The sequence below is a fragment of the Agromyces protaetiae genome (assembly GCF_030866785.1).
GTDB classification, from domain to species: Bacteria; Actinomycetota; Actinomycetes; order Actinomycetales; family Microbacteriaceae; genus Agromyces; species Agromyces silvae.
Map to the genome: position 1 here is coordinate 2,220,182 of NZ_CP133018.1, position 57,671 is coordinate 2,277,852.

Genomic DNA, 57,671 nt, shown 5'->3' on the forward strand with positions numbered 1-57,671 from the left:
CACCCGGTTCGATCGGCTGGTGAGGCCCGCCATCCATGGCGGCCGGCAGGTGCATCCCGTGCCAGTGCACGGTCGTGGTCTCCGGAAGCTCGTTCTCCACCTCGACCGCCACCTGCTCGCCCCGGTGCGCCCGGAGCGTCGGGCCCAGATAGTCGCCATCGAACCCCCATGTCGGGGTGGTCATGCCGTCGACGAACCGCATCTCCCCCTCGCCGGCCGTCAGCGAGAACACGCGGACGCCGTCGACCACTTCGGACTCGGCCAGCGGCGGGATGGGCAGCGCCGTGTCGAACGCCGGCGGATCCTTCGGCGTGAACGGAGACCCGCCTTGGCCGAAGTTCGCATCGAAGACGCACGCCGTGAAGGTGGTCGCGACCGTGATCAGCACGGCTCCGAGCAGAATCGCCGGACCGGCCATCCGGCCGCGGCGCCACCGCTGGGCACGGTGCTGTTCGGGTTCACGGGTGGTTGCAGTGGCGCACTCGGTGGCGGCTGGGCCGGTGGTCATGCGAGCACGGTACGAAGGGCTGGGACCGGCCCGCGTCCGCCCGGGATCGATTCCCACGTCGCCCGGGGGCGACACCCGCCTGTCGCCTCACCACCCTGGCGGGGTCAGGTGACCCCATGCGGCCGGCGAAGTGCCCGGTCGTCGGCGGCCGCGTCCGCGGCGGTCCAGGGCGCCGGGGTCCGATGCTCGAGATGCCAGCGCACGGAGTCGGCCACGCGAGCTTCGACCGGCTCCGGCGCCCAGCTCAGTCTTGCCTCCGCGAGTCGCGTATCGACCAGGACGTGCTGCGGATGCGCCTTCGTGAGCATGAGGTCGGGAGGAAGCGCGTCCTCCGCGACGCGCACGAGGTCGATCTGGGCTTCTGCGGCAGAGGCGATCTGTTGCATCCACTGGCGGATCGACACCGTGGTGGGCTCGGCGAGGTTGATGGTCGTGCCCCGCGCCGCAGGCTGGCCGAGGGCTGCGACGACCGCCGCGGCGACATCCTCCACGTGCGCGCGGCTCCAAAGCAGATTTCCCGCCCCGACCGGTATCGCCCGGCGTCCGGCCAAGATCCGCCGTAGCACGAACCCCTCGCGGCACTGCGGGTCCCCGGGTCCGTAGACCATCGGCAGACGCAAGACGGTCGCCCCGCGTATCGACCACCCCTCCTCGACGTCGATCTTCTCGTACCGGGCCGGGACACCCGGCGGTGGGTCGTCCCGGTAGAGGTGGCGGCGCTCGCGCAGCGGCGCATCCTCGCGCAACGGGACCGCGGCACAGGCTTCGCCCGAGACGAATCCATCGAACGCCGCGTAGACGTCCTGACTGGAGAGCACGATCGCGGGGATCCCATCCGGCACGACGCTCGCCGCGATCGCCGCATCCTCCCGAGTCAACGCGTAGGTGTCGACCACCGCATCGGGCCGGAACCGCCTGATCTCAGGCCGGTGCGCCGGCAGGTCCGCTCGGTCACCATGGATGTGGATCGCGCGCGCGAGCTCGGGCGGTTCGGTGCGCCCCCGGTGGTACAGCGCGACGACGTCGCCGCGCCCGAGCAGCGCGCGGGCGATCGCGCGGCCGATGAACGAGGTGCCGCCGAGGATGAGGATTCGCATGGGTCGTCGTCGCCTCCAGGCCGGGTCATCGTCGATGCGACGTCGGTGACGTCGGTGACGTGGTCGACACCATACGAGACGACGGCAACCGCCGGACCCGGCCCGGTGCGGTGAGGTTGTCGCTCCAGGGCGACTGACGGATTCACGGCTCCGGTTCTACGATCGCACTGTGATGGAGCAGATCCCCGAGCAGCACCGCACCGGCGCCCCGCCGCCGCCGTGGGCGATCGACCTCCTGCTCGGCATCGGCGTGACCCTGACCGTCTCCCTGTTCATCGCCGCGGACATCCAGGGCAGCGAACCCGACGCGTGGGCCTATCTCTGGGCGGTCGGGCTCGGCGGACTCATGCTCGTCCGCCGGCGCTACCCGGTTCTCGTGGTCGTGCTGTCGGCGGGCGCCGTCATCTCGTACTACGCGGCCGGATATCCGGCGATCGGCGTCGCGGTGCCGCTCGCTGCGGCGGCCTTCTCCGCCGCCGAGTTCGGGCGGATGGGCGCCGCGATCGTCACCTGTTCCGCCGTGCTCCTGATCTCGGTGGTCTACCGGGTCGCGTCCGGGCAGGATCCCGCGCTCGTCCTCTGGTTCGACGCGCCCGGTCACGCGCTCCTGCTCGCCGCCGCCATCGCGCTCGGCGACGGCGTACGCTCCCGTCGACGACTGCGCCAGCAAGCATCCGAGATCGCCGCACTCACCGCGGAGCGGTCCGCGCGCAACGCGGAACGACGCGCGCTCGCGGAGCGGCTCGCGATCGCCCGCGAGCTCCACGACTCCATCGGCCATGCCCTCACCGTGGTCACCCTGCACGCGCAGATCGCCGAGGAGGCGCTCGCCGTCGACCCACCGCCGAGGCGGGACCAGGCCCGGGCCCGCGACGCGATCCGGGTGATCGTCGACACGACGTCCTCCTGCTTCGAGGACCTTCGGCGCACGGTGGGGCGATTGCGGAGCGCGCACGGCAGCACCCGGCCGGCCCTGCGGATCGCCGACCTCGACACCGCGTTGACGTCGGCGCGTCAGGCGGGGCTCGACGTGAGGACGCGCGTCGTGGTCAGGTCCCCGATCCCGGTCGCGGTCGAGACGGCCATCTACCGGATCGTCCAAGAGTCCGTCACGAACGTGATCCGGCACGCCGACGCGACGCGAGTCGAGGTCGATGTGACGGAGATGGAAGGAATGATCGCGGTGAGCATCGTCGACGACGGCGCCCCTGGTCCGTCGGTGCCCCCGCCGGTCGTGGCCGAAGGGAGCGGCGTGGCCGGCATGCGTGAGCGGGCCGCCCTCCTCGGCGGATCGTTCTCGGCGGAACGGCTGACCACGGGGTTCGCGGTGCGGGCCTCGTTCCCGTTGGCGGTGATCGCATGACCACGGTGGTGCTCGTCGACGACCAGGATCTGGTGCGCGCGGGGCTGCGCACCCTGCTGACGCACGACGGCGCGGTTCAGGTCGTCGCCGAGGCCACCGACGGGCGCCGCGGACTCGAGACGGCGCGCAAGTACCGTCCTGACGTCGTCCTGATGGATCTCCGGATGCCCGTGATGGACGGCATCCAGGCGACGCGTGCGATCCGAAACACCCCCGAGCTCAGCGGGACGCACGTCGTGGTCCTCACGACGTTCGATGACGACGCCGACATCGTCGAGGCGATTCGCGCCGGCGCGATCGGCTACCTGCTGAAGGACACCCCTCGCGATGATCTCCGCGACGCCGTCGCGCGCGCGGGCCGGGGCGAACGACTGCTCTCACCCGCGATCACGGAACGGGTGATGGATCTCGTCGCGGGCGGACGCACCGCGCCCACGCCCGACCCCCGACTCGAGTCGCTCAGCGAGCGCGAGCTGGAGGTGCTCGCACGCATCGGACACGGCGACACCAACGGCGAGATCGCGGCCGCGCTGCACCTGAGCCCGGCCACGGCACGCACCTACGTCAGCCGCATCCTCGCGAAGCTCGGCGCCCGAGACCGCCCTGAGCTCGTCGTGATCGCGCACCGCTCAGGGCTGGTCCTCCCCTGAGCGGCTCGTCTCAGGTCGGCGGACGCCGCATGAACCACGTGCGCACACCGAGCGCCGCCGACTCCCCGACGACGACGTAGCCGTATCGCCGGTAGAAGCCGACTGCCTCGGGCCGATCGGTCTCCAGGTAGCCCACCGCGCCGACCGAGTCCAACCGCCCGATGTGACGCAGCATGAGCAGCCCGCCCATGCCCCTCCCACGCAGATGCCGGTCGACCGCGATTGGACCCAGATGGACGTGCGGCTCGGTGAGGTCGTGGGTCGCCCAGCTCTGCTGCCAGGCCAGCAGGCGCGACGCGGTGCCGAGTCCGAAGGTCGTGGCCGTGCCCACGAGGTGCAGGCGCGTCGCGAGGCCCGGTCGGCATCGCCCAGGGGGAAGAGACGCCGCCACGGCGGTCAACGCCCCGGCCTGGGTCATCACCTCGACCCGCAGCGACTTCGAACGTGCGAGGTGCGTACGCATGAGCCGCGTATGGCAGCGCGCGCGATGGCCCTCGTCGCGGCCATAGACGGCGACGTGCATGGGATTGTCGGCCATGCCGCGCCCGAGCAGCGCTGCGGCCTCGTCGAGGTCGGCTCGGTCGAGTGCGGCGACGTGGAGATACGATTCGCGAGCGTTCACGGGGCTCCTCGATGATGACGGATGGCAAGCGGTTCCACCCTCTGGTTCCACCCTCCACGACCGCCCGTCTGCGAATCGTTCGTGGAACTCGACGGCCGGCAGCGATCTCGGACGCCCACCGTGTCGCCCCGGGGCGACTCGGCGATCAGTCAGAGAGCGACCCCAGTGCCGCCTCGGGACCGACGAACGCCTGGCCTACGCCGCCTACCGTTGCCCGCATGATTCCCGACCAGACCCCGTCGCCCGTCCAGACCGCCCGCCGGAAGCCGCTGGGCTTCTCCATCCTGACCCTCGTCGGCCTCGCGGCACTCGGCCTCCCTCGAGTGGTGCTGCACGACCTCCATCTCGTCGATCAGGGAAACGGCCTGAACTGGATCCTCGCGCTCGGACCGGTCGTGGTCTGGATCGCGGTCGCCGTGCTCAAGCGCGTTCCGAATCCGTTCCTGACCGTCCTGGTCATCGGCGCGATCTTCGGACTCATGCTCGTGCTCACGCACCAGCTGCTCTGGGACGTCGCGTTCCAGGACGATCTTCCCTCGATCGGCGGCAGCGCCGCGGCGACCGTCATCCCGCGGATCGCCGCGGTGCCCAGCGGCCTGTTCACCGGCACGATCATCGGCGCGATCGGCGGACTGATCGCCTGGGGAATCCAGTCGCTCACGAAGCGCTCGCGCGCCTGATCACGCAGACGATCGCCGAGACATGGTGGGCCCTGCCGGGCTCGAACCGACGACATCCACGGTGTAAACGTGGCGCTCTACCAACTGAGCTAAAGGCCCCTGCGCCGCGGGCGGTCACGGATCCGTGTGCATCCGCACCGCGCGGCGCATCCTCATCGTAGCGAAGGCATCCATAGACTCACGCCATGGAGGTCGTCGAGCGGCACCCGAGCCGCACCGCAGTCCCGGAGCACCGCTGGCCGGCGGTCGTCGCGCTGCTCGTCGCGCTCGCGCTGTACGCGTTCCTGCCGAACGAGCTGATCGGCGGCCAGCGATTCACGATCGTGGCGATCGGCATCGCCGTGCTCGTGCCGCTGCTCATCATCAACCCGCACCGGTTCGTGCGGGAGACGAAGTGGAGCCGCATCCTCTCGGTCGCGCTGACCCTGCTGCTCGTGGCCACCAATCAGCTCGCGCTCGTGATCCTCGTGACCAAGCTCGTCGGCGGACATCACGACGCACCGGACCTGCTGCTCGCCGCGTTGCAGGTGTGGGTCGCGAACGTGATCGGGTTCGCGCTGCTCTACTGGGACCTCGATCGCGGCGGACCCGTCGTCCGCACGAGCTGGGCACGGACGCAGCTGCCGGCGGCCGACTTCAGGTTCTCGCAGGACGAGGACGACGACACGATCGACGAGGTCGCGAAAGGCTCGTCGGCCCAGGCCGACTGGACGCCTCGCTTCGTCGACTACTTCTACACGTCACTGTCGAACTCGATGGCGTTCAGTGCGAGCGACGCGATGCCGCTGCGCCAGCGCACGAAGCTGCTCATGGGGCTGCAGGCGTTCGGCGGGTTCGTCATCCTCGCGCTCGTCATCGCCCGGTCCGTCGGCATCCTCGCCTGACTGCCGCCGAGGCATCCGTGCCCTTCGCGGCCGCCGTCAGCGGCCGAGCGACGCGAGCGCAACGCGATACTGGTCCAACGTGCGCGGCTCGCCCGCGCCGGTGGCGAACGACGAGCGGATGACTCCCCCGCCGTCGATCACGAAGGTCGCGCGCGCGGCGAAGCCGCGCTCGGGCAGGAAGGCGTCGTACGCTCGTGCCGTCTCGCCGTGCGGCCAGAAATCGGCGAGCAGCGTGACGTCGTAGCCCTCGCGTTCCGACCAGGCGCGCAGGGTGTGCTTCGAGTCGACGGAGATGCCGACGACCCGGACCCCCGCACGCGCGAACTCCGCCGCATGATCGCGCAGCTCACCGAACTCCCCCTGGCAGGTCGACGAGAACGCGAGCGGGAAGAACACCAGCACGACCGGGCCCGCGGCCACGAGGCCGGAGAGCCGCGTCATCCGGCCGAACTGGTCGGCCAGGGCGAATTCGGGCGCTCGGGCGCCCGGCTGCAGACTCACGCGTCGATCCTCGCACGTGCCCACGGTGCGCACGGCCGAGCCAGGGCGCAACCGGCCGCGCGCACCCCGTGTCGGACGGGCGGGTTTAGGATCAGTAGGATGGCGTCGTGCCGCCCGACCGGCGGCGTCCACCACACACGAGCCGGTCGGTCTCGTCGTGCGCACGCTGAATTCGCAGGCATCTGACCTGCCGAAGAGAGCAGGCAAGACCTGCTGAAGAGAGAGGTCGAGTGTGACTGTCAACGACCAGGACCCTTACTCGGTCGAAGCGATGGACTCCGATCCAGATGAGACGAGCGAGTGGGCCGAGTCGCTCGACGCCCTCATCGCCGCGAAGGGCCACCAGCGCGGGCGCGAGATCATGCTCAGCCTGCTCAAGCGCTCGAAGGAGCTGCACCTCGGCGTGCCCATGGTGCCGACCACGGACTACCTGAACACCATCGCCCCCGAGAACGAGCCCGCGTTCCCCGGCAACGAAGAGATCGAGCGCCGCTACCGCGCATGGATCCGGTGGAACGCCGCCATGCTCGTGCACCGCGCCCAGCGCCCCGGTATCGCCGTCGGCGGGCACATCTCGACCTACGCGTCGAGCGCGGCGCTCTACGAGGTCGGCTTCAACCACTTCTTCCGCGGCCAGGACCACCCTGGCGGCGGCGACCAGATCTTCATCCAGGGCCACGCCTCCCCCGGCACCTACGCGCGTGCCTTCCTCGAGGGCCGGCTCTCCGCCGACCAGCTCGACGGCTTCCGCCAGGAGAAGTCGCACGCGCCGAACGGCCTCTCGTCGTACCCGCACCCGCGGCTGATGCCCGAGTTCTGGCAGTTCCCGACCGTGTCCATGGGCCTCGGCCCGATCAATGCGATCTACCAGGCGCAGCTCAACAAGTACCTGACGAACCGCGGCATCAAGGATGCCTCCGACCAGCACGTCTGGGCGTTCCTCGGCGACGGCGAGATGGACGAGGTCGAGAGCCGCGGCCAGCTGCAGGTCGCCGCGAACGAGGGTCTCGACAACCTGACCTTCGTGATCAACTGCAACCTGCAGCGACTCGACGGCCCGGTGCGCGGCAACGGCAAGATCATCCAGGAGCTGGAGAGCTTCTTCCGCGGCGCCGGCTGGAACGTCATCAAGGTCGTCTGGGGCCGTGAGTGGGACGCCCTGCTCGCCAATGACCACGAGGGCGCGCTGCGCAACCTCATGAACGTCACACCCGACGGCGACTACCAGACCTACAAGGCCGAGTCGGGCGCCTATGTGCGCGAGAACTTCTTCGGCCGCGACCCGCGTGCGCTCGAACTGGTCAAGGACCTCTCCGACGACCAGATCTGGAACCTCAAGCGCGGCGGCCACGACTACCGCAAGGTGTTCGCCGCCTTCCAGGCCGCGATGAACCACAAGGGGCAGCCGACGGTCATCCTGGCGAAGACGATCAAGGGCTACGGCCTCGGGCCGTCCTTCGAGGGTCGCAACGCGACCCACCAGATGAAGAAGATGACGCTCGACAACCTGAAGACGTTCCGCGACGCGATGCGCATCCCGATCACGGACGCGCAGCTCGAAGAGAACCCGTACCTGCCGCCGTACTACCACCCCGGCGAGCAGGACGAGGCGATCGAGTACCTGCACGAGCGCCGCCGCGCGCTCGGCGGCTACCTGCCCGAGCGCCGCACGAAGCACACCGCGCTGTCACTGCCCGACGACTCCGCCTACGCGATCGCCAAGAAGGGCTCGGGTACGCAGGAGATCGCCACCACGATGGCGTTCGTGCGGCTCCTCAAAGACCTCATGCGGTCGAAGGACTTCGGCAACCGGATCGTGCCGATCATCCCCGACGAGGCGCGCACGTTCGGCATGGATGCGTTCTTCCCGAACGCGAAGATCTACAACCCGAGCGGACAGCACTACACGTCGGTCGACCGCGAGCTGCTGCTGGCCTACAAGGAGAGCCCGCAGGGGCAGATCATCCACGTCGGCATCAACGAGGCCGGCGCGCTCGCGGCCTTCACGAACGTCGGCACGTCGTACTCGACGCAGGGCGAGCCGCTCATCCCGATCTACGTGTTCTACTCGATGTTCGGGTTCCAGCGCACGGGCGACGCGATCTGGGCGGCCGGCGACCAGATGGCGCGTGGCTTCATGATCGGCGCGACCGCCGGCCGCACCACGCTCACCGGCGAAGGCCTGCAGCACGCCGACGGGCATTCGCTGCTGCTCGCGGCGACGAATCCCGCCGTCCTCTCGTACGACCCCGCCTACGGCTACGAGATCGGCCACATCGTGCGCGCGGGGCTCGAGCGCATGTACGGCGGCGAGCACACCGATCCGAACGTCATGTACTACCTCACGGTCTACAACGAGCCGCTCGTGCAGCCGGCGGAGCCCGAGGGCGTCGACGTCGAGGGCATCGTCCGGGGCATCCACCGCATCGGCGAGGGACAGGCGGAGGGCCCGAAGGCTCAGCTGCTCGCCTCCGGCGTGGCCGTGCCGTGGATCCACGAGGCGCAGCAACTGCTCGCCGAGGACTGGGGCGTGTCGGCCGACATCTGGTCGGTCACGAGCTGGTCCGAGCTCGCCCGCGACGGCGAGGCCGCCGAGGAGCACAACTTCCTCAACCCCGACGACGAGCGCCGCTACGGATACCTCACGCAGAAGCTCTCCGGCGCGAACGGCCCGTTCGTCGCCGTGAGCGACTTCATGCGCGCCGTGCCCGAGCAGATCCGCGCGTATGTGCCCGGCACGTACGCGACGCTCGGCGCCGACGGGTTCGGCTTCTCCGACACCCGCCCGGCCGCACGCCGCTTCTTCAAGATCGACGGCCCCTCGGTCGTGGTCCGCACGCTCGAACTGCTCGCCGAGCGCGGCGAGGTCGACCGAGCCCTTCCGGCGCAGGCCATCGCGAAGTACCGGCTCCACGACGTGAACGCCGGCACGACGGGATCGGCCGGCGGCGAGAGCTGACGGACGACGCACTGTGGCGACGAAGCCCCGGACGAAGGCGGAGACGCTCGCATGGTTGCGCACCATCGCGGGCGAGCTGTCCACGCAGACGCTGAAGCGTCTCGAGGACACCCTCCCGTGGTACGGCGACATGCCGCCGTCCCGCCGTTCGGCCGTGGGCCTCGTCGCGCAGGCGGGCATCACGTCGTTCATCTCGTGGTTCGACGACCCGAAGTCGACGCCGTGGATCGCGGCCGACGTCTTCGGCGCCGCGCCGCGTGAGCTGCTCCGCTCGGTGAGCCTGCAGCAGACGCTGCAGCTCATCCGGGTGACGGTCGAGGTCGTCGAGGAGCGTGTCAAAGACGGCGGCGAGCCGCTGCGCGAGGCGATCCTGCTCTACTCGCGCGAGATCGCGTTCGCCGCGGCCGACGTCTACGCGCGTGCCGCCGAGGCGCGTGGCCTCTGGGACGCCCGGCTCGAGGCCCTGGTCGTCGATTCGATCCTCTCCGGCGAGTACGACGAGGAGCTCCCGAGTCGCATCGCGGCCCTCGGCTGGCACGGCCACGGCGAGGTCGCGGTGCTCGTGGGCACCGCACCCAAGCTCTTCGACGTCGACCAGGTGCGGCGGGCGGCGCGGCACATGCACGCCGACGTGCTCGTCGGGGTGCAGGGCAACCGGCTCGTCGTCGTGATCGGGCGCTCCGAACCCCGCGCCCGGGAAGGCGAAGAGACGATCGGCACCTCCGCGGCGATGTCGTTCATGGAGATCGCCACGCAGCTCGAACCATACTTCGGGCCCGGTCACCTCGTGCTCGGACACGAGGTGCCGAACCTCGTGGACGCCTCGAAGAGCGCCCGCGCCGCCCTCGCCGGCTTCGCGGTCGCCCGATCGTGGCGAAACGCCCCGCGGCCGGTGCACGCCGACGATCTGCTGCCCGAGCGTGCGCTCGCGGGCGATCCGCTCGCGAAGGCGACGCTCGTGCATCGCATCTACCGGCCGCTGCAGGCGCATTCGACCGAGTTGCTGACGACGCTCTGGAGCTATCTCGACAACGGTCGCTCGCTCGAGGCGACCGCGCGCGAGCTCTTCGTCCACCCGAACACCGTTCGGTATCGCCTCAAGCGCGTGTCCGAGGTCATCGGCTGGGACGCGACGGGCGCTCGTGAGGCGCTCATCCTGCAGAGCGCGTTGATCGTCGGCTCGATGAGCGATCACGACGGTTCGCCGCGCCGCCGCGGGTCGAACTGACGCCCACCCGCGGGCGTGCAGATCGCCCAGCGATGTACGACGCTCACAAGCATTCTTCGAAGAGCTTGTCGCGTGTGCACACACGAGTCTCGGTCCCGATTGGCAGACTGGACCGGTGATCGTCGTCGTCTGCCCTGGTCAGGGCTCACAGACCCCCGGATTCCTCGCCCCATGGCTCGCGGAGCCCGCCTTCGCCGACCGCCTCGCGGCGCTCTCCGACGCGGCCGGGCTGGACCTCGCCCGTCATGGCACCGAGAGCGACGCGGAGACCATCCGCGACACGGCCGTCGCACAGCCCCTCATCGTGGCTGCCGGGATCCTCACCTTCGCGGCGCTGACGGCCGACGGCCGCGCGGCGCGTCTCGGCGGCATCGCCGGCCACTCGGTGGGTGAGATCACCGCTGCCGCGGGCAGCGGGATCCTGAGCGACGGCGACGCGATGCGGTTCGTCGCGGCGCGCGGGCGGGCGATGGCGGATGCCGCGGCGCAGGCGCCCACCGGCATGAGCGCGGTGATCGGCGCCGACGAGGCCGTCCTGCTCGCGCGGCTCGCCGAGCTCGGGCTCGAGCCGGCGAACGTCAACGGCGGCGGGCAGATCGTCGTCGCCGGCGCGCTCGAGGCTCTCGATGCGCTGAAGGCCGACCCGCCGGCCGGGGCTCGTGTCATCCCGCTGCAGGTGGCCGGCGCGTTCCACACGCGATACATGGCGCCCGCCGTCGACTCGCTGCGCCGCGTCGCCGACGGCCTCGCGCCCGCCGATCCCGTGCTGCCGCTCTGGACCAACCGCGACGGCTCGCGCGTCGACGACGGTGCCCGGTTCGTCGACCTGCTCGTCGGGCAGGTATCCTCGCCTGTGCGTTGGGACCTGTGCATGCAGGCGTTCGCCGACGCGGGCGTCAGCGGCATCATCGAGCTCGCGCCCGCGGGTGCGCTCACCGGGCTCGCGAAGCGAGCACTCAAGGGCGTGCCCAGCGTCGCCGTGAAGACCCCCGACGACCTGGCCGCCGCGTTCGAGCTCATCGACGCGGCCGCGGCCTGACCGGTCACACCCGAGAGAGTCCAGCACGCATGTCGACACCCACCCTTCAGCAGGCACACGGGCCCGCCTTCACGCGCATCTACGCGGTCGGCGCGGCGCGCGGCGAGCACGTGGTCCCGAATGAGGACCTGATCGAGCCGATCAACTCGTCCGACGAGTGGATCCAGCAGCGCACCGGCATCATCACGCGCACCCGATCAGGACCCGACGTCTCGGCCCTCGACCTCGCGACGAGCGCGGCGACCGAGGCCATCGAGCGGTCGGGCGTCGCGCCCGAGCTGATCGACGTCGTGATTATCGCGACGATCTCCAACGTGCAGCAGACGCCCTCGATGGCGGCGGTCGTCGCGGATCGTGTGGGGGCCAACCCTGCCGCCGCGTACGACATGAACGCGGCCTGCGCCGGCTACGCCTATGCGGTCGCCCAGGCCGACGCGCTCATCCGCGCGGGCGCGGCGCGTCATGCCCTCGTGATCGGTGCGGAGAAGCTCTCCGACGTCGTCGACCCGACCGACCGGAGCATCTCGTTCCTCCTCGGCGACGGTGCGGGTGCGGTCGTGATCGGCCCGAGTGACACGCCCGGGATCTCCGCCACGGTGTGGGGGTCCGACGGCTCGAAGGCCGGCGCGGTGGGCATGGACCACACGCTCATCGAGTTCCGCGAAGGCGCCGCCGCGTGGCCCACGCTCCGGCAGGAGGGCCAGACGGTGTTCCGCTGGGCCGTCTGGGACATGGCGAAGGTGGCCAAAGAGGCGCTGGACCGCGCGGGCGTGACCGCCGCCGACATCGCCGCGTTCATCCCGCACCAGGCCAACATGCGCATCATCGACGAGTTCGCGAAGCAGCTCAAGCTGCCCGAGGACGTCGTGATCGCGCGCGACATCGCCACGACCGGCAACACGTCCGCCGCCTCGATCCCGCTCGCGACGCACCGTCTCCTCGATGAGCACCCCGAGCTGTCGGGCGGCCTCGCCCTGCAGATCGGGTTCGGCGCCGGGCTCGTCTTCGGCGCACAGGTCGTCGTCCTCCCCTGATCCCCCTCGCCCATCCATCTAGACTGTGTCTCGGTCATCCGAGACACCCGCAAGGAGAAGAACACATGGCATTGTCCACCGAAGAAGTCCTCGCCGGCCTGGCCGAGCTCATCAACGACGAGACCGGCATCGCGACCGACACGGTCGAGCTGGACAAGTCGTTCACCGATGACCTCGACATCGACTCCATCTCGATGATGACGATCGTCGTCAACGCGGAGGAGAAGTTCGACGTGAAGATCCCCGACGAAGAGGTCAAGAACCTCAAGACCGTCGGCGACGCGGTGAGCTTCATCGTCAAGGCCCAGGCCTAGTAGTACCGGTGCGGGTGGGTCGCGCCATCGCGCGATCCACCCCGCACCGACGTGTCTCGTTCCTCCAACGGAGTCTCTCTTCATGACCAAGAAGATCGTCATCACGGGTATCGGCGCGTCCTCGCCGCTCGGCGGCACCGCCCGTGACAGCTGGAATGCCCTGCTCGCCGGCACGTCCGGCGCACGCTCGCTCGAACACGAGTGGGTCGCCGAGTACGACCTGCCCGTGACGTTCGCCGCCGAGGCGATCGTCCGACCCGAAGAGGTCCTCGAGCGCCCCGTCGCCAAGCGGCTCGACCCGTCGGCGCAGTTCGCGCTCATCTCGGCGAAGGAGGCCTGGGCTGACGCGGGCGCGCCCGAGGTCGAGCCCGAGCGGCTCGGTGTCGACTTCGCGACGGGCATCGGCGGCGTCTGGACCCTGCTCGACGCCTGGGACACGCTGCGCGACCGCGGCCCCCGGCGCGTCATGCCGATGACCGTGCCGATGCTCATGCCGAACGCCGCCGCCGCCGCGGTCTCCATGCACTTCGGGGCGCGCGCGTTCGCGCGAACCGTCGCGTCGGCCTGCGCGTCGAGCACCGAGTCCATCGCGAACGCGTACGAGCACCTGCAGTTGGGGCTCGCCGACGTGATCATCGCGGGCGGCACCGAGTCGGCCATCCACCCGATCACGATCGCGTCGTTCGCGTCGATGCAGGCGCTCTCGCGCCGCAACGACGACCCGGCGACCGCGTCCCGGCCCTACAGCGTCGACCGCGACGGGTTCGTCATGGGCGAGGGGGCGGCAAGCCTCGTGCTCGAGACCGAAGAGCATGCGCTCGCGCGCGGCGCCCGCATCTATGGCGAGCTCGCGGGTTCGGGCGTCACCGCGGACTCGTACCACATCACCGCGAACGACCCCGAGGGCCGCGGCGCGAGCCGCGCCGTGCTCGCCGCGCTCGAGCAGGCCGGTGCGACCCCCGACGACGTCACGCACATCAACGCGCACGCGACGAGCACGCCGGTCGGCGACATCGCCGAGTACGCCGCGCTGCACTCGGTGTTCGGCGACCGGGTGCACGACATCCCCGTCTCTGCGACCAAGGCGTCGACGGGCCACCTGCTCGGCGGCACCGGCGCGCTCGAGGCCGTCTTCTCGCTGCTCGCCGTCGTCGAGCGTCAGGCGCCGCCGACGATCAACCTGACGACGCAGGACCCCGAGATCCCCCTCAAGGTGTCCGGCGAGCCGCAGCCGCTCGGCGACGGCCCGCAGCTGGCGATCTCGAACTCGTTCGGGTTCGGCGGGCACAACGCGGTCGTCGCGATCCGCACGGTCTGAGCGGTCCTCACGGCGAACACGAAACGGCCCCGGCATCGCCGGGGCCGTGTCGTCACGGTGTGCGGGTTTCGCGTATCGCGCGGACCGGGAGTTCGCCTCGACCGGCCTTCGCACCGCGCCAGCCCGACCCCGTGGAATCTCTGGTCACCCCACGTGGTGCAACCAGACGACGGGCGCGAAGTCGCTCGCGTGCCGGAACGGTTCGAGCTCGTCGTCCCAGGCCTGCCCGAGCGCGAGCCGCAGCTCGCGGTGCAGTTCGAGCGCGTCGTGGCCGCCGACCTCCATCGCGTAGCGGATGCGGTCCTCGGGCACGACGACGTTGCCCGCCGAGTCGGTCTGCGCGAAGAACACGCCGAGATCGGGCGTGTGCATCCATCTGGCGCCGTCCGAGCCCAGACCGGGATCCTCGCTCACCTCATACCTGAGCTGCGACCAGCCGCGCAGCGCCGACGCGATGCGGGCGCCGTCGCCGACCTGGCCCTCCCACGTGAACTCGGCCCGCAGCGACCCGCGCAGCACGGGCTGCTCGTTCCAGTCGAAGTTCACCGCCTCGCCCAGCGCACGACCAGCGGCCCACTCGACGTGCGGGCAGATGGCGCGCGGAGATGAGTGCACGTAGAGCACGCCTCGCGCCGCTCGCGTCACTTCGTCCGCCATCTCGTTCTCCGTTCCAGTGAGGTGCGTCTTCCCCTACGACCTCGGAACGCGTCGACAGCGCGTGGATGTTCGATTGTCTCCGACGGCGAGCCGTCACCCGCGATTATGCCCCGGATCGGCCGATCGGACAAGCGCGGGCGCGCGTGGCGACGCGCTCCAGAGCGGGTCGAACACTATGCTCGGTGAGGAATTCCGGCCCGACCGAGACGACGAGGGAGCGCACATGGCCGTCCGCGACGCACTGCTCAGCATCCTGCTGGTCGGCCCCGCCTACGGTTTCCAGCTCCACGGCGAGCTCGCGGCGCGTACCGGCGGCCGCCGGGCGATCAACGTGGGCCAGACGTACGGCACGCTCGACCGGCTCGCCGAGCGCGGCCTCATCGAACCGGCCGGCGAGACCGACGACGGGCTGCCACTGCACCGGCTCACCGAAGCCGGCCGCGTCGCGGCGCTCGCCTGGCTGCACGGCACGGATGCCTCGGTCAGCGACCCGTGGGACGAGACCGTCGAACGCGTGCTGATCGCGAGCTCCCTCCCGGGCGTCTCGCTCACGTCCATCCTCGGAACAGAGCGTGAGCGCTGGGCCGCACGGCGGCACGCCGCGCAGGCCACCGCCGAGGCATCCGCCCGTCTGGAACCCGCCGCGCCCCCCGCAGCCTCGGTCCTGACTCGGCACGCCGGCGCGATCGATGCCGCTCGCGCGGCCGCGCTCATCGACTGGCTCGACGAGATCGCGGCGGCGCGACCCGCACCGTTCGGGTTCTCACCGGAGCGGCCCAGACGCGGGCGACGGCCGGCGGCTCAGCCAGCCACTCAACCGGCCTCGGCGTAACTCCCAACTGCACGCAACTCGAGCGGGAAGTCGACGGGGAAGTCGCCGAACAGCAGCCGGCCCGCCTCGGCAGCGGTCTCGTGCACCGCGCGGGCGACCTCGTCGGCGTGCTCGGCCGGTGCGTGCACGATCACCTCGTCGTGCAGGAAGTAGACGAGATGCGGGACGCGCGCAAAGACCGGGCCGGATGCATCGGCCGGTGCCGCCGCGGGCCGGTCGGCGCCGATCGTCGCGAGCCGGCGGCGCAGGCCGGCCATCCAGATCACGGCCCACTCGGCGGCCGTGCCCTGCACGACGAAGTTCCGCGTGAAGCGTCCCCAGTCCCGCGCGACCGTGCGCGCCCGTCGCTCGTCTGAGGGCGAGGCATCCGGCTGGCTCGCGCGACTCTGCACCGCGCGCCAGTCGGGGCCGGGCAGGGGCGACGAGCGGCCCAGCAGCGTCGTGACCCGGAGGCCCCGTTCGCCGTCGGCGGCGGCGCGGTCGACGAGCGCCATCGCGCGGGGATACGCGCGCGCGAGCCTGGGCACGAGGCGGCCGCTATCGCCCGAGGTCGCGCCGTAGATCGCCCCGAGCACGGCGTACTTGGCCTCGGTCCGGGTGGCGACGACCCCGGCGCCGACGAGGCCCGCGTAGAGGTCTCGTCCCCGGCCCGCCTCGGCCAGCGCGAGGTCATGCGACATGCCGGCGAGCACGCGCGGTTCGAGCTGCGCCGCGTCGGCGACCACCAGGCACCACCCGGGGTCCGCGACGAGCGCCCGCCTGATCTGCTTCGGCAGTTGCAGCGCACCGCCGCCGGCGGTCGCCCACCGCCCGCTCGCGGCGCCGCCAGGCACGTACTCGGGCCGGAACCGCCCGTCGACCACCCACTCCTCGAGCCAGCCCCAGCCGTTCGCGCTCAGCACGCGCGCGAGCTTCTTGTACGAGATGAGCGGCTCGATCGCCGGATGCTCGAGTTCCCTCAGCTCCCATCGACTGGTGGAGTCGACCGCCAGACCGGCCGCGCGCAACGCGCGCAGCAGGTCGGTGTGGGAGTCCGGATTCAGCCGGGGTGCATCGAGTGCGTCGCGCACCTCGGCGGCGAGCTCGAGCATGCGCACCGGCTTGCCGGTGCCGTACGGGCGCGGACCGAGCAGCTCGACGAGCACCCGATCGTGTTCGTCGGCGCGCCACGGCACGCCGGCCGCGGCGAGCTCGCACGCGATGAGCGCACCGGCCGACTCGGCGGCGACGAGCAGCCGGAGCCGACCGGCGCCGTCGCTCGCCTCGACGAGGGCGAGCTGGCGCCGGTACTCGGCGATGAGCGCGTCAGGGGTCTCGCCCGGCGTGCGGTCGTCGCGGGCTTCGTCGAGGCGCGCGCCGTGGTCGGTCGCGCGGTCGTGGTCGTGCGGTGCGCCGTCGCTCGGCGCCCCGACCGGCGGTATGCGGTCGTCGGATGCCTCGCCCCACCCCTCGTCGAAGAGCGTCGCAGCACCGGCCGCCGCGGCGACGCCTGGCCCCGGCGAGGCCGCCGCGGGCGAGGCCCCGTCGGGCGCTTCCGCGGGCCCGCGGCGAAGCCACGCCGGCCGCGGCGGCGCGTCGGCGCGCGCCCGCTCGGTCAGCGTGCTGTGCTCGAGGATCGCCGCGCTCAGCCGGAGGTCGTGGCAGCGCTCGACGCGGACGCCGGCGGCGAGCAACCCCGGGGCCCAGTCGCGGGTGTCGTGCCAGATCCATCTGGGTCGCTGCGCCTCGTACCGGCGTACGACATCCGGAAGACCGGCACGGTCGGTCGTCGCGAGGTGTGCGTCGGCGTCGGGGTCGACGAGCGTCACCGGGCCCCGCCCCTCGCCGGCGATCACAATGCGCACGAATCAATTGTCGACTGCGCCGCCGACATGCGCTGCACCGGACGCGCGACCTCAGGGCCCGGTGTCGCGCGTGTGGTCGCGCCGCGGTCGCCTGGAACGCCGATCGTGCGACACCACCGTCGGGTGTCGCCCGGATCGCTGAATCGCGTCGCGAATGCGGGGCAGATGTGCGACACAGCGTCACGGGTGCGGCGGCGGCGGGGATGTCGGGGATGTCAGGGGTGCCGGTGAGGATGGACGTATGAATCTGGGGAGCCGCGCGTGGCGGCGGTGAGCTTCGTGTGCGGGCACGGCGCAGCGGCCGGTGCGCCGGGCGTCGTCACGCTGCGTCGGGCGTGTCCGGTGTGCATGCTCGTGCACGAGACGCAGCGCAGCCGCGCCGAACTACTGCGCCGGGTCTCCCCCGCCCAACGGTCAGCGCTCGGCGCGGAGACGCGTATCGGCGCCGAGTACGAGTGGCGCTGCTCGCGCGGTCACGACCGGTACCGCGCGACGATCGTCGACCAGCTGACCGGTACCGCGTGCGCGAAGTGCCGGCAGAGCGCGGCGGCCCCGGCCGCCCGCGTCGAGGCCGGGGTGCCCTACATGAACCCCGGCCTCCGCGTCGGCACCTCGATCACGGAGCATCGGCTGAAGACCATGCTCGCCGAGCGCATCCGGCTCAACCACCGCGTGAACGCCATCCACATCGCACGGACCTTCCATGGGCGCCGCGAGGTCTGGCCCGACATCATCGTGCCGCAGCTGCGGCTCACCGTGGAGTACGACGACCCCGGTCGCAGCCGTCGTGCACATCGCGGTCTGAAGGCCGGTACCGACGCCGACAAAGACGATGCGCTCCGCGAGGTCGGGTGGGAGGTGATCCGGGTGCGCGCCGGTGGCCTCGGGCCACTCGGCCCGAACAGCATCGTGTGCCAGAGCCTCTCCGCCGACGTCGTCGACCGCGTCGTGCAGCGCATGCGCGAGCTGCGCGGCGATGCCGCCGTCGATGCGATCACGGCCACCGGTTCCGGCTGAGACCGCGCGCACGAACTCGGCTCCTCGGCTCATGGGCTCGCTCCGCGACGGAGCATCGAGTATATTGCCATTCGGGTGTGGTGACTCGATGACGACGGGCCGACGGTGTTCGGCTCGAGTGGAGGATTCAGATGACGCACACCACTCGTGGGCTGTTCGCCCTCTCCATCGCCGTCCTGGTCTCGGTCGTGCCCGCCGTTCCGGCGACGGCCGGCGACGGCCACGGCGACCGGAGCAGCGACGGCGCGACCTCGATGCTCGACCTCGACACGAGCGCCAGGTACGACTGCCCCGACGGCGGCACGTGCTGGGGCGTGCTCATCGCACAGGATCTGCATACCGAGAGCGAGATCAGCATCACCTGGACGCTTGCCGACGGGGCGGGCGCGCTCGACCTGTTGACCGACACCGACGGCGACCTGACCGAGACCTATCTGAACTTCGTCTGCGGTACGCCGATCACCGGCGTCCGAGCTCTCGGGACGACCCACGACGGACTCTCGATCCAGGCGGGCCCGGTCGACGCTCCGTGCTGAACCACCATGCGCGTCCGCTGCGGCCACGCGAATCCGGCTGAGACGACCTGCATGCGCTGCATGACGCGGGCGGGCGCCGGGATCGGCGCCCGCCCGCGTGCGGTGCTGTGTGGTGCAGTGCTGTGCAGCGTGGCTCAGCCGTGTACGGCCTGCGAGAGCCGGCGGATGAGCGCGGCCGGGTCGGGCGAGCCCCACACGTTCCGGCCGAAGGCGACGCCCGCGGCGCCGGCCGCGGTGACGCCGGCCGCGAGTGCGACGACGTCGTCCTCGGAGTCCGTCTTCGGGCCGCCGAGGGCGACGACGGGCACCGGGCATGCGTCGACCACACGGGCGAACTCCTCGGGCGCCGTCGGAGACACGGTCTTCACGATGTCGGCGCCGAACTCCGCCGCGATGCGCGCACCGAGCGCGACGTTCTCGATGTTCCACTCGACGGCGCGGCCCCAGCCGCCGGGGATGACCTCGGCCATGACGGGGAGCCCGTACTGCTCCGCCTCGCGCACGACCTTCCCGAGCCGGCTCAACGAGAGGTGCTCGTCGTGCTGACCGGTGAACACGAGCAGCACGATGCAGTCGGCGCCGATCCGCACGGCGTCCTCGACCTGGTAGAGCAGCGTCGAGACATCGCCCTCGGGGAACCCGCCGAGCTCGGTCGTGCCGCCGTCGACGCGGAGCACGAGTCCGGTGCGGGCGAACGCGTCGGCGTACTCCCTGGCGATGTGCCAGGTCGCCAGCACGCCGTCGGGCCCGCCCTCGGCGATGTCGAGCATGGTGCGGCCGAGGGGCGGGCTCGGCGAGATGTACGCGGCGTGGTCGACCGCGGCGAACACGCTCTTGCCATCAGGGGCGAAGATACGGCCCATACGGCGGGTCTTTGCGGCGCCGATCGAAGAGAAGACGGTCATTGCAGGTGGTTCCTTTCGTTAGGTTCTGGTCGTGGTCGCGGCGACGACGGCTTGCGTCTCCGCGAAGTCGCCGAGCTCGAGGAATCGGCGGTAGCCGTCCTCGTACTCGGTGAGAGGTTCGGGTTCGATGCGCGTCATCTCGCGCGCGGGCCAAGCGTCGGGTTCGTCGGTCTCCCCCGGGCGCGGCCACCAGCCGGCTGCGGCACCGGCCGAGTAGGCGCTGCCGAGCGCCGCGAGGTCGGGCTCGTCGGGAACCAGCACGGGCAGACCGAGGATCGACGCCTTGATGCTGCACCAGAGCCGGCTGCGCGACGGAGACCCGGTGCAGATCAGCACCTCGGGCGAGATGCCCTGCGTGCGGATGCCGTCGAGGATGTGGCGCAGCCCGTAGGCGGTGCCCTCCAGCACCGCCCGCGTGAGCTGCGCCGGGCCCGTGCCGCTCGCGAGCCCCGAGAGCCCGCCGCGCACGTCGCGATTCCAGCGCGGAGCGCGTTCGCCCTCGAGGTACGGGGCGAAGACGACGCCGCCGGCACCCGCCGGCACGCCCTCGGCCACGCCGAGCAGCCACTCCACCGGGCGCGCGGTCAGGTCGCGAAGCCATTCGATCGAGAGCCCGTGCGCGTTCACCGGGCCGCCGACGATCGCGATGTCGCGGTTCGGCGACGCGATCCGGAACGCGTCGGCGTCGAGCTGCAGGGCGGGTGCGGTCGCCACCAGTCCGCCGGTACGTCCGCCGGGGTCCATCGCGAGTCCGACGCGGGTCAGCCCGCCCGCCCAGAACGCGAGGAACGCATCCTGACCGCCGGCGGCGATCAGCACACCCGTCGGCAGCCCGTGCGCGCCGTTCGACGTGCCGATGACCGACCCGGTCCGGTGCAGGTCACCGAACCCGGGGATCGGGTCGTCGTCGATCCATCGCGACTGCACGTCACGCGCACCGAACTGCCGTGCGACCCAGTCGTATCCCTGCGAGCACGCGAGGCCGCCCTCGCCCGCCAGCACCTCGGCCTGCGCCAGATGCTGGTCGCGCGGCGGCAGCGTGGCACCGGCCGGATGCCTCACGGTGACCGCGTGCGGCACAGCGTCCGCGACGACCGACGGGCTCTGCCCGCCGATGCTCACCGCGCGCGGACGTGCGGCCTCCGGATGCTCCGTGCCGACCTCACGGACGACGTGCGCGACCGCATGCAGCCACGCCGAGGCATCCGCCCGCCCCTCGGGCCAGCGTTCCGCACCCGGATAACGCGCCGTCGCGCTCGCGAGGACGCGACCGGTCTCGTCGATCGCGATCGCCCGCGCCGAGCTCGATCCGAGGTCGACGCCGATGACGGCGGCCACCGTCAGCTCCCGACGAGCACGCGCATCACCGGATTGTGCGCGGCGAAGTCGAGCGCCTCGGCGGCCTGCTCGAGCGGATAGTCGGCGGTGATCAGCGCCTGCAGCTGCTCGGTCACGACGCCGGCGCCGATGAGCGAGCTCGCACGCTTCCAGTCCTCGGGCTCCTGGCTGTAGACACCGATGATGGAGAGACCGTGGTGATGGATCTCGTCGGGCGAGACCTCGGAGCGCAAGTCCTTCGGGAAGGCGCCGAAGAGCACGACCGACCCCGCGATCGCGGCCAGCCGCACCGCCTGCTCGAGCGCGCCGGGCACACCGGCCGTGACGAACACGATGTCCTGGTCGTGCTCTCGCGCCGCGAGCTCGTCAGGGGTCGCCACCCAGTCGGCGCCCGCCTCGAGCGCCTCCTGGAGGCGCTCACGGTCGACGTCGATCACGCCGATGCTCGAGGCGCCCGCGAGCTTGGCGAGCGCCAGGTGCAGTCGGCCCATGAAGCCCGCGCCGGTGATCGCGACCCGGTCGCCGGGCTGCAGACCCGACAACCGCACCGAGTTGGCGACACAGGCCAGCGGCTCGGTCATCGCGGCGATCTGCGCCGGTGCGTCGCCCGTCGGCCACACGCTGGCCGCATCGGCCACGAGGTGCGTCGCGAGCCCGCCGCCCATCGCGATGGTGCCGTCGGTGAGGGCCGCCTCCTGGGGCGCGAGGTCGAGCGCCGTCCGGTTGCGGCGCGACGTGCGCGACGCCCGGTTGCGGGACAGCATGTCGATCGCGACGCGCGCACCGATCGGCGGCACACCCGGCAGATCGGCGACCTTGGCGCCGTGCGCCACGACGATCCCGGCCGCCTCGTGACCGGCCGCGACCGGGTAGATCTTGCGCTCGCCGCGGAAGAGCCGGCGTTCCATGGTGCAGAGGCCGCACTTCTCGAGGGCGACGAGCACCTGCTGGGGTCCGAGGTCGGGCAGTGCGACCTCGCGCATCTCGACGACGCCGGGCTCGGTCATCACCGCGGCGGTGAGGTGGGTGGGAACGGCTGAGCCTGGGTGATCGGCGTGAGGAGTGGTCATGGGATCGACGCTAATGACGCCGTGACCGCCGATCCCGGGGTCGCGGGCATGAACCCCGGAGCGCCGCGACTGTGCCCGCTGCACAGTGACACCGGGAATCCCCGTTTCGAGGATGGAGTCATGGCCGCACGGGCGGCTCATCCGCGAGAACAGGAAGCGAACCCCCAGTGGCATCAGAGGCAGACGGCACGACCGACCAGCAGCATCAGACCGCGCCCGCGGCGCCGCCCGCGGGACGGGGTTCGATCGACCCGGCGTGGCTGCCGGCCGACGGCCTGATTCCCGCGCTCATCGATGGGCGCGAGGTCTTCGGGGACGCCCGACGGGCGTGCACCGACCCGTACACGGGCGAGGTGTTCGCGCACGCCGCCGAGTCCGGCCCGGAGGACGTCGACCGCGCGATCGCCGCCGCGCGCCGGACGTTCGACGACGCGTCCTGGCGTGGACTCCACGCGACCGCGCGAGCCGACGTGCTCGACCGAATGGCGGAGATCATCACCGCGGAGTCGGCACGGCTCGCCGCGCTCGAGACGATGGACACCGGCAAGGGCTACTTCTCAGCGCTGCACAACGACGCATACGAGGCCGCCCAGGCGCTCCGGTACGCAGCCTCGGCACTGCGCACGCACACGAGCGACGTCCACCGCGGCAACTACCCGCCCGGGTTGATCCCAGGCGGCCCCGAACTCGTGGTCGTCCGCCTCGACGATCCCGTCGGCGTCGTCGCCGAGCTGCTGCCGTGGAACGGCCCGCTGATGACGGGCAGCCAGCGCATCGCCATGGCGCTGGCCGCCGGCTGCTCGATCGTGGTCAAGCCGCCGGTCGACGCCGTCGTCTCCGCCGTCGAGATCGGCCGCATCGCGCTCCGCGCCGGGGTGCCGGCCGGCGTGCTCAACGTCGTGCTCGGCCGCGGCGCGACCGTGGGCGAGGCGCTCGTCACCGATCCCCGCATCGACCTGATCAGCCTGACCGGCGGCGTCGAGACCGGCAAGCGGGTCATGGCCGCCGCAGCCGCGAACCTCACGCCCGTGCACCTCGAGCTCGGCGGCAAGTCCCCCGCCGTGGTCTTCGCCGACGCGGATCTGGACGCCGCCGCGCAGTGGATCACGATCGGCGCGTTCTCCAACCAGGGCGAGGTCTGCGTCGCGGGCACACGGGTGCTCATCCAGGACACCGTCTACGACGAGGTCGTCGACCGCATCGGACAGGCGACCGCGGCGCTTCCGCTCGGCGACCCGTTCGACCCCGACGTCTTCATCGGCCCGCTCATCCATGCGGAACACGCCGCGTCGGTGCGCGGCTACATCGACCGCGCCGTCGCCCGCGGCGACGCGGGCGTCGCCGCGCAGGGATCGCTCACGGCCGGGCTGCCCGACACCTTCGTGCCCGCCACACTGCTCCGCGACGTGAAGCCCGGCAGCGAGGTCGAGCAGTCGGAGATCTTCGGCCCGGTGCTCGGCGCCTCGTCGTTCGCGACCGAGCAGGAGGCGTTCCTGCGGGCCAACGGCACGAGCTTCGGCCTGGCGGGGGCGGTCTTCACCGGGGACGCGTCTCGCGCCTGGCGCGCCGCGACGGCCCTCGACTGCGGCGAGGTCTACGTGAACACGTACTACGTGGGCGCGATCAACGGCGGGCGCGGCGAGCCGCGGCGTCAGAGCGGGTTCTCGCGCACCGGGTTCGAGGCGTACACCCGCAAGAAGTCCATCACGTTCAACTTCGGCTGAGCGCGAGGTGCTGATCGCATCGGACGGCCCGCGCGAGGCGGGAGACCCGGGGGTTCCCCGTCGCTCGCCCCGCGCGTGGATCGTGCTGCTCGCCTGCACCGCGCAGTTCCTGGTCGTCCTCGACGTGTCGCTCGTCACCGTCGCGGTGCCGTCTATCGCACGGTCGCTCGGGCTGGACGAGCTGTCGATGTCGTGGGTCGTGAGCGCCTACACCGTCGCGTTCGCCGCGGTGCTGCTCACGGGCGGACGCCTGTGCGACGTGCTCGGCGCGAAACGCACCTTCGTGCTCGCCGGGGCGCTCTTCGCCGCGACGGCGGTCGTGGGCGCGCTGAGCGTGAGCGGGGAGATGCTCATCGTGGCGCGTGCCGCGCAGGGCGTCGCCGCGGCCCTGCTCGCACCCACCTCGCTCACGCTGCTGCAGAACGTGCCCGACCCGCGCGCCCGCCTCCGCGCCGTGGCCGCGTGGAGCGCCACCTCGAGCGTGGGTGGCGCGCTGGGCGCCACCCTCGGCGGGGTGCTGCTGCTCGCGTGGCCGTGGCCGGCCGTGCTGGGCTTCGAGGCCGCTGCGGCGCTCGTCGCCACGGTCGCCGCGGTGTTCGCACTGCCCGCCGTGGCGCGCGGCACGGGGCGCGCCTTCGACGGGATCGGCGCCATCGCGCTCGCGGTGACGATCGCCGCCGCCATCGTCGCGCTCGTGGAGACCGGGACGTCCGGCCCGGCAGCGGCCACGAGTTGGATCGCGCTCGGGGCGGCGGTGCTCGGCGCGATCGTGGTGATCGTGCGCCGACGGCGCGCCCCCGACGCGAGCCTGCTCCCGCCCGCGCTGCTGCGTCAGCCGAGGATCACGGCGGCGAACCTGCTGATCCTGCTGGTCGCGATGGCGTGCTTCCCGCTCTGGTACCTGCTCACGCTGACCCTGCAGGCGGGACATCAGCTCACGCCGTTCGTGTCCGGCCTGCTGTTCCTGGTGCCCTCGGCCGCGGTCGTGCTGGGCTCGCTCGCCGTGCCCGTGCTCGGCCGCCGGCTCGCGCTGCGAACGATCCTGCTGGTCGGCACCGCGATCGCGACCTGCGGCCTCGCCGGGCTCGCGCTCGGCGCGACCGGGGGCGAGCTGTGGCTCGGGACCGTGCTGCCCGCGACCGCCGTCGCGCTCGGCATGGGCCTGCTGTTCACCACGCTGACCTCGACGGCGACGCAGGACCCGCCCGCCGGTACGGCCGGCCTCGCAGCCGGACTCGTGAACACCTCGCGGCAGGTCGGCAGCGCGATCGGCCTCGCGGTCGTCACCATCGCCTACGCCAACACCGCGTCGATCGTAATCGCGTTCGCGGCGGCGGCCGCGGCCGGTGCGGTCGCCGTCGTCGTCACGGTGCTGGTGCGCCGTGCGATCGCGCGGGTCGTCTCCGAGGGCGAATGAACGGGAGAATGCGATGGTGACCAGTCTCGATCCGGCCTCGCTCGAGCGAGAGCTCACCACCCTCGCCCTCGAAGGCGCCGACTGGGCAGGCCTGCTCGCCCGGTTCTCCGACCGGACGGGCCTGCCGGTGAGCCTCATCGGCGTGCACGGCGAGCCGCTCGTGATGCCGACCGGCGACGGTGCGCCCCGTGCGCTCTCCGCCGGAGACATCGCGAGCGCGTTCGCGCAGAGCCTCGCCGCGATCGAGCTGTCGACCGACTCCGGGCCGGCGACCGGCATGCCGGTGCTGTCGGGCACGCGCCGCGTGGGCCTGCTCGCGACCCCGGGTGCAGTGGAGCCGCGGCGCGTCGCCCTGCTCGAATCCGCACGCACCGCGATCGCGATCGAAGGCGTGCGCCGCGACACGCTGCGCCAGGCGCGGAGTGAGAACGCCAGCCAGATCGTCGATGAGCTGCGCTACGGCTCGCTCAGGAACCCGGGGCGCGTCGCACGCGCGGCCCTCAAGTTCGGCATCACCCTCGACCGGCCGCACCGCGGCGTCGTGTTCCACTACCGCGGGCCGCAGCGGCACGCGTGGGCGACCGCGGTCGCCTGGCTCCCGACCCCGACCAGGATGAGCGGCGATCTCGCGTGGACGGTCGCCGACGAGGCGACGGTCGGCGAACTCGTCCGGGTGCAGACCCGGATGCAGGGCATCGTCGGGGACGAGCCGTTGCGCATGAGCGTCGGCGCGTCGGTGCGCGGCGGCGAGCACACGGCCGCGTCCTTCCGTTCGGCCGAGTCCGGGCTCGGGCTGCTGCTGAACCGGGGCGACACGACGCTGTCGTATGACGACCTCGGCGCCGAACAGCTCCTCATGGAGCTCTCGGTCGAGCAACTGCACGCCTTCGCGGCGCGCCAGATCGGGCCCCTGCTCGGGCGGGACGACCTCATGACGACGCTGCGCATGTGGTTCGAGCTCGACGGCAGCCGCGGCGCGATCGCCGAGCGTCTCTTCCTGCACCGGAACTCGGTCGGCTACCGGCTCGGGCTGATCAAGCAGCTGCTCGGCGCCGACAGCTTCGAACCGACCAGATCACCGCACCTGCTCGCAGGCTTGCAGGCGCACCAGGTGGCGCTGGCCATGGAGACGTTCGCGGCGCTGCCGACCGACGATCACTCGATGACCACGCCCAGCCCGTCGACGTAGGCCTGCACGTTCCGGCGCAGCTCCTCGACCGAGTCGCCGCCGAACTTCTCGAGCACGGCGCGGGCGACGGTCAGTGCCGTGACGTACTCGGCCACGACCGCGGTCGGCACGATCGCGCAGACGTCACTGCGCTGATGGATCGCGCTCGCGGGCTCTTTGGTCGCCACGTCGACCGTCGACAGGGCACGCGGCACCGACGAGATGGGCTTGAGCGCGGCGCGCAACCGAACGGCCTCGCCCGTGCTCATTCCACCTTCGATGCCGCCCGCGCGTGCCGAGAGCCGGCGGATCACGAGCTTGCCGTCGCGCTCCCCCGCCTTCTCGATCTCGTCGTGCGCGCGCGAACCCGGCCGCGTCGCGGTGGTGAAACCGTCGCCGATCTCCACGCCCTTGATCGCCTGGATGCCGAGCATGGCCTCGCCGAGCGCGGCGTCGAGCCGGCGGTCGCCGTGCACGTAGCTCCCGATGCCGGGCGGCAGCCCGTAGACCAGCACCTCGACGACGCCGCCGAGGGTGTCGCCTGCGGCGCGGTACTCGTCGATCTCCTGCTGCATGCGCGCGCTGGTCTCCGGGTCGATGCAGCGCATCGGTTCGGCGTCGAGCCGCGAGGCATCCTCCGGCCGCGCGTAGTGTCCCTCGGGCAGCGCGACCGAGCCGCAGCCGACCACGTGGCCGACGACGTCGACGCCGAGCGCCTGCTTCAAGAGCTCCTTCGCGAACGCGCCGAGCGCGACCCGGGTCGCGGTCTCGCGCGCGCTCGCGCGCTCGAGCACCGGCCTGATGTCGTCGAACCCGTACTTGAGCATGCCCGCGAGGTCCGCGTGCCCCGGACGAGGACGGGTCAGGGCCTGACCGCGACCCCGCGCCATGCGATCGGGCTCGTCGTAGCGGCGGCCCTCGTCGTCGACGGCCGACACGGCCATGACCTCGGTCCACTTCGGCCACTCGGAGTTGCCGATCACCAGCGAGACGGGCGAACCGAGGGTCCGGCCGTGACGCACACCGCCGAGGATCTCGAGCGCGTCCTGCTCGAACTTCATGCGCGCTCCGCGCCCATAGCCCCAGCGCCGCCGTTCGAGGGCGTGGGCCACCGTCTCGGGTTCGATCTCGACGCCGGCCGGCAGGCCGTCGATCACGCCCACGAGGGCCTTGCCGTGCGACTCACCAGAGGTGATCCAGCGGAGCATGGTTCTCGACTTTCTTTCTCACACACGCGTGCGGCGCTCTCGTCACACGCGCGTGCGGGGCGACCGAAGCCGCCCCGCACATAACGGACCTGTTCAGGCTACCTTCCTGAGGAACTGCACCAGGACGCCGCCGATGAGCGCGACCACCGCGCCGACCAGGAACAGCACAGGATAGTTCTCGCCGCCCTCGGTCGCGCCGATGGCGAGCAGGAACGGCGCCACGATCGGGACGATCGACTGCGGCAGGGTGTTCGCGATGTTCAGCACACCCATGTCCTTGCCGCGGTCATTGTCGTCGGAGATGAGCTCGGAGACGATGGCGACGTCGACCGCGAGGTACACGCCCTGACCGAACCCGATGATGCCGACCGCGATGAGGAACCAGCCCTCAGTCTCGCCGAACGCGAGCATGCCGAGACCCGTGGCCATGATCACGCCGGCGACGACGGCGATGATCTTGCGCTTGCCGAGGCGGTCGGAGAGCCAGCCCGCGATGAGCGACGCGATCACGGCGGCGATCGAGGTCACGAAGGTCGCGTTCCCGACGACCGCGCTCGCGGCCTCCTGCGACAGCTGCAGCTGACTCATGACGTAGTAGAGCTGGTAGGTGATGAGGCTGAAGTAGCCGAGGTACACGAGGAGACGCCCGAACCAGAAGATGCCGTAGTCCCGGTTCTTCACGGGGTTCACGAAGAACGACCCGAAGAAGCTCGCCAGGGTGAACGGCGGCAGCGAGGCCCGGTCGGCCGGCTGGTCCACCTTGCGCAGCGCGATGAGCAGCCAGGCCGACGTGAACGCCACGACGGCGCCCGGCACGAGGTACATGAGCGGCGGCACGGCCGACACCCAGATCACGAGGTAGACGGCGATGACCTGGCTGCCCGTGAGCACGATGCCGAACCAGGCCGACACCCGTCCGCGCAGCCGCACCGGGATCTGGTCGGGGATCACCGCGTGGCATGCGCACGAGACCGCGTTCAGGAAGAACTGCGCGATGGCCCAGCCGATCGTGAGCATGGCGATCGAGTCCGCGAACGCGAGGATCGTGAGGCCCACGAGCCCGCCGATGGTGCCGATCAGCACCCAGCTGCGACGTCGGCCGAACGACCAGGTGGTCCGGTCGGACAGCCGGCCGAACAGCGGCTGCGCGATCAGGGCGATGAACGCTCCGGGCGCGACCACGATGCCGAGGTTCACGATGCGGTCTTCGGGCGTGAGCGTCCCGACGCTGATCGACAGCGCGATGAACGCGGGCGCGAACACGGCGACGAACGCGCCGAACTGGGCGAGGATGACGCCGATCAGCAGCGCGGGCGAGACGGAGGTGGGGGTGCGGGCGGCGTCGCCGGTGGACGCCTGCGCCGTCGAAGTGTCGTTGAGCAACTCTGCTCCTCAATCGGTCACGGGTTGAGGCGCCTCGGGGCGAGGGCCTTACTGTGATCGAAGCTACTGAGCGCCCGACGGGCGCCCCCATGTGCCGCGGGCACAACGAATCCGGGTTGCGATGGGGCGCGGCATCCTCATGGAACGGATGTCTCGCGACCGATCTCGAACAGAATACGCACCGTCAAGCCCTCCCCCTCGCGACCCCGTCCGCCGTAGCGTGCTGCCCATGACTGGACGCGACGAACCCAACACGCAGGGCGACCCCGACGAGAACACCGAGGCCGACACCGCATCGGGCGGGGCGCCGGAGGCGCCGGACACCACCGACGACGAAGGCCGGCCGGTCGACAACCCCTCAGGCTGAGGTCTCCTGCGGGGCACGCTGTACGCGCTGCCGAGGTCTGCGCTCGAGCCTGACCCAGGCCACGAGGATCCCGGCGAGCAGACCGCCGACCCCGTCCGCCGCGAGGTCGCCGATCGTGTCGGTGTAGGTCACGAAGATCTCGTCGGTCACGAACTCCTTGCCGAGCCACTCGATCATCTCCCAGATCGCGCCGAGCGCGAGGCCCAGAGCGGTGACGATCACGATCGGCGTGCGGCGAAGCGCGCCGACGGCCGCCGGCGCCGGAACGACCTCGAGACGGGCCAGCGCGAGGTAGAGCAGCGCCGCGAGCACGCCGGTACAGACGACGTGCATGACGAGGTCCCAGCCGGGGACCGTGCGGTACAGGTCGAACACGTTGCTCCACGCGGCCGCGAGCACGACGACGCCTGAGATCAGGTCGAAACCCGCGCGTGCGCCCAGGAACCTCGGGGCGAAGACGGCCGGGAGCGCGGCCGCCACGACGCCGGCATCCGTCGGGGCGAACCAGATGAAGGCCACGACGATGCCGAGCACGCCGATGACCCGCACGACGTCGGCGCCCCACTCGAGGCGGGTGCGGGGGGGCCGCAGGAAGTCATCGATCATGCCGCGCTCCCCTCCCCGACGCGCACGACCGCCTGCACCGGCAGATGGTCGGACGGCCAGTCGCCGTCGATCCGGCGCGCGTTGATCGCCACCCGGTCGACGGTCAGGCCCTCGGAGACGAGAATCCGATCGAGCCGTGACCCCTCGGGGCGAGGCATCCGATAGCCGCCGAACGTGCCGACCGCGGCGGTGAGGCGATGCCCCCCGTTCGTCCACGTGTCGACGAGCAGGTCGTCCGCGAGCAGCGCGCCGACCGTGCGCGAGCGATCGCCCGCGTTCAGGTCACCGGTGACGATGGTGGGGTCGTCGCCGACGAGCGCGCGGACGTAGGCGACCGAACGGATCCGCGACCGCCCCGAGAACGGGTCGAGATGGGTGTTCAGCACCCCGAGCCGGCTCCCGGTCGCGACGTCGCGGAAGCGGGCGGCGACCGCGATCCGAGGGATGACGTTCCCCCACGACCGCGATCCATCCTGGTCCGGATGCTCCGACAGCGCGTGCTGCCGCCACTCGATGAGCTCGAGCCGGCGGGAGTCGTACACGATGGGGCATCCCTCGCCCGTGCGCTGCCGCCCACGACCGTGGCCGACGAACCGGTGACCCGGCCCGAGCGCGGCGAGCACGTCGCGCATCTGGTGCGGCACCGCCTCTTGGAGGCAGAGCAGCGTCGGCCGCTCGTCGGCGAGAAGCGTACGTGCCCGCGGACGGCGGTGGGACCAGCGATCGGCTCGACGCCCGCTGAGCCGGCCGAGCGGTCGCCTGAGGTTGAAGGTCATGACGTGCAGACCCGGCGGCGCCACTGGGCCGACGAGCGGACCACGACCGACGTCGCGATCACGTGCAGTCGGATGGCTCACCACGGCTCCTCGGTCGGCTCTTTCACGATACCGACGGTCGATGCGTGGCGCCCGCGCTTGACGCCCCGCGCCGCGTTCGCTATCGGCGCCGGGCTCAGTCGAAGATGCCGTCGAGCACGCTGCCGATCACGAGGCCACCGAGGATGCCGCCCATCATGTCGCCGCCGCCACCGCGTGGCCGGCCGCCGCCCCAGCCGCCGCCACCGCCCCAGGGATCTTGGGGACGCGCGGAGTCGATGTCACGCTGCGCGAGGTGCAGTGCCTCACCCGCGAGATGGGCGGCACGGCGGGCCATGGCCATGGCCTGCTCGCGGTCGTCCTCGTCGATCGCGGTCGCGGCGGCCGCCCGGCCGAGCAGGTGGTCGAGCTCGACGCGGATCCGCTCGGCCTCCGCGAGGCGCGTCCGGGCATCGGCGCCGATCCAGCCGCGGTGACCGGCGATGAGGTCGCGGGCCACGGCGAGCTGACGGTCGGCGTCGTCGATCGCATGGATGACGTGGTCGAGCGGTGGGATGGGCCGGGCCGCGCGCTCGCGTGCGGCCGCGATCGCCGCGTCCAGGCCGGCGTTGGCCTCGCGCAGCCGATCGAGGTGCGTGAACGGGTCGGCGTTCACGCCCGCGGGCGGCAGCGCCGCGAGGGCGGCCTGCAACTCCCCGATCGCGGCGGTGACCTTGGGTGAAGCGGGTTCCTTGAGCGCCACGACGAGGTCGCCCCGCGAGTCGTCCACGATCGCGCCCAGTGTGGACTCGGCACGCAGCGCCTCGACCTCGAACGTCTCGACCGCGTCGAGGAGCGTCGCCGCTCGTCGCACCGATTCGGTGGATGCCTCGAGCGCGAGGTTGGCCTGCTCGCGCTGCCCGGCCGCACGTCGGCGCTCGGCGACGCCCGCGCTGTGCTCGGCGAAGCCGAGGAGCTGCTCGGCCTCGCCCGGATTGGCCTCGACCTGGGCGAGCGCGTCGGCGGCATAGCGCGCAGCCAGCCGCGACACGGTCTCGCGTGCGTGCGGAATCCGCTCGCGGAGGCGCGAGGCATCCGCTCGCACCGAGGCGAGGATCTCGGGTGCGCGACGCGCGCGCGCGATCTTGTCGGCGAGCGCGGCCGTATGGTCGTCGAGGAGCTCTTCGCCCCACTCGCACAACTGCACAATGCGCGCGTTGCGGGTACGCAGCTCTTCGGCGGTGTCGGGGATCTCGTCGTGATTGAGCTGGTGCAGCCGGAACGCCTCGCCCATGTGCGTGCGCACCGCGGTGAGCGCCTCGGCGAGCCCGGTCGTCGCGTCGGGGCCGAGCTCGGCCTCGGCGAACACGAGCTCGTCGGAGGTCACGCGAATGCGCTCGTCGGCGGCGACCAGGGCCGCTCTGGCGCGCTGCGCGAGGTCGGCGTCTTCTGCCCGCACCTGCTGTTCCTGCTCGCGTCGGCGCTTGCCCCAGAATCCGGCCATGCCTTCGATCCTATTGGCGCCCTCGCCAGCGTGGTGCACTCCCTCGAGGTCCCAGCGACCCGATGGCCTGCGAGCCCGACGGATCCGCGCGGGTCGCGGTCTCAACGCAGGTCGTCTCGCATGGCCGAACGGATGCGCGTGGCGATGTGCAGGTTGAGCCGGGAGTCCGGGTCGGCAACGTCGCGGCCGCTCACCTCGCGGATACGGCCGAGACGGTACCGCAGCGTACTCCGGTGGATGATCAGCGCCTTCGCCGTGCGATCGTAGTTGCCACCTGCATCCAGGTACACGCCGAGGGTGCGAACGAGGTCTGAACGGTGAGCCCGGTCGTGTTCGATCAGCGTGCCGAGCCACTCAGACACGAACCGTTCGAGTTCGGCCCCATCACCCGAGGTGTCGAGGATGCGAAGCAGACCGAGATCGTCGTGGTTCGATATGCCGAACGGCCGACGCGACTCGGCCCGGATGTGCAAGGCGCGCCTGGCCTCGCCGAACGAAAGGGCGAGGTCTCCGGGGAGGTACCGGCCGCCGATGCCGATCGTACCCCGCGTACTGCACACCGCGGTGGACAGCCTCTCGTAGAGGCTGGAGAGGTCGTGGCCATCGGCGACCACCGCGAGCATCACCTCGGATCGCCGTGTGATCAGGGCCGGCACGCGCATCGCGGCGAGCTCGTGTCTCAGCGCGGCGCCGAGGTCGACACCGTTCGGCGTCGGGGACTCCCAGATGACGAGGACCACGCGTTGGGCACCGCTCAGATCGAAGTGCAGCGCTTCGGCTCGGGCGAGGCCGTCGACGACGACGGTGCCCTCGACGAGATCGTCCGCGAGGTCGCGCCCCAGCCTGATCTCCACCTCCGCGATCTCCCGGCGGTGGGCGAGCTCGACGGCGATCATCGCGCTCGCGTACTCGACGGCGAATCGATCGATGTCGCTCCGGCTGTCGTCCGGATCGTAGATCCCGATGACTCCGAGCGTCTCCCCACGAGCGCGGATCAGCGTCGAACGCCACTCAGCGCTGAGCGACCCGGCGGGCGAAGGCCTGCCGTCGGGAAGCAGCGCGCTCGAGGGCCCTGCGGGGCCTCCGGCGGCGATGAAGACGCGTTCGTTGCCGAAGGAGTCCTGCAGCATGACCGACCGCCGGAGGATGTCGCTCAGGGTCTCGACGATCTGCGCCTCGCCGTCGCCGGTTCCCGCCGCGGCGAGGAGCGAATCACGGATGTGCTGGTGCGAGCTCAGCCGGGCGATCGTGGCCGCCATCGTACGGTTCGAACCCGCCTGCGTCTCGCCGAGCAGGCTGAGCTCGCGGGCGTGACGGCGCTCGCGGTCGATGAGGTCGGCCGTCGCGAGCGCAGCCCCGGTCGGCTCTGCCAGCGCGTGCAGCAGGAACATCTCCCCGCTCGATGGTTCCGCTGACGACTGGAGCACGAAGGCTCCTCTGACCTTGCCGGTCCCCCAGAAGAACAGCACGTACCGCCAGACATCACCATGCTCGAGGACGCCGCTCGTGCCTGCCCGCGCCTCGACGGCCAGATCGAGTCGGCGGTTCGCTCTGCCCGAATAGCGGACGAGCCCGGCGTCCGCGGCGATGTACACCGTGCGAACCACGCATCCGGTGAGCGCCCTGGCTGACGCGCTCGCGAGGCGCACCGTTCCTGCTACGGACGGGCGCTCGAACATTCTCGATCCCAGCTTGAAGAGGTCGAACAGACTCGCCTGCGTCTCGGAGTCGAGGTCGGCCTGCGCGAAAGGGTCTGGATCGCTCATTGCGCCCATCGTGATGCACTCTCCGCACCTCGACACTAACCCGTTCCGGTGTACCCCGACAGTGCGAGACCTGAGGTTTCTTTCACCCTCGGAGGACGAAGATTCGCGCGAGACACAGGCGCACACTCGGCACCAGGCGCGACACGTGGTCGGGTGCTCGATCCGGCCACACCACGAAGGGGACGTCTCATGGCCAAAGCAGTCGGCATCGACCTGGGTACCACGAACTCGGTGATCGCGGTGTGGGAGGGCGGCGAGGCAAAGGTCATCCCGAACGCGGAGGGCGCTCGCACGACCCCGTCCGTCGTCGCATTCACGGACACCGGTGAGCGACTGGTCGGGCAACTGGCCCGGCGGCAGGCGATCCTGAACCCCAAAGGCACGATCTCTTCGGCGAAGCGATTCATCGGGCGCAACTTCGACGAGGTCGAGGCGGAGGCCAAGGCGGTCGGATTCGACATCGTGCCAGGTCCGAACGGCGAGGCGAGGTTCACCATCCGCGGAAAGCTGTACGCACCGGAGGAGATCAGCGCACTCGTACTGCGGAAGCTCGCCGACGACGCAGGGAAGTTCCTCGGTGAGAAGGTCACCGAGGCCGTCATCACGGTCCCGGCGTACTTCAACGACGCCCAGCGCACGGCGACGAAGGACGCCGGCCGCATCGCCGGGCTGGAGGTGCTCCGCATCATCAACGAACCGACGGCAGCAGCGCTCGCCTACGGGATGGACAAGAAGGAGCATGAGACCGTCCTCGTCTTCGACCTCGGCGGCGGCACGTTCGATGTGAGCCTGCTCGACGTGGGTGACGGCGTCGTGGAGGTGCGCTCGACCGCGGGCGACACCCACCTCGGCGGCGACGACTTCGATCGCCGTATCGTCGACTACCTCGCGGACGAGTTCCAGAAAGACAACGGCATCGATCTCCGCCAGGACTCCCAGGCGCTGCAGCGTCTCTTCGAGGCGGCCGAGAAAGCCAAGGTCGAGCTCAGTACGGTCAGCCAGACGCAGGTCAGTCTGCCGTTCATCACGGCGGATGCCGCCGGCCCGAAACACCTCACCACGACGCTCAAACGCGCCACCTTCGAGAGCATCACCGCGGACCTGGTGGAACGCTGCCTCGGCCCGGTGCGTCAGGCGATGGAGGACGGAAAGGTCACGGAGAACGACATCGACGAAGTGATCCTCGTCGGCGGCTCGACGAGGATCCCGGCCGTGCAGAGCCTCGTCAGGCGGCTCACCGGCGGCAAGGACCCGAACATGACCGTGAATCCGGATGAGGTGGTCGCCGTCGGCGCAGCCATTCAGGCGGGCGTGCTCAAGGGTGAGGTCGGCGACGTGCTCCTGCTCGACGTGACCCCGCTCTCGCTGGGTGTCGAGACCCGCGGCGGGGTGATGACGAAGATCATCGAACGGAACACGACCATCCCCGCGCGCCGGAGCGAGGTGTTCTCCACCGCTCAGGACAACCAGGACTCCGTCGAGATCGTGGTGCTGCAGGGTGAGCGCGAGCGCGCCGCCGACAACCGCGTCCTCGGCCAGTTCACCTTGACCGGGATCCGACCGGCGCCACGTGGCGAACCGCAAGTCGAGGTCACCTTCGACATCGATGCCAACGGCATCCTCAATGTCAACGCACGCGACAAAGACACCGGAGCAGAGCAGGGCATCACGATCAGCGGCACCACCAATCTCGATCAGGCCGAGATCGAGCGCATGGTGCAGGAAGCAGAACACCACCGCGCCGAAGACGCACGCCTGCGCGAAGACATCGACGCCCGGAACGAACTGGACGCGGCTGCGTACCGGGTCGAGCGCGCGCTGTCGGAGCGCGGCGGGTCGGTACCCGAGCATGAGCGCTCACGCGCCGAGATGCTGATCGGACAGGCGAGGGAGGCCGTCGAGCGACAGGTCTCCGCGTCCGAAGCCCGAGAGCTGACCGGCGAACTGCAGCAGGTGGAGGCCGCGCTGTCGGTCGCCCGGGCGGCCGAGTCGTCGCCTGAGAGGCCGGCCGATACCGGCGAGAGCGACGCGGCGGACGACGTCGTGGACGCCGAGTTCGATCGGAACTGAGGACCTCGAGAGCCATGGAACTCCCCGACGAGCGCAGCACGGACGCTGATGACGGTCTCGCCTCCGACGAGCGTTCCGACACCGAGGACCAGCCCTCACCGACCCCGCCAGACGATCTGGAGCTCCGCCTCGCGGACGCCGAGAACGGCTGGCGTCGTGCGGCGGCGGATCTGGACAACGCCCGGAAACGTGCAACGCGTGAACTCGCACTGGCACGCGACGCGGAGCGGGCTCGCGCCGCATCCGTCTTCCTTCCCGTCGTGGATGGGCTCGCAGACGCGGTCGGCTACGCGAAGCAGGTGAACGAAGGACTCGCCGAGGGCATGGACTCGATCCGCGAACACGCCGTCGCCGCGCTCGAGCGACTGGGCTTCCCGCGGATCGACCACGTCGGAGTGCCGTTCGACCCGCGCATCCACGAGGTCGTCTCGGTCGTCGAGGACGCTGACGCACCGCCGCGGACGGTGGTGGCCGTCACTCGGCTGGGATTCGGGACTGCCGAGCATCTGCTGCGGCCGGCAGGCGTCGTGGTCACCTCGGCGGAGGAGTGATGTCGTGGCAGACGACTATTACCAGCTCCTCGGCGTCCCGAGGTCGGCCGACGCCAAGGAGATCCAGCGCGCGTACCGCACGCTTGCCCGCAAGTTCCACCCGGATGTGAACAAGGAGGCGGGCGCCGAGGACAGGTTCAAGCAGATCAGCGAGGCGTACCACGTGCTGTCCGACCCGGAGTCGCGGGCCCAGTACGACCGGTTCGGCCCGGAGTTCCGCCAGTACGCCGCTGAACGCGAGTACGCCACGCAGGCCGGCGGCACCCGCGGAGGCGGCGGCCGCTCCAGAGCCCGGCCGGGACCGTCCGGTTTCAGCTGGTCGAGCGCGCAGGGCGCCGCCGGTCCGGGCGGCGATTCCGTCAACTGGGACGACCTCTTCGGCGACGTGTTCGGCTCGATGCGGGGCATGGACCGCGAGGCCGAGCTCGAGCTGACCGTCGAGGAGGCCTTCCACGGCGGTCCGAGGACCATCGTGCTCTCCGGTCCGGACGGCGACCGTCAGACGTACGACATCCAGATCCCGTCCGGTGTCCTCGACGGCCAGCGTATCCGCGTCGCCGGTGGCGGCGGTGCCGGGAGGCAGGATGGCGGGTCCGGAGACCTCATCATCACGTTCAGGGTCCGACCCGACCGCCGCCTCCGGCTCGACGGCAAGAACATCGAGCTGGATCTCCCGATCTCTCCCTGGGAAGCCGCTCTCGGGGCACGCGTGTCGACTCGGGTGCCCGGCGGCCCGATCACCGTGCGGGTTCCGCCCGGCTCATCGAGTGGGCGGCGGCTGCGGCTGAAGGGCCAGGGGATGCCGCAACCGGGCGGACGGCCAGGCGACCTGTTCGCGAAGGTCAAAGTCGTGGTCCCCCCACACCTGACCGACCGTGAGCGCGAGCTCTTCCAACAGCTGCAGCGCGAGTCCGCCTTCGATCCGAGGTCGTCATCATGAGTTCGCCCCTGCTCCCGGCGCTCCCGCCCCGCCTGGACCTCGAGATGGTCGCCGCCGCGTCGCGGGTGCATCCCGAGCTGGTTCGACGGTTCGTCGAACTCGACCTCGTGCCTGCCATGCAGGACGGGTCGGGTCGGTTGTGGTTCACCCCGGCCGCGCCCGAACTGGTGCGTCGCATCGTGCGGCTGCACGCCGACCTGTCGCTCAACTACGCCGCCGTCGCCCTGGTCATCGACCTGCTCGCCCGCATCGATGCGCTCGAGAACCGGCGATGGGTGCTCTCCGCCCGAAACGAGGCCCCGCCATGGAAATGAACAAGCTGACCCAGAAGTCCCAGGAAGCCCTGCAGGAGGCGCAGAGCATCGCGAGCCGAAACGGCCAGACGGAGACCGACAACGAGCACCTTCTGCTCGCATTGCTGACGCAGGAGGGCGGGCTGATCCCGCGATTGCTCGAAGCGGTCGGCGTCGATCTGACCGTGCTGCTCAACGAGGTGCAGCACGCGATCGAGCGGAAACCGAGCACGACCGGCCCAGGAGCGACGCCCGGCCAGGTGTTCGTCTCCAAGACGCTGGCGGCGACCCTCGATCGTGCCGAGCGTGAGGCGACGCGCCTCAAAGACTCCTATGTCTCGGTCGAGCATCTGCTGCTCGGGCTCGCCGACGACCCCTCCGGCAGTGCGGCTGCGCGCCTGCTGCAGAACAACGGCGCGACCCGGGAGACCTTCCTCAAGGCCCTCGCCGCGGTTCGTGGCAACCAACACGTGAACTCTGCGACGCCCGAGCAGACCTACGAAGCTCTGGAGAAGTACGGCCGAGACCTCGTTGCCGACGCGCGGTCGGGCCGGCTCGATCCGGTCATCGGACGTGACACCGAGATCCGTCGTGTCGTCCAGATCCTGTCGCGCAAATCGAAGAACAACCCGGTGCTGATCGGCGAGCCGGGTGTCGGCAAGACCGCCATCGTCGAGGGCCTGGCCCAGCGGATCGTCCGCACCGACGTCCCCGAAGGGCTTCGCGACAAGACGATCTTCCAGCTCGACCTCGCCGCGCTCATCGCCGGCGCCAAATACCGCGGCGAGTTCGAGGAGAGGATGAAGGCGGTGCTGGCGGAGGTCATCGCCTCGGACGGGCGCATCCTCTTGTTCATCGACGAGCTTCACACCCTGGTCGGCGCGGGCGCGACGGAGGGCGCGATGGATGCGGGCAACATGCTGAAGCCCATGCTCGCGCGCGGCGAACTCCACCTCATCGGCGCGACGACGCTGGACGAGTATCGCAAGCACATCGAGAAGGACGCCGCCCTCGAACGCCGCTTCCAGACCGTGCTGGTGGATGAGCCGAACGTCGAAGACGCCATCTCGATCCTCCGCGGACTGCGCGAACGCCTGGAAGTCTTCCACGGGGTGCGCATCCAGGACAACGCGCTCGTGGCGGCCGCGACGCTCTCGCACCGGTACATCACCGACCGTTTCCTGCCCGACAAGGCCATCGACCTCGTCGACGAAGCGTGCGCCCGGCTGCGCACCGAGATCGACTCGATGCCGGCCGAGCTCGACGAGCTCACGCGACGGGTGACCCGACTCGAGATCGAAGAGGCCGCACTGGAGAAGGAGACGGACACGCCGAGCCGGGTCCGCCTCGACGAACTGCGCCGCGAACTCGCGGACCTGAAAGCCGAGGCCGACGCGAAGCGCGCGCAGTGGGAGGCCGAACGGCAAGCCATCCGCAAGGTGCAGGACCTGCGCAGTGAACTCGAGCAGGTACGACGTCAAGCCGAGGACGCCGAGCGGAGCTATGACCTCACCCGTGCCGCAGAGCTGCGCTACGGCAGGCTCGCCGAGCTCGAACGTCAGCTCGCCGCTGAAGAACAGCGACTCCAATCGAAGCAGGGCCAGCAGAGGCTTCTGCGCGAAGTCGTGAGTGACGAGGAGATCGCCGAGATCGTCGCGGCCTGGACCGGCATCCCCGTCGCTCGACTTCACGAGGGCGAACGGGAGAAGGTGTTGAAACTCGACGAGATTCTGCACGAACGTGTGGTCGGACAAGAGGAGGCCGTGCGACTGGTCACCGAGGCGATCATCCGCGCACGGTCCGGAATCCGCGACCCTCGGCGCCCGATCGGATCCTTCATCTTCCTCGGGCCGACGGGCGTCGGCAAGACGGAGCTCGCCAAAGCACTCGCCGGCGCCCTGTTCGACAGCGAGTCCGCGATGGTCCGCCTCGACATGAGCGAGTACCAGGAGCGGCACACGGTCAGCAGGCTGGTCGGAGCCCCTCCCGGATACATCGGGTACGACGAGGGCGGCCAGCTCACCGAAGCCGTGCGCCGGCGTCCGTACTGCGTCGTGCTCTTCGACGAGATCGAGAAGGCGCATCCGGATGTGTTCAACGCCCTGCTGCAGGTGCTCGACGACGGCCGCATCACCGACAGTCAGGGGCGGACGGTCGACTTCCGCAACACCATCGTGATCATGACGTCGAACATCGGCGCGGAAGAGTTGCTGACCGGTGCGCGGGACAGCGGCGGCGGCATCTCGGAAGACGTGCGGGGGCGCGTGCTCGAGCAGTTACGCGGCCGCTTCCGCCCGGAGTTCCTCAACCGTGTTGACGACATCATCATCTTCGCTCCGCTCGGCCTCGAGCAGATCGAGGCGATCGTGGACCTGTCGATGGGCGAGCTGCAGCGGCGCCTCGCCGAACGCCAGATCACGCTCGAACTGACACCGGAGGCACGGTACCTGATCGCAGAGCGCGGACATGACCCGCTCTTCGGCGCGCGTCCTCTGCGCCGGTACATCTCGCACGACATCGAGACCCGTCTGGGCCGCGCACTCCTCTCCGGAGCGGTGGTGGAGGGCTCCACCGTGCGCATCGACGTGCGGGAGGGCGACCTCGCCGTCGACGTGGTGCAGGTGCCGGCTGCGTCAGACGTCGACGCGGAGGTCGACGCGGAAACCGACGCAGGGGTCAGGGCATGACGACGAGCGAGGCGACCACGATCATCCGCTGCCCCAATTGCGGGCACAAGAACCGCGTACCCCTCGCGGCCGATGGGCGGCCGCGGTGCGGGCACTGTCATCGGGCGCTTCCCTGGATCGTCAGCGCGCTCGACGACACCTTCGCCGAGATCGCCGAGCAGGCGGACCCCCCGGTGATCGTGGATATGTGGGCGACCTGGTGCAGCCCCTGCCGCATGGTCAGCCCGGTACTCGAGCAACTCGCCACCGAGCGCGCGGGCGACGTGAAGCTGGTCAAAGTGGATATCGACCGGGCTCCGCGTCTTTCCTCGCGGTTCACGGTGCAGGCGGTGCCGACATTGATGATCCTGCACCACGGCAAGGTCGTCGCCCGGCAGGCCGGCGCCGCACCCGTCGAGGTGTTGCGCCGCTGGTTCGATGACGCGATGACGAAGGACGCGGAGGACGAGAAGAAGGCCGGCGCCGGCAGCGGCGATGGACGAGGACGTGGCTCATGATCACCGACCGCGATCCCCCTGGAAGCCCCGATCCGGTCGCGGAGACGCCCGACGCGCTCGGCGCATACCCACGGCTCACGCCCGCCCAGCTCCAGGCGCTGAGCGACGTCGGGAGGACCGTACCCGTGTCTCAAGGTCAGGTGCTCGCCCGAGCCGGCGAGCGCCTCGGGTCGTTCTTCGTCGTGGTCGAGGGCCGGGTCATGGTCTCCGACGGCGACCCGGACGTTCACCGGCCCGACCAGGGATCGAGCCCTGACGATGCCGGCGGTGCGGATGCGCGCGTCGAGGTCCACGGACCCGGCCGTTTCGTCGGCGACATCGGCCTCCTCGAAGGGCAGCCCTCCTTCGCCACGATCACCGCGCTGGAACGCGGGGCGGTGCTCGACGTGCCGATCCCGGAACTGGAACGGATCGTGACGGGCGATCCACTGATCGGCGACGTCATCCTCCGCGCGTATCTCATCCGGCGGTCGATGGCGATCGGCTTCGGCAGCGGACTGCGTGTCGTCGGATCGCGTCTCTCCCCCGACACCCGGCGACTGCTCGACTTCGCCGCGCGCAACCGGATCCCGCACCGACTGCTCGACCTGGAACACGATCCAGGCGCCGAAGCCATCGTCCGCCGGCTCGGCCTGAACGTCGCCGACGTCCCGGTCGTCATCGTGGGAGGCTCGCGGGTCCTGCGGAACCCGTCCGTCGCCGAGCTCTCGGACGCGCTGGGCCTGCGAAGTACCAGACCTCCAGCGACCACCGATGTGCTGGTCGTCGGCGCAGGTCCGGCGGGCCTCGCTGCCGCGATCTACGCTGCCTCCGATGGACTCTCGGTCGTCCTCTCCGACGCCGTGGCGACCGGCGGACAGGCCGCTCGCTCCGCCCGGATCGAGAACTACCTCGGATTCCCCGCCGGGATCTCGGGCGCAGAGCTCGCCGACCGTGCCGGCCTGCAGGTCGCGAAGTTCGGCGCCGCGCTCGTCGCACCCGCCGCAGCCGAACAGCTCATTTCCGACATGGGTACGGTCGAGGTCCAGTTCTCCGACGGGACGAGCGTCAGCCCACGAGCGGTGGTGATCGCATCCGGAATGGAGTACAACCGCCTCGCCGCCGCCAATCTCGATCGCTTCGAGTACACCAGCGTCTACTACGCCGCGACGATCAACGAAGCACGAGAGTGCGGCACCGACCCGGTCGTCGTGGTCGGCGGCGCGAACTCGGCCGGTCAGGCGGCGGTCTTCCTGGCAGACACGGCCTCGCACGTCCACCTCGTCGTACGCGGGCCGGACCTGGCGGCGAGCATGTCGCGATACCTGGTCGCCCAGGTCGAGGCACATCCTCGTATCGAGGTACGCCGGAACACCGTGGTGATCGAGGCGAACGGCACCACTCACCTCGAGTCGGTCACCGTCGAGCATCTGCTCTCCGGCAGACGAGAGGAGATCCGCACCGCCCACCTCTTCGTCTTCATCGGTGCGAGGCCTGCCACGTCCTGGCTCGGACCCGAGCTCGAACGCGACGAGCGTGGCTACCTCATCACCGGACCGCCACGAGAGTCCTCCGGCTCGCGCCGGCAGCCCTTCGAGACCTCGGTTCCCGGTGTCTTCGCCGTGGGTGACGCCCGCAGCGGGTCGGTGAAGCGCATGTCGGCGGCGATCGGCGAAGGTGCGAGCGTCGTCAGGATGGTGCACGACTACCTCGACACCGGCGGCAGCCGGCTCTGAGCCAGGTGCGACCAATCGATGGGGCCTCCGGGTTCTCTCGCCTGCTCGCGATGCCCGGGCTTGCGCCGAGCCCCCCTCATCGTGCCACGATACTGAGGGTCGCTCATGGTATCGGACGCGGCGGACGGCATGAGATCGGCGGCACAGGGCCTCGCCGCCGATGGGAGCGAGGAGCGCACGGTGGCACAGGACGGGAACGCCGACGTGCTGGTGATCTTCGGGATCACCGGCAACCTCGCGAAGGTGATGACCTTCCGATCGCTGTACCGCCTGGAGGCGAGGGGGCTGCTCGACTGCCCGATCCTCGGGGTCGCCTACGAGGACTGGACGATCGATCAGCTCGTCGAGCGCGCCCGGAGCTCGATCGCGGCGACGGGCGAACCGCTCGACGAGGCGGTGTTCGCCCGGCTCGCCGCCCGACTCGCGTACGTACACGGTGACTTCGACGATGCGGCCACCTACGAGCGGGTCGCCACCGCCATGGGCGGGGCGACGACGCCGGTCTTCTACCTCGAGGTCCCGCCGGCGCTCTTCTCGAGGGTCGTCGCCGGCCTGGCGGGTGCGGATGTCACAGCGAACGCCCGTTTCGTGATCGAGAAGCCGTTCGGTCACGACCTCGCCTCCGCTCGCGAACTCGCCGCGGACCTGCACCGGCACCTCGACGAGTCGCAGATCTTCCGGATCGACCACTACCTCGGGAAGATGGGCCTCGAGGAGATCCTCTATCTGCGGTTCGCGAACACCATGCTCGAGCCGGTGTGGAACCGGAACTACGTCGAGTGCGTGCAGATCACGATGGCCGAGGACATCAGCGTCTCAGACCGGGGCCATTTCTACGATCCGGTCGGCGCGCTCCGCGACGTGGTCGTCAACCACCTCATGCAGGTCTTCGCGGCGGTCGCGATGGAGGCGCCGTCGCACGGCGACCCCGAGACGATCAAGGACATGGAGACCGCACTGTTCCGGTCCACCGCCGACGCCGACCCCCGCCGGTACGTCCGCGGCCAGTTCGACGGGTATCGCGAGATCGACGGGGTCGCGGCCGACTCCACGACGGAGACGTACTGCGCGCTCCAGCTCGAGGTCGACAACTGGCGCTGGGCCGGCGTGCCGTTCTTCATCCGCACCGGCAAGCTCTTGCCGATGCGGCAGACGGAGGCCCGCCTGATCTTCAAGCGACCCCCGAACCTCGGCTTCGGGCAGTTCGACGCGACACGCGAGCCCGACCAGCTCGTGATGCGGATCGATCCGTCGACCGGCCTGCGGGTCCAGCTGAACGCCCACCGGGCGGACACCCCGAGGCCCGGCGCGGTGACCCTCGACCTGCGCTTCTCCGAAGAGGGCGGCGAAGGCCCGACCCCGTACGAGGTGCTCCTGCATGCGGCGCTCACCGGCCGGCGAGCCCGGTTCTCGCGGCAGGACACCGTGGAGGCGGCCTGGCGGGTGATCCAACCGCTGCTCGACCATCCGTCGCCGATCCGGCCGTACGCGCCGAAGACCTGGGGCCCGGCCGAGGCCGACGCCCTCGTCGCCGACGTCGGCGGGTGGCGGAAGCCGTGGCGGTGACGCCCGACTCGACGTCGCGATGTCTCGGGTGTCACCGATCCGATCACCGGGACCGGCGCTGCCCAGGACGGCTTCTCAGAGGTTGCGGGGTGCGTCCGGGTCGTCCGCGATCCGGTCCGCCTGACGCGCCACGGCCCTGCTCGGCCTCGCTCAGCGGGGGCAGGCCGACCTGGTCAGCCGGAACCCCCGCGTACGGGTCAGCGCTGGGGAATTCCTGGCTGAAGGAGCCTGCGACGACTCCCCCGGGGGGAACTTCGTCGCCTGCGGCGCCCAACAGCGTCTCCTCGCCGGGCGCCTGCTCCGGTACGTCGTCTCCGAGGTGCTTGCGATGCCACTCGCCGCTCATGTGCTCTCCCATCACGTCCAACAGGGCCACACCGAAGACCGGGCGACTCTGGAGCTCGCCCGCATCGTGCACGGAGTGTCGATGAAGTCTACGACGCGCGGAGGCCGCCCCCGACTCCGAACCTCGGTGATTGCTCGACCGATCTCGACATGACCGGGGATTTCTCGCCGATCCCGAGACAAAGGTCGGATACGCGTTGACGCATCAAGTCCCGGCCCTCGGCTTCGCCACACGAACTCGTGCTGCCGTCTCGTCACTCGCGCTGTTCGCGCCCGTTCGGGCTACTCGATAACGAGGATCGGAACGAACTCCGCCAAGGGGATCGGATCCCGGTTCTGATCGAACGCCCGGAGCAGGTCGATGTACGTGCGCTTGTCGATGCTCCAGTCATAGACAGCCGGCGGCGAATCCGTACCCTGCGCTGCGAGATAAACAAGGTCACCGATCAAGCGCGTCGCGCGCCCATTGCCGTCGACGAACGGATGAATCCGGACGAGTTCGGCGTGCATGGCGATGCCGAACTGACGAGCATCCCAGTCGGTCGTTCTCGCCCATCGGTACGAGAGATTGTTCAAGGTCGCATGCAAGTCGACCTGCACCTGTGCCGGATCGACCCCGATGCTGAGACACCCAGCTCGCCGCGCAGTACCGCGTTGATGAGGTCCAGAGCGACAGCCTGCTCGATCTCTTGCTCAAGTTCAAAGATCGCGGCCTTCAGGGGCGGATCCCCGACCACCGCTCGAGCCTCCGCCGTGAGCGCATCCGCTTCGTCCGGATCGAGCGGCGTCTCGCCGTATCCAGGATCGCACGTCACTTGCCCGCGCGAATCGCGCGCGCCTTGGCAGCCTCGACGAAACGACGGGCCTCTGCCGACGCCACGTACCCACTCGGCACCACCCGGTTCTCCAGCTTCGCCGACGCCGCAGTCGAACGAAACACCGCACGCCGCAGTGCAACCGGCGACACCTTCCGAACAGCAGCCATGTCACACCTCCCAAGAACGTTTCGCCGTTGTACGGGGGAATGCTGGCCTTCGGCCATGGGACCCACCCTTGCAGCATTTGCACACCAGTTGGGAGGCATCAACCAGAATCATGATCGGCTTGAGGACCAACCCCAGCCAGTCTGGCTGCTCGGACGGCCCGTCTGCTGCCGACCTGCGGGCTGGGGACCACGTCAGGCATGTGTAGGGCGGACGGGACTTGAACCCGTGACCGATGGATTATGAGTCCACTGCTCTAACCGGCTGAGCTACCGCCCCGTGCGTCGAGGGCGGGGCAGCCGCTACTCGGGGAGCGACGCCGACTCGACGTCGGTGACCGGGTCGGCCACCGGCCTCCCACGATACAGGCTCTCGAACGTGTTCAGCGTGGTCTGGATATCGTGCGGGGCGATCATCCGAAGCGAGCCCTCTTTGAGCGCCCGATAGTCCTCGGCAGGCGCTTCGAGCACGGTGCGCAGCTTGGCCGCGAGGTCTTCGGCGCTGCTGGGCTCGAAGAGGTAGCCGTTCTCGCCGTCGTGCACGAGGTGTGGCAGCGCCATCGCGTTCGCGGCGACGACCGGCAGCGCGGAGGCCATGGCCTCCATGGTCACGATCGACTGCAGCTCGGCGATCGACGGCATCGCGAGCACACTGGCTCGGTGGTAGGCCTCGCGAAGCTCTTCGTCGGTGACGTACCCGGTGAAGGTGACGCGGTCGGCGAGTCCGAGCTCGGCGGCGAGCTGCTGCAGGTTCTTCAGCTGGTCGCCGCCGCCGACGATCTCGACCTTGGCGTCGAGCTCGGCGGGCAGCAGGGCGGCGGCGCGCAGCAGCACGTCGATCTGCTTCTCGCCGGTGACCCGGCCGACGAACAGGATGCGGTTCTCAGTGCGCGGCTCCCAGTTCGGGGAGTACTTGTGCGCGTCGATGCCGCACGAGATCGCGTGCACCCCGCGAAGACCGGTGTGCTTCTCGAGGAACTGGGCGGCCCGACGTGTCGGCGTGGTGACCGCCTGCGCACGGCCGAAGCTGCGGCCCGCGGCCTTCCACGCGAGACCGACCGCGAAGTCCTGTACCCACTTCGGCAGCAGCGTAAACTCGAGCATGTTCTCGGGCATGAAGTGGTTGGTGCCGACGATGCGGATGCCCCGCTTCTCGGCCTCGACCGACAGTCCGCGACCGACCACGATGTGCGACTGGAAGTGCACCACGTCGGGCTTGACCCGGTCGATCACGCGCGCGCTGTTCTGCGTGATGCGCCACGGCAGCGCGAAGCGCAGCCAGTCGTGGGGGTACCAGCGCCACGAGTACAGCCGGTGGGCGGTGATCTCCTGGCCCTCGTGGATCTCGGTCCAGGTGCCGTGCTTGCGGCTCGCGGCCGGCGCCATGACGTGCACCTCGTGACCGCGCTCGACCAGCCCTGCGGCGAGCCGTTCGGCGAACCGCGCGGCACCGTTCACATCGGGCGCGAACGTGTCGGCGCCGATGAGGATGCGCAACGGCCGGTCGGGCTCGGCGGCGTCGGCGGGCGACGCACCGGATGTGTCAGGCACGGGTGTGGGTCCTCACAGTTCGGTCGGGGGCCGATCGGCCCTCCGATGGCTGGCGCGGATCGTGGCGCGCGGGCTGTGTCAGAACATAGTCTACGCAGCGCAGATCCGAGGCCCTTGGGTGCGCATGTCACCCGATCGGATGACTCGGGGCGCCGCCGTTCGCTCAGACGCGCGTCTGCGGGTGGTTGCGCGCGAGCTGGAACACGCCCCACACCGCGATGAGGCCCGCGAGCACGAACACGCCGATCGCCCAGAGCGGTGCCTGCGAGGCCTCGCCGAGCACGACGATGCCGATGGTCACGGCGACGATCGGGTCGACGACCGTGAGCCCGGCGATCACGAGGTCGGGCGGACCCGACGCGTGCGCGTTCTGGACGAAGTATGCCCCGAGCGCGGTCGCCGCGAGCAGGGCGATCACGCACGTGAGTGTGAGCCATTCGAACTCGCCCTGCTGCAGCCGGCCGAGGATGACCTTCGCGAGCGTGGCCACGAAACCGTAGATCACGCCGGCCATGATCACGTAGAAGATCGCCCGCAGCCGATTGCGGAAGATGATGAACGCGGCCCCGGCTGCGGCGAGGACGACCGCCAGGACGATCAGGATCGTGATGAGGTGCTGGTCGGTCACCGGCTTGTCGACGGCGGTGAAGGCGGCGACGCCGACGAAGAGGAAGACGCCGCCGACGCACATGGCGATCGCGATGATCGCCTTATGGTTGAGCTTCACGTGCGCGACGCGCGAGTTCACGATCGAGGTCAGCACGAGCGCGATCGCGCCGAGCGGCTGCACGACGATGATCGGTGCGAAATAGAGGCTCGAGAGCTGGAAGACGATCGCGAGGCCCAGCATGAGCGTGCCGAGCACCCACGACGGGCGTGCGAGCAGCAGCATCAGCTGCCGGCCGTTGAGTCCCTTGCCGAACGAGTCGACCGTCCGCGACTCGACCTTCACGACGCCGCGGTGCTGGAACTGCGCTCCGAGGGAGAGGAAGATCGCGCCGACGAGCGCCAGCGGGATGCCGATGAACTGAACGGGGTCGAGGGCGATCTGCTCGGTGAGCTCGCTCAGGTCCGGATCCACGCAGTCGACCCTACCGGCTTGCTCACCGATATCCTTGGCGAATGGCCGTACGACCGATCCGAATCACCGGCGACCCCGCGCTCCACTCCCCTGCCGCGTGGGTGCCCGAGATCGATCAGGGCATCCGTGAGCTCATCGACGACCTCTACGAGACCATGGACCGGGCTCCGGGGGTCGGTCTCGCCGCACCCCAGGTCGGTGTCCCGCTCCGGATCTTCACGTACGGCTGGACCGACGAAGACGGCGTCGCCTGGCGCGGGGTCGCGATCAACCCCGAGCTGTGGATCTCTCCCCCGCCGCCGGGTGAGCCGGGCGACGACGAGGCGGAGGGCTGCCTGTCGTTCCCGGGTGAGCGGTTCGGGCTGCGCCGGGCCGAGCGGGCGATCCTGCGCGCCACCGACATCGAGGGCACACGCTACGAGATCGAGGCGAGCGGATGGCTCGCCCGCATCTTCCAGCACGAGTACGACCATCTCGACGGCGTGCTGTACACCGACCGGCTCGGCGACGACGACCGCAAGATCGTGCACAAGATCACGAAGAAGCTCGGCTGGGGCAAGCCCGGCAAGCAGTGGCTGCCGGGCGTCGACGACCTCGAAGGCTGAGCCGCCCACCTATCCGCGCCCGTGCGTCACGTGAGCGCGCGGATGCCCGCGGCGACGCCGGCCGCCGCGAACACCACGATCACGAACGGCACCCTGAGCGCGAACAGCGCGGCCGCGACGATCACGGCGGGCAACCGGGCGTCGATCTCGAGCGCCTGCCCCGCACCGAACGTCTGCACCGCGATGAGCGCGGCGAGCAGCGCCACCGTGAGCAGGTCGGCGATCCGTGCCGGGCGCTCGCGCTCGAGGAATCCGGCCGGGACGAAGTACCCCGCGAGCTTGAGAGTGAGCGTCGCCGCGCTCGCGAGCAGGATGATGTGCCAGACGGTCATGCGGCACGCCTCCGCCCGAGGACGTCGAACCACCCGACGCCGACCGCGACGAGCGCGGCGACGAGGACCGGCAGGCCGGGCATGAGCACGGGCGTCGTCATCGCCGCCACGAGGCCGGCGGCGACCGCGACCGCGCCGGTCTGCAGCGTCTTCAGCCGCGGCCACAGCAGGCCCAGGAACGCGGCCGCCGCGGCCGCGTCGAGCCCCCAGGCATTCGTATCGCCGATGGCGTCGCCGATCAGCGCACCGATCAGCGTGGTGAGGTTCCATCCGATGAAGATGGCGATGCCGGTCACCCAGAACCCGATCCGCGCCTGGCGCTCATCGGTCTGCGCGAGTGCGACGGCCGTCGACTCGTCGATCGTCACCCACGCCGCCGCGGCGCGGCGCCACGGGCCGCCCCGGTCGACGACCGGCTTCATCCGCATGCCGTAGACGACATTGCGCACGCCCAGCAGCGCGGCGGTGGCGATCGCGGAGCCGCCCGCGGCGACGCCGCCACTGGCGAGCACGCCGACGAGCGCGAACTGCGATCCGCCCGTGAACATGATCAGGCTGAGGAACGAGGTCTGCCAGACGTCGAGCCCTGCCGCGACAGCGAGCGCGCCGAACGAGATGCCATACACGGCCGTGGCGAGCCCGACGGCGAGCCCGTCCCGCACCGCGGGCGACCTCACGCCGCTTCGCGGCGCGGCATCCGCCTCGTCCTGTTCCCCGCCCACCTCGCCTCCATGCACGACTCGCCACCCGAACCGATTCAGGATAGCGACATCTCGGTGCCCGGGGCTCATGCCGCGGCCGAGCTCAGTCGGCGCGCCAGCGCACGCCCATGATCTGCGAGACCGCCTCGAGCAGGTCGGCCGCGCGCACCGTCACCGCGTACTCCGGGATCGGTTCCAGCTGGGTGCGATGCACCGGCCCGAGCGAGACGGTCGCCGTGTCCAGCTCGTCGGCGTCGTCGACGGTCAACACCACGTCGAACCCGTTCTGCACCTCGTCCGACGCGATCTGACGCAGCCGCCAGTACGGGCCGATCGGCTCGAGATCCGATTCGTACGCCTGACCGAAGCTGATCGGAAGCTCGAACGCGAGCGCCCGGATCAGATCCCCGCCGTGCAGCATGGTCTGCGGGCCGGGCACCACGCGTCCTGGCAGCGAGGATCCGTAGAGCAGGAGTTCGTCGTCGGCGTGACCGGCGAGCAGCAGCATCCGGCGCCCGTCGACGTCGGGCACCCGCCTGGCCGAGAACGGCAGGTCGCCGTCACCGACCGTCAGCTCGAAGCCCGCCTCGTCGCCCACTCTGAGAGCATCCCAGACCCGCCCTGCATCGTCGCTCTGAATTCGCCGCACGACGCACGCCTGCTGAGGGCGGACGTTCCTGATGGCCTCGCTTGCGGCACGCTCGTGATCGGCGGAGAGTACCGACCTGAGGCACCTACTCACTGGAGCTGTGCCGCGACGCAACCTCGCGGCCACGCAATCGACAGAGACGGAAGACCACATGTGCACGGGGCTGAGCTACACGACGAAAGACCACTACTTCGGACGGAACCTGGATCTCGAGTATTCGTACGGCGAGACCGTCACGATCACGCCGCGCAACTTCACCTTCGAGTTCCGACAGTGCCCGGCACTCACGACCCACTACGCGATCATCGGAATCGCCGCGGTCGCCGACGATTACCCGCTGTACTTCGACGCCGTGAATGAGAAGGGCCTCGGCATGGCCGGGCTGAACTTTCCTGGCACGGCCGAGTACAAGCCCGCGGCTGATCAGCGCACGAACGTCGCACCCTTCGAGTTCATCCCCTGGGTGCTGGGCCAATTCGAGACCGTCGAAGACGTGAAGACCGCGCTCGAAACCGTGAACGTGCTCGATGTGTCGTTCAGTCAGGCGTTCCCGGTCTCGCCGCTGCACTGGATCATCGCCGACAAGGAGCGATCGATCACGGTCGAAAGCGTGCGCGAGGGTCTCCGCGTGTACGACAACCCGTTCGGGGTGCTGACCAACAACCCCACCTTCGACATCCAAACGTTCACGCTCAACAACTATCAGCACCTCTCGGCCTACCCGCCAGAGAACCACTTCGCCCCGGACGTGAGTCTCGACACATACAGCCGCGGCATGGGAGCGATCGGCCTTCCCGGCGACCTGTCGTCAGCGTCTCGGTTCGTGAAGGCCGTGTTCACCAAGATGAACTCGGTCGCCGGCGAGTCCGAATCGGAATCGATCAGCCAGTTCTTCCACATCCTCGGGTCGGTCGCGCAGCAGCGCGGGTGCGTGCATGTCGGCGACGACGGCAAGTTCGAGATCACGATCTACTCGTCCTGCTGCAACGCCGACCGCGGCATCCTGTACTACACGACGTACGAGAACTCCCAGATCACGGCGGTGGACATGCACAACGAGGATCTCGACGGGTCGGCGCTCGTGGAGTATCCGATGGTCAAGAGCCAGCACGTGCTGGCGCAGAACTCGCCTGCCGGTCAGCGTCCGCCGAACATGACGCAGCCGATGGACGCGACTCCCACCCGAACGTGAGCAGACGGGTTCGAACGGAGTTCGCCGAAACGCAACACAATGGCCCGGCCTCCGAAGAGACCGGGCCTGAACTGCTCCCCCACTTGGACTCGAACCAAGAACCTATCGGTTAACGACCTCGTACCGGGCTGGCGCAGGATCCGGCCGAGGTCCCGCGGAATCAGAGGCATCGCCGGAGGACTTACAGGCGCCGGCATCACGGGATTTCACCGGGAATCATCTCATTCCGTGTCAATATTGCATCGTATTTTGCACTGGGCAGTTTCATGTTGCGCACGAAGCGAACGATGTCGAATCCTCGGAGTGTCGACCTGCGTAGATCGTCGCGGATGTCGCGACGAGGATCGTGCCGAACACAGCCGCGTTGATAGAGGACGGCCCGCCATGCTCCGTCCACTCGTCCCGTTCGAGCCCGCGTGTCGGCGGGATCGTCCATCGGCTTGACACCCAGACCCGCCGAAGCGTCGTCACGCTGCAGTTTCTCGAGGAACGTCTGCACCTTCGCCTTGGGTGTTGTCGAGTGTCGGCCGGGGCGTTCGAGCAGAAGCACGAGCACTTCATGCCGGAGTCTGTTCGATGACGGGAGCAGACAGCAGATCGAGATCGATGCGACCCGACACAGAGCGATGCAGCACCGCGCTCGCGATCCGGTCGATCGCGGCTAACGATTCGCGGGGCGATACGGCGAGGTCGAGTGGCACCTCGGCGATCTCAACGCCCGAGTGGATGACTCGGCGGGTGATCGCTTCCCCACCCTGCGCGTAGACGAGCAGCGCCTCGGTCACCTCTAGCGCGGTGCAGTACGCGAGCATCTGGTACTTGTCCGCGTTCGGATAACGACCGGACGCGTCGGCCGCCTTGTACTTCGCATCGAGCACCGTGCGGGGGATGCCTCGGTCGAGGTGGACGAGGTCGACCGCCATGGGTACCCGCGAGCGGCCATCCGTGCGTTCGGTGTCGAGGTGTGCGCGGTACTGCGCTGCGAGCCGAGCGCCGCGACGCGCGAACGCCTCGCCGAGCGCCACGGTGACGAAGTCTTCGAACACCTTCCACATCGAGACTGCGAACGCAGCGACCTTGATGCCGCCATTCCCGTTCTGCGCTGACGAATTGGCGAGAATGACCTCGGCCAACCGCAGCACGGGGTGGTAACGCTCGTTCAAGCGAGTTGCCCGCCACTCGGGTCGGCGTTGGTTCGGGCGCAGTACCGCCACCCCCGAGAGCCGGTTGTCGAGATGTGCGAGTCGCGCGCGAACACCTCGTGCAATGCCGGGCACGGCGCTCATCCGCCTGAGGGCGGTTCGCAGGATCTGGTTCTCGGCGATGTCGACGAGGTAGTCGTCGTAGCTCACCTCGAGGGGCACGGCGCGCCCGGGGCGCGCGCGAAGCTGGTCGCCCACGCGGATTCGGCCGCGCACGACCATGGAGGACTCATCGACCGTGCGGTACCCCTGCAGCACGCCGTGCATCAGCGCATGGTCGGCTAGGCGCGCGAGACTCTCCGCGAGCGCGGGCCACAGTTCGTCGTACCGTTCCGCCTCGACAGTCTCGGGGCGGAATCCGGGATCTGCGGCGTACCCCAGCATGAACACGAGGTGTCCGAGCTTCACCCGCCGCTTCGGCCAAACCTCGACCTGAACGTCGCCAGCTCTTACCGCCCCAACGAGTCCGGCCGGACGAACCATCCAGCCCTGCTCGAGATCAGGGCGGAGGTCGAGGAACCCCGTTGCGCTGAGCGCCGCTGCCTCGGCTCGCGTGAACTCTGCTCGCACGCCGAAGGCCGCGGATTCGTCAAGCTGGATCCGACGGAGCTCGCTCATTCCGAATCGATGCCCGTTTCAGACGGCCCGGTTGGACCCACTGACTGTACGGCTCGCCCTTCGTACTCCGCTGTCCCAGTATCGACCGCGAGGTCGACCGGTCCCAGCCTTCGCGAATCGACCGCGCGCAGCAGCGCGTCGAGCCCGAATTGCTCACGGATCACCTCGGGCGATCGCTGCCCGTAGTAGTGGTCCTCGAGCAGCGGCAGGATGTCGTACTTCCAGATCCGTTCGAGCCCAGCCTTCGTGCTCGCGCTCGTCCTCATTAGGAATGACGGCCCAATCTGCAGGTCCCGCTCGTCGATGCGCGAGTTGAGCTCGGCGAGCAACTGCGCCCGCAGCGTGTCGACATGGTTCGCCCGCAGGTACGACTCGAGCACGCTCTTCGTCGGCTCTACCGCCGGGTGCAACTCGACGAACGGGAACCGCCTCCGGATCGCCGCGTCAACCAGCGAGATCGAGCGGTCAACGGTATTCATCGTGCCGATGATGAAGAGGTTCTTGGGCAGGCGGAATTCCTCGATGTCGCCGCTGTACTGCAACCGCACGGCTTCATTCCGGTACTCCAGTAGGTAGTACAGCTCGCCAAACACTTTCGCGAGATTGCCACGGTTCATCTCATCGATGATCAACACGTAGGGCGCATCGGCGTTCTCGGCCAGCCGCGCCTCGTCGGCGATCTGGCGAAGCGGGCCGGGCTTTAGCTCGAAAGTGACGGTTCCCGACTCGGTCGATGGCCGAAGTCCCTCGAAAAAATCCTCATACGCGTATGACGGATGGAACTGTACGAGACGAACCCGGCTGCGGTCACTGCCGACGACGTGCCGAGCGATCGCCTGCGCCACGTAGGTCTTGCCGGTGCCCGGAGGGCCGTAGAACACGAGCTGCTGCCGGTCTTGCAGCAGCTCGATGATCTCCTGCAGGCTCGGGCGGGGCATGTGCAGCGATGCGGCTAGTTCGTCGGTCCCGGCCGGGAGCTCCGGCACCGTGGCAACGGGCGGAGGAAGTGGCGGCTCATCACCCGACAGGTCGTCATCGTCAATGCGACGTTCGGGCGCGAGGTACTGGTCGAGCACACCGAGCGCACTCGTCACGTCGACCACCGCTCCCTGGCCATCGAGCAGAGAAGGCAGGGGCTCGGGCAGATCCTTCAGGCCGGGTGCGCTCGCTGACCAGGCGGCTGGTCGACGCAGTCGAGACGAACCGCCCTCGACGAGTTCGGCGTCGCCGAGGACACTTCCCACGACCAACGCGTCGTCGAGGATACCGACGATGACGTCGTCGGCCGACATCTTGAGGATGAAGTCGGAGTACTCGCGCACCAGCGTCAGGCGCTGCGCGTACGTGAGATGGGCGTAGCCCGACTCCACAGCGGCGCGGATCGTCGGCTGTGCCGCGGTGGCGACATCCAGCTCGAGGTTCGTTGCGGGCAACGACACGAAACCGTCGTCGAGCCACGACTGCACGAGAGCCGCGCCGCCCTGTTTGGCCCGGACGAGCCACGCTCGCCGACCTGCGCTGGTCTTCACCTCCCACTGCGAACGGTAGGGCTCGCGGTACCAGTGCACTCGACTGCCAGCCGCGTCATCGACCTTCGTGCGGATCGCCTCGAGGTCTCGGTTGATCGCCTCCTCATCGTTTCCAGACGCTCCCCCGATCTCGTGCGCGAAGGCGTCGCGGATGAGCTTGCGATCCGCCGCCCGGACGACGGCTTCGTATGAGCCCGGCCACGTCAGGTAGCAGATCGATGCCCGGATCGCCGGCGAATCCTTCGGCGTCGTCGCCACGAGCGCGCCGAACGCCCAGGGGTTGCCGAGCGCCGCGCGACGTTGGTCGTCGGTCGCATCGAACCAGGTTTCGACAAAACGGCACATCCACAGCAGCTGCGCCCAGACCTGCACCTTGAAGCCGACGCCACCGCGGAACACCCCCGGCAGTTCGACTGCCCGGCGCATCCAGTCCGGCGTGGCTGGGCGCGAAGGCGCCCACGAGAGCACGCGATCGACGCGCTCGATCTTGGTCGTCGGCTTGAAGTCGCTCAGCGGCAGTACATGGACGAACAGCAGTTCCGCGACGAAAACGAGTAGGTCGTCGGATTCGCTGCCGATCTGATCCGACAGCTTCTCGAAGAACGACCGGTCGCCGAGGTCGGCATTCTCGCCACCGACGAGAGCCGAAAGCCGGCGGGCGTTCTCGCGGGTCCACGTCGGGCGACCGAGGATCGGAGAGGGCTCGCCGCGGAGCCCCGCGCCCAGCACGCGCCACGCCGCATCTTCCAGCTCTGGGCTGGGTCCGCTCCCCCGGTCGATTGCGTCGGTCATGCTGACTCCTTCTCCGGATGCCTCGGGCCGAAGCCGGGCGCGGGATCGAGGGACGATACGAATATGGTTCCCTCGTCGATGCAGCGCTGTATCGCGTCGTAGTTTTCAAGGACTAGGCGCTTGGTGCGGTACTCACCGAACTCGGCCTCATCGCTCCTTTTCACACTCCAGAAGCTGTCCATCATGTACTCGAGTTCGTCCCGCGATGTGCCGTAAAGGTGGAAAAACGCGGCCTCGATCTCGGCCCGCATCAGTTCGCGGCGGCGCGTGTTCCAGACGAAAGGCGCAACTCCATCGTCGAGCACTCGTCCCCAGTCGGCCATCGCCCACGACGTGTAGACGAGTTCGGCCAGTCGAGGACGCAGCCATTCGCCCATGCTTTGTCCCGCCCAATGAACCGTGGCTTGAAAGCTGTGAGGAGAGAGTACCGGGAGCTGATTTGCGATGAAGAAGTTGACGTGGCTGCCACCGACCTTGAGGCGAGCGACAAAATCGAACACATACGAACTCAGCAGAGGCACCAGCATCCACCCATCGGGACCGGCCGTAACGATTGGAAGATTGTTTCCGACCGCGGACACAGGCCACATCGAACTCACAATCGTTCGCTCGTTCGTTGCATTTGTGGTGTCTCGGAACCCAAACCAGGGCCCGACCTGGCCAGCTTGCTTCTGAACCTCGCGCTCAGCTACCCAATAACGAGGCAATGACTCGAACTCCGGCGACGCCTTCTCGTCGTCTGTGACTCCACGGATATCCTCGCCATCCATGGTCGCCCATCGATGGTCGTAGTGGTGGACCATCTTTCCTTCGTATAGCGGGAGCATCCGCTCGTTGCCACGATGAAACACGTTGCCCACGAGAACCCAGCCGTCGGAAGCGAGATCATCCCGGGTTCGGAAGAGCTCTGAATCGCTCGTCATATTGAAGAGACCCTGTATCAGAGAAACCCCCCAAGGATTGCCATGCTCCAAGTCATTCCTGTTTATCCAGATTGGCGCGCGTCGGTAGATCGCAAGCGCAAGCTCTGCATCATGTCGAGTACGAAACACGGGCGCCGTGCCCGTATTCGGGTTCAGCAACAGAATCTCCTCGGACGAGAGGGCGAATCGCGCAACCCCAATGCTTTGCGGGTTATTCAAGAAGAACGCGAACTGAGCGCGATCGATCGAGCGATCTCGCCCACCCATCGCGAGGATGCAGAACTTTGTGCGCGAGTCGACCGCCCCGAAGAGCTTCTTCGTGTTGTCAAAGTCGTACAACGCAGCTAGCGAAGATGATCTGACGATGTCTTTGAAGAAGTATTGAGTGTTATCGTCAGTCGCGATACCTGTCTGGACGATCACACCCGAACACCCAAAGGGCGTGGTCAATGTCCGGAAAAGTTCAGCAAAGACGGCGTACATGTTTACGCGTCCACGCCCAGTTAGCGGGTACCGA

Annotated in this window: 53 protein-coding genes and 2 tRNA genes (2 of these 55 running past the window's edge); 27 read left to right on the forward strand and 28 right to left on the reverse strand. The window is 69.7% G+C overall.

Features of this window, described 5'->3' with window-relative positions:
- A protein-coding gene (locus QU602_RS10295) for a multicopper oxidase family protein (RefSeq protein WP_308796356.1) crosses the window boundary here: on the reverse strand, window positions 1-508 show its 5' portion. It extends 1,094 nt beyond the left edge of the window; only the first 508 of its 1,602 coding nucleotides appear in the window; its start codon is at window positions 506-508; the stop codon falls past the left edge of the window.
- A gap of 104 nt (window positions 509-612) precedes the next feature.
- Window positions 613-1,605: an NAD-dependent epimerase/dehydratase family protein gene (locus QU602_RS10300; protein ID WP_308796357.1), complete on the reverse strand. Its 993-nt coding sequence runs from the start codon at window positions 1,603-1,605 to the stop codon at window positions 613-615.
- A 172-nt stretch (window positions 1,606-1,777) separates the two neighbouring features.
- On the opposite strand from QU602_RS10300, the gene QU602_RS10305 reads away from it, so the two are divergent.
- Together QU602_RS10305 and QU602_RS10310 are read left to right on the forward strand one after the other, a co-directional pair.
- Window positions 1,778-2,968: a sensor histidine kinase gene (locus tag QU602_RS10305; protein ID WP_308800147.1), complete on the forward strand. Its 1,191-nt coding sequence runs from the start codon at window positions 1,778-1,780 to the stop codon at window positions 2,966-2,968.
- Window positions 2,965-3,618: a response regulator transcription factor gene (locus QU602_RS10310; RefSeq protein WP_308796358.1), complete on the forward strand. Its 654-nt coding sequence runs from the start codon at window positions 2,965-2,967 to the stop codon at window positions 3,616-3,618. The genes QU602_RS10305 and QU602_RS10310 overlap by 4 nt, the downstream gene beginning before the upstream one ends.
- A 10-nt stretch (window positions 3,619-3,628) precedes the next feature.
- Here the strand turns inward: QU602_RS10310 and QU602_RS10315 are convergent, their stop codons facing one another.
- The gene (locus QU602_RS10315; RefSeq protein WP_308796359.1) at window positions 3,629-4,240 is read right to left on the reverse strand and encodes a GNAT family N-acetyltransferase; all 612 of its coding nucleotides are present in this window, start codon (window positions 4,238-4,240) and stop codon (window positions 3,629-3,631) included.
- A 218-nt stretch (window positions 4,241-4,458) separates the two neighbouring features.
- Between QU602_RS10315 and QU602_RS10320 the strand changes: the two genes are divergently transcribed.
- A complete protein-coding gene (locus QU602_RS10320) occupies window positions 4,459-4,920 on the forward strand; it encodes a hypothetical protein (protein ID WP_308796360.1) in 462 nt (153 codons plus the stop codon).
- A gap of 23 nt (window positions 4,921-4,943) precedes the next feature.
- Here the strand turns inward: QU602_RS10320 and QU602_RS10325 are convergent.
- Window positions 4,944-5,019 (reverse strand) — tRNA-Val (locus tag QU602_RS10325).
- Window positions 5,020-5,105: 86 nt separating this feature from the next.
- Here QU602_RS10325 and QU602_RS10330 point away from each other — a divergent pair.
- The gene (locus tag QU602_RS10330) at window positions 5,106-5,804 is read left to right on the forward strand and encodes a hypothetical protein (protein WP_308796361.1); all 699 of its coding nucleotides are present in this window, start codon (window positions 5,106-5,108) and stop codon (window positions 5,802-5,804) included.
- A 36-nt stretch (window positions 5,805-5,840) separates the two neighbouring features.
- Here QU602_RS10330 and QU602_RS10335 read toward each other — a convergent pair whose 3' ends face one another.
- Entirely contained in the window at window positions 5,841-6,305 is a 465-nt protein-coding gene (locus QU602_RS10335; RefSeq protein ID WP_308796362.1) for a peroxiredoxin, read from the reverse strand.
- Window positions 6,306-6,537: 232 nt separating this feature from the next.
- On the opposite strand from QU602_RS10335, the gene aceE reads away from it, so the two are divergent.
- The 6 genes from aceE (at window position 6,538) to QU602_RS10365 (ending at window position 14,197) form a co-directional block, all read left to right on the forward strand.
- Window positions 6,538-9,264: a pyruvate dehydrogenase (acetyl-transferring), homodimeric type gene (gene aceE, locus QU602_RS10340; RefSeq protein WP_308796363.1), complete on the forward strand. Its 2,727-nt coding sequence runs from the start codon at window positions 6,538-6,540 to the stop codon at window positions 9,262-9,264.
- A gap of 13 nt (window positions 9,265-9,277) precedes the next feature.
- Window positions 9,278-10,492 (forward strand): PucR family transcriptional regulator, encoded by a 1,215-nt coding sequence (locus tag QU602_RS10345; RefSeq protein WP_308796364.1) that lies wholly within the window; start codon window positions 9,278-9,280, stop codon window positions 10,490-10,492.
- Between the two features lie 115 nt (window positions 10,493-10,607).
- Window positions 10,608-11,531 carry an ACP S-malonyltransferase gene (locus QU602_RS10350; RefSeq protein WP_308796365.1) on the forward strand — a complete coding sequence of 308 codons (924 nt, stop codon included), beginning with the start codon at window positions 10,608-10,610 and terminating at the stop codon, window positions 11,529-11,531.
- Window positions 11,532-11,560: 29 nt separating this feature from the next.
- On the forward strand, window positions 11,561-12,565 hold the full coding sequence (locus QU602_RS10355) for a beta-ketoacyl-ACP synthase III (protein ID WP_308796366.1): 1,005 nt from the start codon (window positions 11,561-11,563) through the stop codon (window positions 12,563-12,565).
- Between the two features lie 65 nt (window positions 12,566-12,630).
- Entirely contained in the window at window positions 12,631-12,879 is a 249-nt protein-coding gene (locus QU602_RS10360) for an acyl carrier protein (RefSeq protein ID WP_026378239.1), read from the forward strand.
- Between the two features lie 82 nt (window positions 12,880-12,961).
- Window positions 12,962-14,197 (forward strand): beta-ketoacyl-[acyl-carrier-protein] synthase family protein, encoded by a 1,236-nt coding sequence (locus QU602_RS10365; RefSeq protein ID WP_308796367.1) that lies wholly within the window; start codon window positions 12,962-12,964, stop codon window positions 14,195-14,197.
- Between the two features lie 144 nt (window positions 14,198-14,341).
- On the opposite strand, the gene QU602_RS10370 is transcribed toward QU602_RS10365, so the two are convergent.
- The gene (locus tag QU602_RS10370) at window positions 14,342-14,854 is read right to left on the reverse strand and encodes a DUF3145 domain-containing protein (protein WP_308796368.1); all 513 of its coding nucleotides are present in this window, start codon (window positions 14,852-14,854) and stop codon (window positions 14,342-14,344) included.
- 223 nt (window positions 14,855-15,077) lie between these two features.
- Between QU602_RS10370 and QU602_RS10375 the strand changes: the two genes are divergently transcribed.
- Window positions 15,078-15,686, forward strand: a complete 609-nt coding sequence (locus tag QU602_RS10375; RefSeq protein WP_308796369.1) for a PadR family transcriptional regulator — start codon at window positions 15,078-15,080, stop codon at window positions 15,684-15,686.
- On the opposite strand, the gene QU602_RS10380 is transcribed toward QU602_RS10375, so the two are convergent.
- Window positions 15,668-17,530 carry a bifunctional 3'-5' exonuclease/DNA polymerase gene (locus QU602_RS10380; RefSeq protein WP_308796370.1) on the reverse strand — a complete coding sequence of 621 codons (1,863 nt, stop codon included), beginning with the start codon at window positions 17,528-17,530 and terminating at the stop codon, window positions 15,668-15,670. The genes QU602_RS10375 and QU602_RS10380 overlap by 19 nt on opposite strands.
- A gap of 261 nt (window positions 17,531-17,791) precedes the next feature.
- Between QU602_RS10380 and QU602_RS10385 the strand changes: the two genes are divergently transcribed.
- Together QU602_RS10385 and QU602_RS10390 are read left to right on the forward strand one after the other, a co-directional pair.
- On the forward strand, window positions 17,792-18,547 hold the full coding sequence (locus QU602_RS10385) for a hypothetical protein (protein WP_308796372.1): 756 nt from the start codon (window positions 17,792-17,794) through the stop codon (window positions 18,545-18,547).
- A gap of 131 nt (window positions 18,548-18,678) precedes the next feature.
- Window positions 18,679-19,083: a hypothetical protein gene (locus tag QU602_RS10390; RefSeq protein WP_308796373.1), complete on the forward strand. Its 405-nt coding sequence runs from the start codon at window positions 18,679-18,681 to the stop codon at window positions 19,081-19,083.
- Window positions 19,084-19,217: 134 nt separating this feature from the next.
- Here QU602_RS10390 and QU602_RS10395 read toward each other — a convergent pair whose 3' ends face one another.
- Genes QU602_RS10395 through QU602_RS10405 form a run of 3 tightly spaced genes read right to left on the reverse strand, consistent with a single transcriptional unit; the run spans window position 19,218 to window position 22,396 of the window.
- Window positions 19,218-19,988 carry a class I fructose-bisphosphate aldolase gene (locus QU602_RS10395; protein ID WP_308796374.1) on the reverse strand — a complete coding sequence of 257 codons (771 nt, stop codon included), beginning with the start codon at window positions 19,986-19,988 and terminating at the stop codon, window positions 19,218-19,220.
- A gap of 18 nt (window positions 19,989-20,006) precedes the next feature.
- Window positions 20,007-21,326, reverse strand: a complete 1,320-nt coding sequence (locus QU602_RS10400) for an FGGY-family carbohydrate kinase (protein WP_308796375.1) — start codon at window positions 21,324-21,326, stop codon at window positions 20,007-20,009.
- 2 nt (window positions 21,327-21,328) lie between these two features.
- Window positions 21,329-22,396 (reverse strand): zinc-dependent alcohol dehydrogenase, encoded by a 1,068-nt coding sequence (locus QU602_RS10405; protein WP_308796376.1) that lies wholly within the window; start codon window positions 22,394-22,396, stop codon window positions 21,329-21,331.
- A gap of 167 nt (window positions 22,397-22,563) precedes the next feature.
- On the opposite strand from QU602_RS10405, the gene QU602_RS10410 reads away from it, so the two are divergent.
- The 3 genes from QU602_RS10410 to QU602_RS10420 are packed head-to-tail and all read left to right on the forward strand — an operon-like array spanning window position 22,564 to window position 26,726.
- Window positions 22,564-24,120, forward strand: a complete 1,557-nt coding sequence (locus QU602_RS10410; protein WP_308796377.1) for an aldehyde dehydrogenase family protein — start codon at window positions 22,564-22,566, stop codon at window positions 24,118-24,120.
- Between the two features lie 7 nt (window positions 24,121-24,127).
- Window positions 24,128-25,537, forward strand: coding sequence for an MFS transporter (locus QU602_RS10415; RefSeq protein ID WP_308796378.1), 1,410 nt, complete (start codon window positions 24,128-24,130; stop codon window positions 25,535-25,537).
- Between the two features lie 16 nt (window positions 25,538-25,553).
- A complete protein-coding gene (locus tag QU602_RS10420) occupies window positions 25,554-26,726 on the forward strand; it encodes a PucR family transcriptional regulator (RefSeq protein WP_308796379.1) in 1,173 nt (390 codons plus the stop codon).
- On the opposite strand, the gene aroC is transcribed toward QU602_RS10420, so the two are convergent.
- Together aroC and QU602_RS10430 are read right to left on the reverse strand one after the other, a co-directional pair.
- The gene (gene aroC / locus QU602_RS10425) at window positions 26,693-27,913 is read right to left on the reverse strand and encodes a chorismate synthase (protein WP_308796380.1); all 1,221 of its coding nucleotides are present in this window, start codon (window positions 27,911-27,913) and stop codon (window positions 26,693-26,695) included. The genes QU602_RS10420 and aroC overlap by 34 nt on opposite strands.
- A gap of 93 nt (window positions 27,914-28,006) precedes the next feature.
- Window positions 28,007-29,296 carry an MFS transporter gene (locus QU602_RS10430; protein WP_308796381.1) on the reverse strand — a complete coding sequence of 430 codons (1,290 nt, stop codon included), beginning with the start codon at window positions 29,294-29,296 and terminating at the stop codon, window positions 28,007-28,009.
- Window positions 29,297-29,525: 229 nt separating this feature from the next.
- Between QU602_RS10430 and QU602_RS10435 the strand changes: the two genes are divergently transcribed.
- On the forward strand, window positions 29,526-29,663 hold the full coding sequence (locus QU602_RS10435; RefSeq protein WP_308796382.1) for a hypothetical protein: 138 nt from the start codon (window positions 29,526-29,528) through the stop codon (window positions 29,661-29,663).
- On the opposite strand, the gene QU602_RS10440 is transcribed toward QU602_RS10435, so the two are convergent.
- From QU602_RS10440 to QU602_RS10455, 4 genes are all read right to left on the reverse strand, one after another.
- A complete protein-coding gene (locus tag QU602_RS10440) occupies window positions 29,655-30,269 on the reverse strand; it encodes a hypothetical protein (RefSeq protein WP_308796383.1) in 615 nt (204 codons plus the stop codon). The genes QU602_RS10435 and QU602_RS10440 overlap by 9 nt on opposite strands.
- Window positions 30,266-31,126, reverse strand: coding sequence for an endonuclease/exonuclease/phosphatase family protein (locus QU602_RS10445; protein ID WP_308796385.1), 861 nt, complete (start codon window positions 31,124-31,126; stop codon window positions 30,266-30,268). The genes QU602_RS10440 and QU602_RS10445 overlap by 4 nt, the downstream gene beginning before the upstream one ends.
- Before the next feature lie 94 nt (window positions 31,127-31,220).
- Window positions 31,221-32,567, reverse strand: a complete 1,347-nt coding sequence (locus QU602_RS10450; protein ID WP_308796386.1) for a coiled-coil domain-containing protein — start codon at window positions 32,565-32,567, stop codon at window positions 31,221-31,223.
- Between the two features lie 101 nt (window positions 32,568-32,668).
- The gene (locus tag QU602_RS10455) at window positions 32,669-34,333 is read right to left on the reverse strand and encodes a PucR family transcriptional regulator (RefSeq protein WP_308796387.1); all 1,665 of its coding nucleotides are present in this window, start codon (window positions 34,331-34,333) and stop codon (window positions 32,669-32,671) included.
- A 189-nt stretch (window positions 34,334-34,522) separates the two neighbouring features.
- Here QU602_RS10455 and dnaK point away from each other — a divergent pair, with 189 nt between their 5' ends.
- From dnaK to zwf, 8 genes are all read left to right on the forward strand, one after another.
- Window positions 34,523-36,403, forward strand: a complete 1,881-nt coding sequence (gene dnaK / locus QU602_RS10460) for a molecular chaperone DnaK (RefSeq protein WP_308800148.1) — start codon at window positions 34,523-34,525, stop codon at window positions 36,401-36,403.
- Window positions 36,404-36,417: 14 nt separating this feature from the next.
- Window positions 36,418-36,954 carry a nucleotide exchange factor GrpE gene (locus QU602_RS10465; protein ID WP_308796388.1) on the forward strand — a complete coding sequence of 179 codons (537 nt, stop codon included), beginning with the start codon at window positions 36,418-36,420 and terminating at the stop codon, window positions 36,952-36,954.
- Between the two features lie 4 nt (window positions 36,955-36,958).
- On the forward strand, window positions 36,959-37,894 hold the full coding sequence (locus tag QU602_RS10470) for a J domain-containing protein (RefSeq protein ID WP_308796389.1): 936 nt from the start codon (window positions 36,959-36,961) through the stop codon (window positions 37,892-37,894).
- A complete protein-coding gene (locus tag QU602_RS10475) occupies window positions 37,891-38,208 on the forward strand; it encodes a chaperone modulator CbpM (protein ID WP_308796390.1) in 318 nt (105 codons plus the stop codon). The genes QU602_RS10470 and QU602_RS10475 overlap by 4 nt, the downstream gene beginning before the upstream one ends.
- Window positions 38,199-40,874, forward strand: coding sequence for an ATP-dependent chaperone ClpB (gene clpB, locus QU602_RS10480; RefSeq protein ID WP_308796391.1), 2,676 nt, complete (start codon window positions 38,199-38,201; stop codon window positions 40,872-40,874). The genes QU602_RS10475 and clpB overlap by 10 nt, the downstream gene beginning before the upstream one ends.
- A complete protein-coding gene (gene trxA / locus QU602_RS10485) occupies window positions 40,871-41,371 on the forward strand; it encodes a thioredoxin (protein ID WP_308796392.1) in 501 nt (166 codons plus the stop codon). The genes clpB and trxA overlap by 4 nt, the downstream gene beginning before the upstream one ends.
- A complete protein-coding gene (locus tag QU602_RS10490; protein ID WP_308796393.1) occupies window positions 41,368-43,086 on the forward strand; it encodes an FAD-dependent oxidoreductase in 1,719 nt (572 codons plus the stop codon). Before trxA ends, QU602_RS10490 begins: the two co-directional genes overlap by 4 nt.
- Window positions 43,087-43,215: 129 nt before the next feature.
- Window positions 43,216-44,652 (forward strand): glucose-6-phosphate dehydrogenase, encoded by a 1,437-nt coding sequence (gene zwf, locus QU602_RS10495; protein WP_308796394.1) that lies wholly within the window; start codon window positions 43,216-43,218, stop codon window positions 44,650-44,652.
- Window positions 44,653-45,279: 627 nt separating this feature from the next.
- Here zwf and QU602_RS10500 read toward each other — a convergent pair.
- The 5 genes from QU602_RS10500 to QU602_RS10520 form a co-directional block, all read right to left on the reverse strand.
- Window positions 45,280-45,573, reverse strand: coding sequence for a Fic family protein (locus QU602_RS10500; protein ID WP_373692800.1), 294 nt, complete (start codon window positions 45,571-45,573; stop codon window positions 45,280-45,282).
- Window positions 45,574-45,808: 235 nt separating this feature from the next.
- Window positions 45,809-45,982, reverse strand: a complete 174-nt coding sequence (locus tag QU602_RS10505) for a hypothetical protein (RefSeq protein WP_308796396.1) — start codon at window positions 45,980-45,982, stop codon at window positions 45,809-45,811.
- Between the two features lie 203 nt (window positions 45,983-46,185).
- A tRNA-Ile gene (locus QU602_RS10510) sits at window positions 46,186-46,259 on the reverse strand.
- A gap of 23 nt (window positions 46,260-46,282) precedes the next feature.
- Window positions 46,283-47,530 (reverse strand): glycosyltransferase, encoded by a 1,248-nt coding sequence (locus tag QU602_RS10515; RefSeq protein WP_308796397.1) that lies wholly within the window; start codon window positions 47,528-47,530, stop codon window positions 46,283-46,285.
- A gap of 163 nt (window positions 47,531-47,693) precedes the next feature.
- Window positions 47,694-48,611: a DMT family transporter gene (locus tag QU602_RS10520; RefSeq protein WP_308796398.1), complete on the reverse strand. Its 918-nt coding sequence runs from the start codon at window positions 48,609-48,611 to the stop codon at window positions 47,694-47,696.
- Window positions 48,612-48,652: 41 nt separating this feature from the next.
- Here QU602_RS10520 and def point away from each other — a divergent pair, with 41 nt between their 5' ends.
- Window positions 48,653-49,216 (forward strand): peptide deformylase, encoded by a 564-nt coding sequence (gene def / locus QU602_RS10525; protein WP_308796399.1) that lies wholly within the window; start codon window positions 48,653-48,655, stop codon window positions 49,214-49,216.
- A gap of 26 nt (window positions 49,217-49,242) precedes the next feature.
- Here def and QU602_RS10530 read toward each other — a convergent pair whose 3' ends face one another.
- The 3 genes from QU602_RS10530 to QU602_RS10540 form a co-directional block, all read right to left on the reverse strand.
- A complete protein-coding gene (locus QU602_RS10530) occupies window positions 49,243-49,548 on the reverse strand; it encodes an AzlD domain-containing protein (RefSeq protein WP_308796400.1) in 306 nt (101 codons plus the stop codon).
- Entirely contained in the window at window positions 49,545-50,270 is a 726-nt protein-coding gene (locus QU602_RS10535; RefSeq protein ID WP_373692801.1) for an AzlC family ABC transporter permease, read from the reverse strand. Before QU602_RS10535 ends, QU602_RS10530 begins: the two co-directional genes overlap by 4 nt.
- Window positions 50,271-50,352: 82 nt before the next feature.
- A complete protein-coding gene (locus QU602_RS10540; protein WP_308796401.1) occupies window positions 50,353-50,847 on the reverse strand; it encodes a hypothetical protein in 495 nt (164 codons plus the stop codon).
- A gap of 202 nt (window positions 50,848-51,049) precedes the next feature.
- On the opposite strand from QU602_RS10540, the gene bsh reads away from it, so the two are divergent.
- Complete coding sequence (gene bsh / locus QU602_RS10545; protein ID WP_308796402.1) at window positions 51,050-52,090, forward strand: choloylglycine hydrolase; 1,041 nt, start codon at window positions 51,050-51,052, stop codon at window positions 52,088-52,090.
- Window positions 52,091-52,286: 196 nt separating this feature from the next.
- Here the strand turns inward: bsh and QU602_RS10550 are convergent, their stop codons facing one another.
- The 4 genes in view from QU602_RS10550 to QU602_RS10565 are tightly spaced (at most 59 nt apart) and all read right to left on the reverse strand, a layout consistent with a single transcriptional unit that may run on beyond the window.
- Window positions 52,287-52,640, reverse strand: a complete 354-nt coding sequence (locus tag QU602_RS10550; protein ID WP_308796403.1) for a hypothetical protein — start codon at window positions 52,638-52,640, stop codon at window positions 52,287-52,289.
- Window positions 52,641-52,647: 7 nt separating this feature from the next.
- Window positions 52,648-53,910, reverse strand: coding sequence for an McrC family protein (locus QU602_RS10555; RefSeq protein WP_308796404.1), 1,263 nt, complete (start codon window positions 53,908-53,910; stop codon window positions 52,648-52,650).
- A complete protein-coding gene (locus QU602_RS10560) occupies window positions 53,907-56,168 on the reverse strand; it encodes an AAA family ATPase (RefSeq protein WP_308796405.1) in 2,262 nt (753 codons plus the stop codon). The genes QU602_RS10555 and QU602_RS10560 overlap by 4 nt, the downstream gene beginning before the upstream one ends.
- Before the next feature lie 59 nt (window positions 56,169-56,227).
- Window positions 56,228-57,671 carry the 3' end of an Eco57I restriction-modification methylase domain-containing protein gene (locus QU602_RS10565; protein WP_308796406.1) on the reverse strand. Its footprint extends 2,534 nt past the window's final position, so the window shows 1,444 of its 3,978 coding nt (coding positions 2,535-3,978); the start codon falls outside the window, past its right edge — the gene reads right to left on this strand; it ends in the stop codon at window positions 56,228-56,230.

Bases quoted from the DNA above. Each gene is read 5' to 3' on its own strand.
- QU602_RS10395 (WP_308796374.1), bottom strand. From the start codon at position 19,988: ATGACCGTCTTCTCTTCGATCGGCGCCGCAAAGACCCGCCGTATGGGC.
- def (WP_308796399.1), top strand. From the start codon at position 48,653: ATGGCCGTACGACCGATCCGAATCACCGGCGACCCCGCGCTCCACTCC.
- aroC (WP_308796380.1), bottom strand. From the start codon at position 27,913: ATGCTCCGCTGGATCACCTCTGGTGAGTCGCACGGCAAGGCCCTCGTG.
- QU602_RS10310 (WP_308796358.1), top strand. From the start codon at position 2,965: ATGACCACGGTGGTGCTCGTCGACGACCAGGATCTGGTGCGCGCGGGG.
- QU602_RS10300 (WP_308796357.1), bottom strand. From the start codon at position 1,605: ATGCGAATCCTCATCCTCGGCGGCACCTCGTTCATCGGCCGCGCGATC.
- QU602_RS10370 (WP_308796368.1), bottom strand. From the start codon at position 14,854: ATGGCGGACGAAGTGACGCGAGCGGCGCGAGGCGTGCTCTACGTGCAC.
- QU602_RS10320 (WP_308796360.1), top strand. From the start codon at position 4,459: ATGATTCCCGACCAGACCCCGTCGCCCGTCCAGACCGCCCGCCGGAAG.
- clpB (WP_308796391.1), top strand. From the start codon at position 38,199: ATGGAAATGAACAAGCTGACCCAGAAGTCCCAGGAAGCCCTGCAGGAG.
- QU602_RS10390 (WP_308796373.1), top strand. From the start codon at position 18,679: ATGACGCACACCACTCGTGGGCTGTTCGCCCTCTCCATCGCCGTCCTG.
- QU602_RS10355 (WP_308796366.1), top strand. From the start codon at position 11,561: ATGTCGACACCCACCCTTCAGCAGGCACACGGGCCCGCCTTCACGCGC.
- QU602_RS10530 (WP_308796400.1), bottom strand. From the start codon at position 49,548: ATGACCGTCTGGCACATCATCCTGCTCGCGAGCGCGGCGACGCTCACT.
- QU602_RS10365 (WP_308796367.1), top strand. From the start codon at position 12,962: ATGACCAAGAAGATCGTCATCACGGGTATCGGCGCGTCCTCGCCGCTC.
- QU602_RS10305 (WP_308800147.1), top strand. From the start codon at position 1,778: ATGGAGCAGATCCCCGAGCAGCACCGCACCGGCGCCCCGCCGCCGCCG.
- QU602_RS10555 (WP_308796404.1), bottom strand. From the start codon at position 53,910: ATGAGCGAGCTCCGTCGGATCCAGCTTGACGAATCCGCGGCCTTCGGC.
- QU602_RS10375 (WP_308796369.1), top strand. From the start codon at position 15,078: ATGGCCGTCCGCGACGCACTGCTCAGCATCCTGCTGGTCGGCCCCGCC.
- zwf (WP_308796394.1), top strand. From the start codon at position 43,216: ATGAGATCGGCGGCACAGGGCCTCGCCGCCGATGGGAGCGAGGAGCGC.
- QU602_RS10505 (WP_308796396.1), bottom strand. From the start codon at position 45,982: ATGGCTGCTGTTCGGAAGGTGTCGCCGGTTGCACTGCGGCGTGCGGTG.
- QU602_RS10455 (WP_308796387.1), bottom strand. From the start codon at position 34,333: ATGAGCGATCCAGACCCTTTCGCGCAGGCCGACCTCGACTCCGAGACG.
- QU602_RS10330 (WP_308796361.1), top strand. From the start codon at position 5,106: ATGGAGGTCGTCGAGCGGCACCCGAGCCGCACCGCAGTCCCGGAGCAC.
- QU602_RS10450 (WP_308796386.1), bottom strand. From the start codon at position 32,567: ATGGCCGGATTCTGGGGCAAGCGCCGACGCGAGCAGGAACAGCAGGTG.
- QU602_RS10435 (WP_308796382.1), top strand. From the start codon at position 29,526: ATGACTGGACGCGACGAACCCAACACGCAGGGCGACCCCGACGAGAAC.
- bsh (WP_308796402.1), top strand. From the start codon at position 51,050: ATGTGCACGGGGCTGAGCTACACGACGAAAGACCACTACTTCGGACGG.
- QU602_RS10475 (WP_308796390.1), top strand. From the start codon at position 37,891: ATGAGTTCGCCCCTGCTCCCGGCGCTCCCGCCCCGCCTGGACCTCGAG.
- QU602_RS10490 (WP_308796393.1), top strand. From the start codon at position 41,368: ATGATCACCGACCGCGATCCCCCTGGAAGCCCCGATCCGGTCGCGGAG.
- trxA (WP_308796392.1), top strand. From the start codon at position 40,871: ATGACGACGAGCGAGGCGACCACGATCATCCGCTGCCCCAATTGCGGG.
- dnaK (WP_308800148.1), top strand. From the start codon at position 34,523: ATGGCCAAAGCAGTCGGCATCGACCTGGGTACCACGAACTCGGTGATC.
- QU602_RS10360 (WP_026378239.1), top strand. From the start codon at position 12,631: ATGGCATTGTCCACCGAAGAAGTCCTCGCCGGCCTGGCCGAGCTCATC.
- QU602_RS10405 (WP_308796376.1), bottom strand. From the start codon at position 22,396: ATGACCACTCCTCACGCCGATCACCCAGGCTCAGCCGTTCCCACCCAC.
- QU602_RS10465 (WP_308796388.1), top strand. From the start codon at position 36,418: ATGGAACTCCCCGACGAGCGCAGCACGGACGCTGATGACGGTCTCGCC.
- QU602_RS10440 (WP_308796383.1), bottom strand. From the start codon at position 30,269: ATGATCGATGACTTCCTGCGGCCCCCCCGCACCCGCCTCGAGTGGGGC.